This window comes from Stenotrophomonas sp. 71799_Sma, from assembly GCF_056482505.1.
Genome location: NZ_CM151202.1, coordinates 667,302 through 723,825, shown reverse-complemented (window position 1 = coordinate 723,825; position 56,524 = coordinate 667,302). Strand labels below are relative to the sequence as shown.

Genomic DNA, 56,524 nt, shown 5'->3' with positions numbered 1-56,524 from the left:
CCCGGACTTTCCTCGGCACCCCCGAAGGGATGACGCGACTGTCTGGCCGGCTCCGCCAGTGCACATTCTAGCCTACGCACGCCCTTCCTGCCGTGCTGATCGCGGCGTCAGGTTCAGCCATCCACGCATGGCGTGGATCTACCGATTCACTGGACAGGGCCGGCGAAACCCGCGCGGCTCTGGTGGGTGCGGATTCCGCTCTGGTGGGTGCGGATTCCGCTCTGGTGGGTGCGGACCTTGGTCCGCACCATTCACTCGTCACTCGCCGCAGCCAACGATGTTCCTTTTTGTCAGTCGATATTCAAAACACCCGACATTATGGAACAATGCCGTCATGGGAAACGCCGAGGCCAAGGCACGAAAGCTATTGCGACGCGCAGGCACCCTGCGCGCCCGCGAACTGGTGACTGCCGGGATCGCCCGCGCCCAACTGACCCGCCTGGTCGAGGCAGGCGCACTGATCCGGTTGTCCCGTGGCGTCTACGCGTTGGCGGAAAGAAAGAGCGACGACACCGATGATGGACTGCGGATCATTGCAGAACGCCTGCCACACCCCCGTCTATGCCTGCTGAGTGCCCTGCGCCTGCATGGCCTGACCACCCAAGCACCATTCGAACGCTGGGTCTCCATCGGCAACAGCGACCGCGTTCCGCGGATCGACTGGCCGCCCCTCCGTGTGGTCCGCATGTCGGCAACGACCCTCAATGCGGGGCTGGAAGAACGTCGCGTAGGCGGACGTCTCATATACGTCAGCAACGCTGCCAAAACCGTCGTCGATTGCTTCAAGTTCCGCAATCTCGTAGGGCTTGATGTCGCACTTGAAGCCCTGCGTGACGCGCTTCACAGCCGTGCAACCACGCCGGATGCGTTGATGGAGTATGCGCGGATCTGCCGCGTTGCCAGACTGATGAGACCGTACCTCGATGCCCTGGCTTGATCCCCTCTCTAACACCTCCCCACCGCGTTGCTTCCATCCGGCAACGGCTGCTCGATCTCGCACGCAAGCGGGGTGAGGACTTTCAGTTCGTGCTGGACAGGTTCGCCGTTGAGCGCCTGCTCTACCGGCTCTCCGCTTCTCGATACCGCGACCAGTTCCTGCTGAAGGGTGCCATGCTGTTCGCAGTGTGGTTCGACGCGCCGCACCGCCCTACACGGGATGCCGATTTCCTGGGATCCGGCAGCGCTGAGCCCGATCGCCTGCTACATATCGCACTTTCGCTCTGTGGAATGCCCGGGGACGACGGCCTGCGCTTCGATCCAGGCAGCATCGTCATCGAGGCCATACGTGAAGAAGCCACGTACGAGGGGCTGCGCATGCGCCTGATCGCACATCTGGGCCGCGCACGCTGCCATGTGCAGTGGGACGTCGGGTTTGGCGACGCGGTGATCACCCCGCCGCCGGAAATCACCTATCCGGTGATTCTGGAGGGATTCCCTCCAGCCTGCCTGCGCGTCTATCCACGCGAAACCGTGTTTGCCGAAAAGCTCGAGGCTATAGCGGCACTGGGCATCGCTAACAGCAGGATGAAGGACTTCTTCGACTTGCTGGCACTGATCCGCGAAGACGCCATGGATCGCCCGCACCTTGTTGCGGCCATTGGCGCGACGTTTGATCGACGAAGGACCCCGGCGCCAACGCCCCTGCCCTACGGACTGACTCAGTCATTCGCCGCAGATACCCAGAAGCAGACCCAGTGGCGCGCCTTCCTGCGCAGGAATCGCCTGATCGCGCCGGACCTCTCTTCGGTGATTGCCGAGATTGCCAACTATCTGGACACCCTCGACACACCCGTACAGTCCTGACGTCGCAAGGCCTGGCGCTATCGGTCCGCCCGGGTGGGTGCAGACCCCGGCGCGGCCCGTTCATCCACGCATGGCGTGGATCTACCGATTCCGCTGCTCTGGTGGGTGCGGACCTTGGTCCGCACGATCCATCAACTGCCGTACAACGCCTTGCGCGGTGCGCCGGTCAGCTCGGCAGCCAGCTTGGCCGCGGTCGACGGCGGCAGATGCTCGCTCAGCTTGGCGTAGACGCGACGGCCATGCGCCAGTTGCGCTTCTTCGTCATCACCCGCGCCCTGCACCATCACCACGAACTCGCCCTTGCGCTGGTTCTCGTCGGCTTCCACCTTCGCCAGCAGGCCGGCCAGGTCACCATCGAGCACGGTCTCGAACAGCTTGGTCAGCTCGCGGGCAAGCACCGCCGGGCGCTCACCGCCGAAGATCGCCGCCATGTCGGCCAGCGATTCGGCGATGCGGTGCGAGGATTCGTAGAACACCATGGTGCGTACTTCACCGGCCAGCGCCTGCAGGCGGTCGCGGCGGCCACTGGCCTTGGCCGGCAGGAAACCCTCAAAACTGAAACGGTCGCTGGGCAGGCCGGCCACGCTCAGCGCAGCGATGGCGGCACAGGCACCGGGAATCGGGCTGACCTTGATGCCGGCCGCGCGCGCAGCACGCACCAGGCGGAAACCGGGGTCACTGACCAGCGGGGTGCCGGCATCACTGACCAGCGCCAGCGATTCACCGGCCTGCAGGCGCGATACCAGGCGCTGGGCCAGGGCCTCTTCATTGTGTTCGTGCAGGGCCACCAACGGCTGCTGGATGCCGAAATGGGACAGCAGCTGGCCACTGCGGCGGGTGTCTTCAGCACAGATGGCCGCCACCGACCGCAGCACCTCCTGCGCGCGCGGGCTCAGATCGGCCAGGTTGCCGATCGGGGTGGCGACGACGTACAGGGTTGGCACACTCATTTCAGCGGTACTCACGGGGCAAGGGTAGAATCGTAGCGTGTACCCGGCCAAGGCCGCTGCCCTCATCGCATGGACCCGATCATGAACAAGCCCGCCGCACGGATCTCCGCCCTGTCGCTGTCGCTGATGCTGCTGGCCGGTTGCGCCACCACCAGCCTGACCAGCACGCCCGATTCGCCGGCCCAGAGCCAGGCGCTGGCGCTGATCGAACAGGGCAAGCCGCGCGACGCCGCGCTGCAGCTGGAAGCCCTGGCCGCCACCCTGCGCGGCGGTGCCCGCAGCAACGCACTGGCCGACGCGGCCTGGGCCTGGCACCTGGCCGGTGACAGTGCGCGCGCGCGCAGCCTGCTGGGCCAGCTCACCGCGCGCCAGCTGTCCGGCGCCAGCCTGCAGCGCTACCAGCTGACCGGCGCCGAGCTGGCACTGGCCGACAAGCAGCCGGCGCAGGCCCTGGCCCTGCTGAAGGATCATGCCGACAGTGTTGCGGTCGGCCTGCGCACCCGCTGGCTGCTGGCCCGCGCCCAGGCCCTGCAGGGCACCGGCGATGCCTTCGGCGCCGCCACCGAACGTGCACGCGCCCATGCCAGCCTGACCGGCAGTGCGCGCAGCGAGAACCAGGCCGCCATCGCCGGCCTGCTCGGCACCCTCGACGACGCCACTTTGCGCAGCCGTGCCGCCGCCCTGCCGGCCAACGACCCGCTGTACAACTTCGCCGGTCGCGCGTTGATCGCCCGCGGCCTGCCGCTGCCGCGCCCGTTCGACCGCGATGGCGCGGCTCAGTTCGACACCAGCAAGCGGCCGCCGGCGATGAGCGACGGTTACCGGCCGCCGGCCAAGCTGGCCGTGCTGCTGCCGCTCAGCGGCCGCCTGGCCACCGCCGCGCAGCCGGTTCGCGATGGCCTGTTGAGCGCCTACTACGGTGAAAGCCGCCGCCGCCCGGACATCAACTTCTTCGACACCGCCGGCACCCCGGCCGGTGCCCTCGCCGCCTACGACAAGGCCGTCGCCTCCGGTGCCGACTTCGTGGTCGGCCCGCTGGGCCGCGACGAAGTGGACGCCGTGTACGGCCGCCAGCAGCTGCAGGTACCGGTGCTGGCCCTGAACCGCGGCAAGGATGCACCGCCGGCCGGCAGCGCTGGTTTCTCGCTGGCACCGGAAGACGACGGCATCGTCGCCGCCGAGTACCTGCGTGGCCGCGAGCGCAACCGCGCGCTGGTGATCAGCAGCAACGACGACACCGGCCGCCGTTCCGCCGCCGCCTTTGCCCAGCGCTTCGCACAGCGCGGCGGCCAGGTGGTGGCCACGGTCAATGTCAGCGAAGCCGTCGGCGATGTCGGCGCGCAGGTGCGCAATGCCGGTCAGGTCGATGCCGTGTTCCTCGCCGTGCGCGCCCCGCAGGCCCGGTTGCTGGCGCCGCAGCTGGCGTTGGCCGGTGCCGGTGGCGCGACCCGCGTCGGCACCTCGCAGCTGACCGTCGGCAGCGGCAAGGTGGAAGAAGACGTGGCGCTGGACGGCATCGTCTACCCGAACGAAGCCTGGAATGTGCGCAGCGTGTCCGGCCTGCCGTCGGCCAGCCAGGTGGCCAGCGCGCTGCCCAGCGCTCGCGGCGCCGCTGGCCGTCTGTTCGCCTTCGGTGCCGATGCATGGAAGATCACCGCCTACCTGGACAAGCTGTCCAACGAAGGCGGCCTGGACGGTGCCACCGGCACCCTGTTCCTGGACAGCAACGGCAACATCCTGCGCCAGCCGGCATGGTCCACCTTCAATGGTGGCCGGCCGATGCCGATCGTCGGTGGTCGCTGAGCGCAGCCAACGTGGCTCGGCGGTGGAAGCCGCCGCCGAGCTGCATCTGCAACAGGCCGGACTGCAGCCGCGTGCGCGCAACGTGCGCTATCGCGGCGGTGAACTGGACCTGGTGATGGACGACGCCGGCACCGTGGTGTTCGTGGAAGTGCGCTATCGCGCGCGCTCCGATTTCGGTGGCGGCGCCGCTTCGGTGGATGCGCGCAAATGCCGGCGCCTGGCGCATGCCGCGCAGCTGTACCTGCAGGACAACCCGGCACTGGCCAATGCGCCCTGCCGTTTCGATGTGGTTGAAGCCAGTGGTGAACCGCCGCAGCTGCGGTGGCTGCGTGATGCGTTCCGGCTGGATGACTGCTGATGGTTACCGTCCGCTCTGGTAGAGGCCGACTTTGGTCGGCGCTTCTGTGCCAACCAAGGTTGGCACCTACCAGAGCGCAGCCTGGCCGGCACGACCACGGTGCGTGACTGATGCCTTCGATCATCACCCATGCCGCTGTGCCGTTGGCGCTCTGGTGCGCCGCTGACCGTGGCCGCATCCCTCCGCGCCTGCTGGCGGCCGGTGTGATCGCTGCGATGCTGCCCGATGCGGACGTATTGGCCTTTGCACTGCACATTCCCTATGCCGATGCCTTCGGCCATCGCGGTGCCAGCCATTCGTTGCTGTTTGCCGGCGTGCTGGCGGCATTGGCCGCGGTGTTGGCGTTCTTTGGTAGTCGCCGACCTTGGTCGGCGGTTTCGTGCCAACCAAGGTTGACACCTACCAAGGCAGGGCCAACGGTGGCATCGACCCTACAAGCGGCGGTGTTCGTCTTCGTCTGCGCCGCCAGCCACCCGCTGCTGGATGCGATGACCTCCGGCGGCCTCGGCGTCGCCCTTGCCTGGCCATGGAGCGAGCAGCGCTTCTTCGCGCCGTGGCGACCCATCCGCGTTTCTCCGTTCGCGCCGCAGTTCTTCAGCGCACGCGGCGTGGCCACCCTGCTCTCTGAACTGCGCTGGGTGTGGCTGCCACTGGCTACCGCCGTTGTTGCCTGGAAACTGATCCAACCCGCTCCCGTTGCCCCACGAGATCCGTCATGAGTCCTGCCCTGCCTGCTGCCCTGGTTGCCGAACTGTCCACCCTGCTGGGCGCGGAGGGCTGGCGCATGGATGACAGCGCGCTGGAGGCGAACGCGCAGGACAACTCGTGGCGCCACCAGCGCCCGGCGGCGGTGGCGCTGCCAGCCGACATCGAACAGGTGCAGGCTTTGGTGCGGGCCTGCCGTGCGCATGGCGTGGCCTTGGTCGCACGTGGCGCTGGTACCGGCACCACCGGCGCGGCGGTGCCGCTGCCCGGCAGTATCGTGCTGTCGTTCACCCGCATGGACCGCATCGTCGAGATCCGCGCCGGTGACCGTTGCGCGGTGGTGCAACCGGGCGTGCTCAACGGTACCCTGCAGCAGGCACTGGCGCCGCATGGCCTGTTCTGGGCACCGGACCCTTCCAGCGCCGAGATCTGCAGCATCGGTGGCAACCTCGCCTGCAACGCCGGCGGCCCGCGCGCGGTGAAGTACGGCACCAGCCGCGACAACGTACTGGGTCTGGTGGCGGTGACCGGCACCGGCGACGTCATCCGCTGCGGCGGCGCCTACACCAAGGACGCCACCGGCTACGACCTCACCCATCTGCTGGTAGGCAGCGAAGGCACGCTGGCATTGATCGTGGAAGCCACGCTGAAACTGACCCCGCTGCCGGTCAGCCAGGCCGGGCTGCGCGTGCTGTACCGCGATGCCGATGCCGCCGCAGCCGCGGTATCGCGATTGATGTCGCAGCCGGTAGTACCCACCCGCCTGGAGTTCATGGACGCACGTAGCCTCGAGCTGCTGCGGCTGAACGGTGCCGACGTGCCGGAGGCCGGTGCAATGCTGCTGGTGGAAGCCGATGGTGACCACGACACCCTGCCCTATCTGCTGCAGGCCCTGGCCAGCGCCGCTGAAGGCGACGGCATGATCGAACTGGATGTGGCGATGGAAGGACGCGCGCGCGACCAGCTGTGGGCCGCACGCAAGGCGTTGTCGCCTGCGCTGCGCAGCGTTGCGCCGGGCAAGATCAATGAAGACGTGGTGGTGCCGGTATCGCGCATTCCGGAGCTGGTGGCGGGCGTGCAGGCACTGGCGCGCGACTACACGCTGACCATCGTCACCTTCGGCCATGCCGGCAACGGCAACCTACACGTCAACATCCTGTATCACCCGGACGATGCCGACGAGAACGCGCGCGCACATGCCGCGCTGCCAAAGATCTTCGCGCTGACGCTGGCGCTGGGTGGCACCCTGTCGGGCGAACACGGCATTGGCCTGGCCAAGCGCGATTTCATGGCGCAGGCCTTTACCCCGGAAACGCTGGCGACGATGCGCGCGATCAAGGCCGCGCTGGACCCGGACGGCATTCTCAACCCGGGCAAGGTGCTGCCGCCGGTGTGAACGCCGCCGGGCATGCCCGGCGCTACCGGGGCGCGCTGCCTACGCTGTCGATAAGGGTCTGGCGGAAGCTGGGCAACAGCACGCGATTACCGTGCCCGCTCAGATGGTCATTGTCGAAGAACAGGGGTTCACCGTCTTCCACCGCCGAACAGGTGTCTGGCCCGCACAGCAACGGCAGCGGGTCCCACACCGTCAGCGATGGATAGCGTGCTGCCAGCTCGGCCAGCAGCGCCATCTGCGGTGCGCGCAGCCTGTCCAGGTCAGCGCGCGGCATGCTCAGACCTCCCGCGCATGCCGGGTTGTGGCGGTTGAACCAGTCCGAACAGCGGTACGCACCGGCCTTGAACAGCGGTAGCGGTGCGTCGATCACCACGTGTACGCCCAGCGTCTGTAAACGCCCAAGAACATGATCAGCCTCATCGCGCGCGGCCTGCGCATCGGTCGGGGTACGCTCGGCAAGCAATTGACGATAGACCTGCTGCGCATCCTGCTGTTGCCAGTCGAATCCGCGCAGCTCCGGCATGCGCAATGCCGCAAGCAGCACGATGTCACCAGGACGTGCCTCGCTCTCGATGGTCGACAGCGCGTCCTCAATGAAGTCCTGGCAGTCGGCCGGGCTGGCCCGCAGCAGATTGACGAAGCTGCAGCCGCCGCGATCCTGCTGGTGCACCTCCATGCCGGTCTGCCGCGCGACCATGCTGGTCATGGTGCGATACGCCGCCGCGTGCGAATCGCCAGCCACGAACAGGCGCCGCCCTTCAAGCGCCGGCGCACTCACCGGCTCCAGCGGGCGCCAGGCCGGGTAGCGGCGCGCCTGCCATGCATAGCTGTTGCGGGTGACGCTCAGCGAGACCTGCTCGTGGTACTCCACGGCGGCCCAGGCACCCGCACCACAGAGCGCCACCAGCGGCAGCGCCATCGCCAGCACCTTGGCCGGCGCCAGGCGCAGCAGTGGTGCCGCATTCCGCAGTGGACGCTCGATGAAGTGATACGACACGGCGGAGACCGCCAGCAGCAGCACCGGATACAGCCACAGCGCGACGCCATGCAGGCCATACGTCCAGCGCAGCAGCACCAGCAGTGGCCAATGCCACAGGTACAGCGAATAGGACAGCCGGCCCAGGTAGGCCAACGGTGCGCAGCCCAGCGCGCGCGCAATGCGCGATGTACCCGGTGCCGACACGCTCGCCAACAGCATCAACGTACCGGCCACGGTGGCCAGCACGCCCGGAACCGGCATCGCCAGCTGCGGTGCGGTCACCACGCCTGCACCCAGCAGCACCAGACCGATCACTGCAACCGCATCACCGTTCTTGCCCGGCGTGCGCGCATGCATCCACTGGTAGAGCAGCGCGCCCGCGGCCAGCTCCCAGAACCGCGCAGGCAGCAGATAGAACGCTGCCGCCGGTGCCGTCTGCGCCTGCCAGCCTGCCCATGCCATGGACAGCAGGGTGAGCACCGGCAGCAACCAGCGCGACCACGGCCAGTGCTCACGCCCGCGCAGCCACACGAAGAACAGCAACGGGAAGACCAGGTAGAACTGCTCTTCCACGCCCAGCGTCCATGTATGCAGGAACGGATTGAGTTCAGCACCGGGTGAGAAATAGTCGTCCTGCTGGCCGGCCAGCACGATGTTGCTGAAGCCGACCAGCGCGGCCCAACCGGTCTGGTCGAACTGCTCATTGCGCCACGCGCGGGGGATGAACAGTGCCGACAGCACGAAGGTCGCCATCAGCATCACCAGCAGCGCCGGCAACAGACGCAGCACGCGGCGCCGGTAGAAGTCGAGCAGCATCGCGCCCAGCGACGCGTGGGTGCGCAAGGCCAGCGACTGGCTGATCACGAAGCCGGACACCACGAAGAACAGGTCTACCCCGGTGAAGCCCCCGGGCAGCCACGTCGCGTTGGTGTGGAAGACGACGACGGCCAGCACCGCCAATGCGCGCAGGCCATCGATGGCCGCATTGTGGGAACGTTCGGGAGGGAACATGCAGGCAACGGGTGGAGAACGATCCGACAGCATCACCACCGCTGCCGCAGTCATTCAATGGACGATCGCGACAGGCAAGGACATCGTTCAGGTCCGGTCATAGCCCGACGCAGTTGCAGAGTCGAGATCCTATGTTCGCGGTCAAGCCTGCTGGAAGCAGGCTTGACCCACCTTCAGCATGGCCGGATCGAAGTCCCGGCCGCTTTTGAAGACACCCCAGGCGATCCTGGCCAGCTTTCTGGCCAGGATGTTGAAGACGGCGGTGCTGGGGTGACCGCGTTTTGACAGCTCGTCGTAGAGCGGTTGCCCCCGGCGACACCGCTTGAGCCCCATTGCGGCCATGTAGAGCATCTGGCGCAGCACTGGCGCGCCCTGTTTGGACAGCCGACGCCGTCCCGTTCTGCCGCCAGACTCGTTGGGCCGGGGATCCAGGCCGGTGCAGGCGATCCACGCGTTGGCGTTGGCCAACGGCCAGCGCGTCATGTAGTAAATCAGGTGAGCGGCGACGGCAGGGCCGATACCAGGGATGGTCAACAGGCGCTTGTAGAGCGCGCCATGCTCTCCATCGCGACCCAAGCGCTGCAGTTCGCTTTCCAGCTCGGACAGCGTCCCAGCCAGAGCGCAGAACAGATCTGACAGCTCCCCGGGGGCACTTTTGCTTACCCCGAAGGATTGCTCCAGGCGCGCGCGTGTCTTTACCAGCGTCTGCCGCTTGCGCAGCAAATCGTGCATCTGCTGCTGCTCGTCGGTACGCGGTACGTATTCACGCAGGCGATCGTTCTCCTTCTTCACGTACCGGGCGATCGCTTCGGCGTCCATGGCGTCCGTCTTGCCACGCGAGCCCGTCGCCCGGCCGTAGTGCTTGATCAGACGTGGATTGATCACATAGACAACGTGGCCTGCTTGGCCAGCCATCCGAGCCAACAACTCGTAGTACCGCCCCGTCGCCTCCATGCCAATCCGGCATCGCTGGGGCAAGGTGTTGAGCCACTGGGCTATGCCGGCCCGGGTGTTGGCGATCCTGTCGCCGGCCTTGCGGTCGGCCACTGCCGGTACGAACTCCTTGGAGTCCACGTCCACGCCAATATCGAGAGAATCAGACATTTGTACGGCTCCCAGCTATCTTTAAGGGGCTGGGGTGGTACCGCACCGACGTTAGCTTGCCTACATCGACGATCCCCTTTGGGGGCCGTACGATCCTTTATCGACGTTCGTGTGCGGGATGGGGATCGCTCGACTCGTCTGTCGGCTAGTATCCGCAGATGCATGCTTGACGGTCCCTCCACCCTGGCTCCTACATACCTCGTAGGAGCCGGGAGGAACATACAAGCATGGCTCGACTCTGCAGGGAATGTCGCATTCGGCAGGCAACTCCCTGTGCCGCCTGCCAGCGACGAAATTCCTACGCTTTCGAACTTTCCAACAATTCTCATTGGCAGCATTGGCGCTTCATGCAAATCATGTAGCGCCACCGATAACGGGTGGCACGGGCTTCCAATCCCGTTAGTAGTGTCTGTTCGTTACGCTTGCCTGCCGGCGTCGCTCATTCCTTGTGGGTGACGTCGGCAGGCATTCTGCCCGCGCATCCATGGCGGGCGGTGCGTGGGGGCCTCGTGCCCGCCGGCTTTTGCAGACGCTACCCGGTATTGGAACCACGCACCGTCCGCCACCCTTGCTGTTAAGCAGGGTGGCCCCTTGCCGCTTGCACAAGGACGCCGCCATGACCACTTCTCCCTACCCGCACCTGTTCGCCACCCTGGGCGAGGTCGCCACGCGCCTGCCCGACGACCTGGCCCGCACACTGGAGGACACGTTCGTTGCGCTGCAGAGCGGCAACAGCACCGGCCAACCGTGGCCCGGCAGCAACCGTACACCCGGCCAGCGCCTGGCCTTGGCGCGCATCGACCGCGCCAATGCGGGGCTGAGTTCCTGCTGGAACTGCTGCACGCCACCGCACGCGTCCGCGTGGACGGGGATATCGACCAGCAGATGGGTGACGGCGCGCGCGAAGGGCTGTTTCTGGCCTGCCGTGGGCTGGCCGAGTATGTGGATGTGCAGTTGCGGGCGGCGTGACAGCCCGCAACTGCAACCCGCTCAATCGTAGAGCGCGGTAACCGTAATGGCCGTCTGAATCGCGCCCGCGTTGACGCCACTGGTCGAGGGCAGGTAATAGCCCGCGCGCAGCGTGTAGCTGGCAGTGGCGCCGGTCACGGGCACTTCAATGCCGGTGTCACCCTTTTTCAGATAGACGTTGCCCGTGGCGCCGGCCAACAGGGCGACCGAAACGCCTCGTGCCGGATCAGTGCTGGCGGTGTTCTTCCAGCGCTGCGCATCACCATCGGCTGCGGTGCCGTCGAAGGACAGCGTGGCTTTGGCAACGCCGATGCAGCCCGTGAAGTTCAACGTACTTTGCTTCAGCAGGTTGTCACCCACCTTCAGCTCATCGGCCTTTACGTTGTCCAGCGTGATGGCCGGTGCCGTCAACGTACAGGTGCCGGGCAGAACGCGGCCGGAAATGGTGAGAGTGGCGGCCGCTGCACTGCCGATGGGCAATGCCAGTGCCAGAAGGGTGAATGAGGGGAACATCAAGCGTTTCATCGGGTACTCCAGAAGGTCAATGGATGGATGGGCCGGCGCCAGCCAGCTCGGGTGAGACAGCGAAGGGCTGGCAGGTGGCGTGGGCCCAGGACAGGCCATAGGCATCGGGCGCGTCAGGCAGTTGATAGGCCAGGCGGCAGCGTTGCGGCCCGTCCGGGTCAACGATCAGCGCGCCTTCGGGCTGCGCGCCACGCAACTGGATGACACCGCCCTGCCCCACCGCGCCTGCGGGCGTGCCGTCCTCGCGCTGCACACGCGCCGCAAATGGCAAGGGCTGGCCCAATGCATCGGTGGCATCGATGAACAAGGTGCGCTCGCGGCGTACTTCGAACGGTACGCGCACGACGCCACCGGCGGTGGGTGCAACACGTTGCGAGGTCTGCAGCATTTCCACCTCCAGCGGCAGCCCCGAAGGATCCAGATCAATGCGGTTCCAGCGGTAGGGGCTGACGTGCGGCAACAATGCGTAACCATTGCGTGCCACACGGATATCCACACCCGTACCCACCTGTGCGCCCTCTGCGCCCGGTGCATGCACCAGCGCGAAGCCCTCGCCCGCCGGCGGCCCCATATTCAGGCCGCCTGCGTGTACCACCAACGCGCCGGAAGCACTCAGGGTCTGGCTGCTGTGCCCGGTCGCGCGGCTGTAGGCGGCGTTGACGTTGGCGTAGCGCCCCTGGTAATCCAGATAGGCACTGCTGCTGTTGCCACCCTCGCCTTGGGTACTGGACACCGAATAGTTCATCGCGCGCCGCTCGCCCAGGTAGCCGCTCACCCCCGCCTGCACCTGCTGCCCAGCACTGGCGTGACTGATCTGGGTGCTCGCCCTCGGCGCTTTCTCGCTACGGCCCAGCGGCACTGCAAAAGTGAAGGTATAGCGTGTGTCAGGGCGGCCATTGCCCAGCCGGTAGCGGAACACCGAAACGCCATAGTTCGCGCGCCCCACGGTGCTGCTGAAGCCGAACTGGAAATCGGTCTGGCGCTGCGCGGTATCCCAGAAAGCCACGTGTCCGCCATTGAGGAACAGCTGGCTTGCCGCCCCCAGACGCTGGGAGAGATTGGCCTGGTAGCGCTGTCGCGCGCGGCCGGCGTAGCCCCAGTCGTCGGACGCAGCACGGGCCACGTCGTTCAGGGTAAGGAATCCGCGCGTACTGTAGCGGTACGCGGCCAGACCCACGTTGGTTCCGGTACTGGCTACGTAGCGCTGGTAGTTCAGCCGCAGGCTGTTGCCGGCAACGCTGGGGCGTCCCGGCAGCTCGGCCTGCGAGTGGGTGATGTCGATGCCGACGGCACCCACAGGCGTATTCACGGCGGCACCGGCAATCGCCGCGCGATAGCCCTGCGCGATTTGAATACCCCCCAACGCGGTGAGGTGATTGCTGAGACCGCGCGCGTAGGTCCCCTCGGCGAAACGGAGATGGGCCAGACGGCCTCCGGCGTCGCGCAGCGTTCCCGCGCTCGCGCTGAACCTGGACGTACCTGCGCGCAATGCCTGTGGCACGGCGGAGAAGCTCACGTTGAACCGCTGGCTGCGCCCATCCGCCTCGGTAACCACCACTTCCAGGTCGCCACCGGAGTTGGTCGGGTACAGATCGTCGATGACGAACGGCCCGGGCGCAACGTTGACTTCATGGATGACGATGCCGTTCTGGCGGATGCTGACCACCGCGTTGCCCTCGGCGATGCCGCGCACGGCCGGAGCATAGCCACGCAGCGAGTCGGGCAGCATGCGTTCGTCGGTGTACAAACGAGCCCCCATGAACGGGACACTGTCGAACAGCTCGCCACCGGTGTTGCCCTCGCCCAGCAACAGCTGGCTGTTCAGCGCTGGCAGATCCCTTTGCAGATGGCTGCTGATGGTTCGGTAGCGGGAGCCTTGGCTGCTGTGATTGAACGAAGCGCGATGGCGCAGGCGCCAGTCGCCCATGTTGAAGCCGGCACTCACGCCTACGTAGCTGCTGTCGCGACGGGTGCTCCGGTAGTGGTTGGCGGTGTAGTTGACGAATCCAGCCGTGATTCCGGAGTCGCGGTGTTCAGCCGGCACATGGCCACGCGCACGTCGTGCCTGCATCGCCTGCGGAACGGTCAGCTGCAATTGCAGCGCACTGTCGTCGAAGTTTGCGGTGGCCCCCTCGATGGCGGTTGGCAGATCGATACAGCCGATGTCGGCCACCTGTGCGTGAAGGGCCTGGCGGTGATCCTCACGCAACTGCAGTGCATCCAGTAGGTCCGCAGGCAGGCACGGGCGCGCATGGGCTTCGCCCTCTGACGCCTTGAACGTGATGTCGCGGGTCTGGTGGAACTGTCCATTGATCCACACATCCACCCGGTGCTGGCCTTCCTCGATCGGATTGCCCTGCGCGTAGCGGCGCATATCGATGGACTGCCCGCCGATCAGGAATCCTTCGCTGAACTCGATGGCCGGAGCGGCAGCGGCTGCAAGCGGAAGCGAGATGGAGAGCACCCCTGCAATCGCGCACGGCAGATGGGAGAGGGCGAGTGCGCGGGGACGCGCGCAGGAGCGAACGGTGGTCATGACAGGGGACGCATGAAGGCGCGAAACGAGATGCGGCGCGATGGCAGGAAAAGGAAGGCGTGCGCAGGCATCAGTAGTAGTCCGCCAGCAGCGAGACCTCGCCAAGGATGCTCCCGGTGCGAAGTTCCGCAGGCGTGCGCAGATAGCGGGCGCTGAACGGCACGGACATGACCGTTCCGGTGGTGGTGCCGTAGCTCCAGGACTGCTGCATGCGCACCGGCGTACCGTCCTGCAGGACCTGCAGTGCCACGCCGGTTGTGGTGGTGCCCGGTGCGGGAGACAGAACATCGCCGGTGTTGGCCAGGTCGTGCACGTCATTCATTTCCAGCACCAGCGGGCGACCGCTGGCGCCGCAGTTGACCGCGACGTTGAAGGCCTTCTCGCCTGCAGTCTGCTGCAGGTCCAGCGTGCGGGCATCGATCGGATCCAGCGTTACGGACTGGGGAGTGACCGCGCAGGTCTGGGCCTTGAAGCGCACCCCGATGTTCAGATGATGGCGTCCCACGTTGCCTGACTGCGTTGTTGCCATCGATCCGATCGAACGCTTGGGCGTGGGCTCCATCTGACCGCCCCGCGAATAGACATCCACCCAGACCAGAACCTCACCCTCGCGTCCGTTGCCCATGCGGTCCAGCGGCTCACCACGGCCATCGCGCAGGGAGTAGCCACCCGCTTGACCCTCTTCAATGGGACAGGCATCGCCTGGGGGGCATTCCATGTATGACCGCGACTCGAAACGGAACATCAGCAATGCGGATTCCGGCCCCATCGCGTACGCCGCTGTCATCGTCGAATTTGCTTCGTTGTAGACGTCGCCGACATAGGACAGCCCCAACAGACTGGGCACGATGGTGCCGTATGTCTCACCTGCCAAATCGCAGGCGAACTTCAAAGTTCCATCAACAGTGCCCATCCAGCGATGAAGATCGGGCACGAAGGCCACATCGAACTCGTGGTCGATGAACGCATCTCCGCCCAGGAGGCGGCAAGCGGCCTGAGTGTCGAATACGGCACATGACAGGAGCAGTGCGGGAAGCACCAGCGGTCGGGGGAGAGGGAATTTCATGCAGAACTCCTGCAGTGCGCTGCGTCAAATGCGCGTGCGCAACTAGGCGTTGAGGGGCTTTCAAGGGCATGCACGATAGTTCGCCCCCTCCTCCGACCCCATACAACAAATTGCATTCGGCGCTAAGAGGAAATCGTTTGCAACAAGTTGCATGGTGATGCGGCTGCACGACATCGACACTGCGCATCGTTCGGTGGCCCTCGGCTGCCGGCGCCTCCCATTCCGCAACGAGAACACTTCGATGTCGATCAAGCTGAACCTGCTGGCGCTGTCCGCGCTGGCGATCATGGCCGCGCCTGCGGCCCACGCCGAACAGCTGGAAATCACCGGCGAACTGATGACCTCCACCTGCAGTGTCGGCTCCGCCGGTGGCACCATCACCGTGCCGATGGGCAAGGTGGACCTGGCGTCGGTCAATGCCGGTACCCGTGCCGGCCAGAAGAATTTCAGCATTGCCCTGGACTGCACCGGCTCGGGTGCGGCGCAGGAAGTCGGCGTGCGCTTCGGTGGCACGCCTGACGGCAGCACCGGCAATCTGGCTCTGACTGCTGCCTCGGGCGCGAGCAATGTGGGCGTGGCGCTGTATGACGCAGCGGGCGACCACCAGAAGATCGGTGATGACCCGACCCAGTGGGTGACCATCGCCGCCGGTGGCAGTGGCCAGCTGGATTACAGCGCGTGGTACGCCTCGCCGGCCCAGAACGCTACGGCCGGCACCGCCAACGCGTCCGGCGACTTCGTGGTGCTCTACAAGTAAACGGTATCCGGCGTACGCGCGCACGGATGCGCGCGTGCACCTCCTGCATGAGGTATTCCATGAAACTCCGCCCATCGTTGTGGTTGCCGGCCCTGCTGGCCACCGCGCTTGTGCTGCCGGCGCAGGCCGCGGTCACCCTGCAAGGCACGCGCATCGTGCACGACGCCAGCAAAAGCCGCGATGTCACGGTCAAGGCCAGCAACGTGGGTGAGCAACCCGCGATGACGCAGGTCTGGATCGACGCTGGCGACAGCCATGCGCGGCCGGAGAATGTGCGCACGCCGTTCCGGTTGACGCCGTCCGAGCCGCGCTTGTTGCAGGCCAAGCAGGGACAGGCCTACCGGATCACCTATGCGCCGCGGCCCTCAGAGCCGCCGCTTCCGACTGATCGCGAGTCGGTGTTCTACTTCAACCTGCTGGATATTCCGCCCAAGCCCGCCAATGCCAGCGACAAGAACCTGCTGCAGTTCGCGGTGCGCACGCGGGTGAAGCTGTTCCATCGCCCCGCTGGTCTGCCGGGCCAGGCGCGCGATGCGCCGGGCCAGTTGCAGTGGCGTATGGCGGCAGGGGCATTGCAGGTGAGCAATCCGACTGCGTATCACGTGACGCTGGCTTCGTTGACCTTGCCCGATGGCAGTCGGGTACCGGCGGACATGATCGCGCCCGGTGCACAGGTGCTACTACCGCTGCCAGCCGGTGCACCGATTCCGGAGAGCCTGGCATTCCAGTGGCTGGATGACTACGGCACCGCGCGCGATGCCCAGGCAAAGGTCGTTCACTGATTGACGCCGGGCAATGGCTCGGCGCTACTTGATAAATGAAACACGCAACATGAAGAAGATGATGATTCCGCTTATCCGCTATGCGCAGTTCAGCGGGCGCGCCAGCCGCAGTGAGTACTGGTGGTTCCAGTTGTTCATCGTGATCGTTTCGATCCCGCTGTACGTGCTGGGCTTCTATGCCGGTTACAGCGGTTCGCAGGGTCTGGCCCTGGTATCAACCAGCCTGAGCGTGGTGATGTGGCTGGTGTTCGCCTTGCCGTGCATTGCGGCGACCATTCGCCGCCTGCACGATACCGATCGCTCGGGCTGGTGGTTGTTGCTGGCGTTCGTGCCGTTCGTCAGCCTGGTGCTGCTGGTGTTCCTGCTGCTGCCCAGCACGCCGGGCGACAACCGTTTCGGTGCGCCAGTTCCGCACGTGTAGTCGCCCCGCTTTGGTAGGCGTCGACCTTGGTCGACACGGTGTTGCCACGCGCGGCTGACACATCCGTGCCAACCAAGGTTGGCGCCTACCAGAGCAATGCCGAGGCACCTCCGCTACCGTACGGGCACGGGTGGCTGACACCTTCGTGCCAACCAAGGTTGGCACCTACCAGAGCGACACCGATGTGCCTCCGCGACCGTGGGGCACGAGCGGCTGACACGTTCATGCCAACCAAGGTTGGCACCCACCGGAGCAGTACAGCTGCGGCTACGCGAAGTGCTGGTATCCACCGTCGGCGGCTTCGCCATCCACGTGTACGCCCTGCCCTTCGGCGATGCGGCCGATGCGGGTGAGCGGCACGTCCAGCGATTCCGCCAGGTAGTGCAGCGCGTCGCGCTGGTCGGCGGCGGCGGTGAAGCACAACTCGTAGTCGTCGCCGCCATGCAGTGCACATTCGCGCGCGGCCTCACGACCAAGCAGCTCACGCAGTGCATTCGAAATCGGCAACAGATCGGCATCAACATGCACGGCTACGCTGCTGCGCGTGGCGATGTGGCCGAGGTCCGCCAGCAGGCCATCGGACACATCCACCGCCGCGTGCGCGAACGCACGCAGGCGCAGGCCGAGGGTGACACGCGGCGTCGGCCGCAGCAGGCGCAGGCGCAGGCTTTCGTAGTCGGCCAGCAGCGTGGCGGTGGCGATGCTCAGCGCAGCTTGCTGCCACAGGCGCAGCGCACCGGCGGCATCGCCGAGCGTGCCGCTTACCCAGATGTCATCGCCCGCCTGCGCGCGGTCGCGACGCAGCGCCTGGCCACGTCCCACCTGGCCCATCGCGGTCACCGACAGCGACAACGGACCGCGCGTGGTGTCACCGCCGATCAACGCAATGTCGTGCTGATCGGCCAGGGCGAAGAAGCCATCGGCGAACGCATCGATCCAGTCTTCGGAGGCTTCCGGCAGCGACAACGCCAGCGTGCACCACGCCGGGCGCGCGCCCATCGCAGCCAGGTCCGACAGGTTGACCGCCAGGGTTTTCCAGCCGATGTCGAAGGCCGGGGTTTCCACCGGGAAGTGCACGCCGCTGTTGAGCGTGTCGGCAGTGACCACCAGTTGCTCATTGGCACGCGGCTGCAGCAGCGCAGCGTCGTCGCCGATGCCGAGCAGGATGTCGTCGCGCTCGAGGGTACGGGCGCGGATGCGGTCAATGAGGGCGAATTCGGCCAGGGACATGGGGCGCTCCCGCTGTTGTACGTGCCGCGCAGGGCGCGGTGGGCGGTAGTGCCGGCCGCTGGCCGGCAACCTCAGGATCCCTGCAGCTGCCGGCCAGCGGCCGGCACTACCACAGGTGGGTCAGTGACCCGATTCGACCTTGCGCCATTCCACGGCGGCACGATCCAGCACGCCGTTGACGTAGGTATGACCATGTTCGGAACCGAAGCGCTTGGCCGATTCGATGGCCTCGTTGATCACCACGCGGTACGGCACGTCCAAGCGGTAGCGCAGCTCGTACGCCGCCAGGCGCAGCACCGCGCGTTCGATCGCGTCCACTTCTTCGATGCCACGGTCCAGGTACGGGCCGAGCGCTTCGTCGATGTCGCGGCGGTTGTCGAGCACGCCGTGCAGCAGCGCCTCGAAGTACGCCAGGTCGGCGATTTCGCGGGCCTGCTCGTGGGCGAACTGGGCGATCAGCGACTGGGCGTTGCCGCCGGAGATCTGCCAGGCGTAGATGGCCTGCACAGCACGACGGCGGGCGCGCGAGCGCAGCACCGGATCGACGCCATCACGGCGGACGGGTTTACCGGAGGGCTTGCCCTGGGTGTTCTTGTTCATGGCAGCTGCTCCAGAAGATTGACCATTTCCAATGCGGCGAGTGCGACTTCCTCGCCCTTGTTGCCGTGGCTGCCGCCTGCGCGGGCCTCGGCGTCTTCAACGCGTTCCACCGCCAGCACGCCGTTCAGCACCGGCACGCCGAAGTCCAGCTGCACGCGCATCAGGCCTTCGGCGCAGCGATCGGCCACGTGCTCGTAGTGGCGGGTATCGCCACGGATCACGCAGCCCAGGGTAAGGATGGCGGCGTGTTCGTGGGCGGCGGCCAGGCGCGCGGCCACCAGCGGCAGTTCCCAGGCACCCGGCACGCGGATCACGTCGATGTTGGCTTCGGTGATGCCGTTGCCAGCCAGGCTCTGGCGGGCGCCAGCGACCAGCGTGTCGGTGATGCGGGCATTCCAGCGGCTGGCCAGGATGGCGAAGCGCGCCGTTTCGGGAGTGCGAAGATCGCCTTCGAAGTGGCTCATATGCGGCTTGGGGGACTCGATAAGGGGGTAATTCTAGCGTGGATGGGCCCCGGTCGTGGCCGATGGGGGCCCGGGGCGTGCCGACCAACGGTCGGCACCCACCGGTGGCACGGGGTCGGCACCTGCCGGTAGTGCCGGCCGCTGGCCGGCAATCCCGGGGATGCGGTTGCCGGCCAGCGGCCGGCACTACCCATTACAGGGTGACCGTCTCCACCACTTCCAGGCCGTAGCCTGCCAGGCCGATCTGGCGACGCGGGGTGCCCAGTACGCGCAGCTTGCCCAGGCCCAGGTCGGACAGGATCTGCGCGCCAGCACCATTGCGGCGCCACTGGCTCACGTCCTTGTCCTTGCCCGGCACCACCGGCGCCGGCTGCTGGCGCAGACGCGCCAGCAGGGCCTCACCGTCGCGCGGAGCCGACAGCACCACCATCACACCGGCGCCTTCGGCATCGATGGCACGCAGGGCATCGGTGGCGGCCACGCCGAAGTCGTCACGGCGCCAGTGCAGCAGGTCGGCCAGCGGGTTTTCCACCTGCACGCGCACCAGGGTCGGCGTTTCGGCATCCGGAGTGCCGCGCACCAGGGCGAAATGCACGTCGTGGGCGATGCGGTCGCGATAGGTGACCAGCTTGAACGGGCCGAATTCGGTATCGATGTCGCGTTCATCGACGCGCTCGACGGTCTTCTCGGTGGCCAGACGGTAGGCGATCAGGTCGGCGATGGAGCCCATCTTCAGGCCGTGCTCGCGGGCGAACACTTCCAGCTCCGGGCGGCGCGCCATGCTGCCATCCGGGTTCAGGATCTCCACCAGCACGCCGGCCGGTTCCAGCCCGGCCAGCATGGCCATGTCCACGGCGGCTTCGGTGTGGCCGGCGCGGGTCAGCACGCCGCCCGGCTGGGCGATCAGCGGGAAGATATGGCCCGGCTGGTGCAGGTCCGACGGCTTGGCGTTGGGCTTCACCGCGGTGCGGATGGTATGCGCGCGGTCATGCGCCGAGATGCCGGTGGTGACGCCCTCGGCGGCCTCGATGCTGACCGTGAAATTGGTCTGGAACTGCGCGGTATTGGCCTGCACCATCGGCGCCAGGCCGAGATCGGCGGCGCGGGTGCGGTTCAGCGGCAGGCACACCAGGCCACGGCCATGGGTGACCATGAAGTTGATGTCGCTGGCCTTGACCAGCTCGGCGGCCATGATCAGGTCGCCTTCGTTCTCGCGGTCTTCGTCATCGACGATGACGACCATGCGGCCCAGGCGGATGTCTTCCAGGATCTCCGGAATCGGGGCGAAATTCATGCTGCATCTCCATGCGGGTGCTGACCGTTGGCCGGCACACTGATCAGGCGCTCCACGTATCGGGCCACCAGGTCGATTTCAAGGTTGACCGCACTGCCCACGCCCGCGGCGGAGAAGGCGGTGTTGGCCACCGTGTGCGGGATCAGGGCGACTTCGAAGCCCTCATCATCCACTTCGTTGACGGTGAGGCTGACGCCGTCCACGCAGATCGAGCCCTTCTTGGCGATGTAGCGGCGCAGCGAGGCCGGCGCTGCGAATCGCCAACGCTGGGCACGCGCGTCTTCGTGGATGGACAGCACTTGGCCGAGGCCGTCGACGTGGCCGCTGACCAGATGGCCGCCGAGGCGGTCGGTCGGGCGCATGGCGCGTTCAAGGTTGATGACCGCCCCTTCGGACAGCTGGCCGAGCGTGGTCAGGCCCAGGGTCTCGGTGGACGCGTCAGCCTGGAAGTTGCTGGCGTCGAATGCGATGACGGTGAGGCAGACGCCGTTGATGGCAATGCTCTCGCCCATCTGCACGTTGTCGAACGGCAGAGTCCCGACATTGAAGGTGAAGCGGACATCGCCGCCGATGGATTCGCGTGCGGCCAGACGGCCGACGCCTTCGATGATTCCAGTAAACAAGTAACGTTCTCCGCGAAAAGTGAGCGAAAAACGCCGCAAGGCAAACAGGCGCACGCAGGGCATGAGCCCTGTGGCACCGTCTTCTTTCATCCGGACTATGACCGTCGGCTCCGGCATTGGACCGGATCTGCTGACCCCCGGCCGTGGGCCGGGGCGCTCGCGGGCTCGTGCTTGCGCACCTACCGCCGGTGGGGAATTGCACCCCGCCCTGAAGACGTTTGTGTACCGGCGAACCGGCGTGGCTAGTGTACCAGCCCGTGCTGAACGGGGTCGGATGCCACAGCTGTGACGGCCGTCGCTCGCAATTTGTAAAACTTTCATTAAAATTCTGCCCCGGACGACATGAGGTCGCCACGGGCAGCCCGCTGGGCAGGCCCGCCAAAGGACTGAAATTCACAGGAATTCCCATGCGCAAGATGCTGATCGTGGCCGCCCTGCTGGCCGCCGCCCCGCTCTCGGCTTCGGCCGACGCCCTGAGCTACACCTACGTTGAAGGCGGTTGGACGCAGGTCAAGGTTGACGACAACGCACTGGACGACCCGAAGGTCGACGGCGGCTACCTGCGTGGCTCCGTGGCCATCGCCGAACAGGTCTACGTGTTTGGTGGCTGGTCGCGCACCAGCAAGACCTATCACTACAGCGACGGTTCGCTGAAGGTTGAACTGAATCAGCCGGAGCTGGGCATCGGCTACCACATGCCGTGGACCGACCGCGTCGACTTCACCGCCGACATCGCCTGGGTGCGCCAGAACGCTGAGCTGACCGATCGTTATGACGGCTACAGCGACCGCTACAAGGACCACACCAACCTGGCCCGCGCCACCATGGGCATCCGCGGCAAGCCGTCGCGCATGACCGAAGCCTGGGCCAAGGCCGGTTACATGGACGGCGGCAACAACTACAAGGGCACCTGGGTCGGCACCATCGGTGGCCAGATCAACTTCACCAGGACCTGGGGTCTGGTGGGCGAGATCTCCGGCTACCGCGACGTCACCCAGTACTCGGCCGGCGTCCGCGCCAGCTTCTGATCCAACGATCGCTCCTCGTCGTGCGATCGAACGGGCCCCGCAAGGGGCCCGTTTTTTTGGCCGGCATACACGACCTCGTGACCCCATCGCGTCATCGAAAGTCCACGCAGATGCGCTAGGCTTGCGCGCCTCTGGAACAGGAAAACACCGTCATGAAGACCCCCACCCGTACTCTGCTGGCCAGCATGCTGTTGTGCGCCCCGCTGATCGCCACGGCCGCCCCGGCCACGCTGTCGCCCGAACAGGCGTTCGACCTGTATGCACGCACCCTGCTGGAAGACGACGCGACCGCCACGCGCGCGCTCAACGACGCACTGAAACCGGCATTCGAAGGCCAGGACGCTGTAACCCCGAATCCGGGTGCGCTGGCCAAGGCATTGGCCGAACCCTGGCAGACCGTACTGGCCAGCACCGGCGCCAAGGTCGACGCTGCGGCCACCGAAGCGCTGTATGCCAAGGCGCTGCGTGATTCGAAGTGCCGCGCCACCAAGAGCGTGATCGAAGACAACGAATACGTTGAAGACCAGAAGCTGGCGCGGATCACCTACAGCTGCCAGCTGCCCGACCTGGGCAAGGTGCGCCCGCTGTTCGCCGCCAGCCTCGCATCCGATGCCAGCCCGGCCTCGCGCAAGCAGTTCACCGATGCCTACACCCAAGCGCTGCAGAGTGGCGCGCGCGTGCCGGTCAGCGGCACCTTCACCCTGTACCCGGCCAAGGACAACGGCTACTGGTACAGCGGCAACTTCGATGACCTGGTGGGCACCTTGGCCGGTGCGCTGGCACCGTTCGAGGACTGGATGCAGGACGCGCAGGCGGCCAACGCGCCGAAGGTGACCGGCGTACCGGGCTGCGACCTGTTGCTGCAGCAGCATCGTGCCTGCGTGGCGAAGATCGCACCGGACCAGATCAGCGGCGTGGACGCCATGGCCGAGGAGCTGAAGGCCAAGGCACAGGTGCAGTCGGCCGATGAGATGACGCAGGAGTGCAAGGCACTGCGCCCGATCGCCGAGATGATGTGGACCGACGAGTGCGCGTGAGCCGCGTGTAGAGCCGAGCCCACGCTCGGCTCATTGTCGCCGACGACGAGGGCGGCCGCACTTTCAGAACCGTTGCATGGCCCTGCGTGGCCTGCATGGTCAATGCTGTTGCCCTCTTCCATCGGGGCAACCGCATGAAACACCGCACGACGTCGACCATGGTCATGTTGCTGACGCTGCTGGCGCTTGTGGCGTGCGGGCAAGCCAAAGCTCCCAAGTCCAGGATTACGACCTTCTCGGTCATCCCAGCGGTTGCCTTCGAGTCAACCCTGCTGAGCGACCGGCAGCTGGATGCGTGGATGAGCGAAGACGACGACTGTCACGCGTTCCTGATGTACCACGATCAGTGTGCCGTGTTGGTATTGCCGCATGAGTACGACGACGGGTTTACCCGTCACCAGTTGCGATTGAAGGCGAAGAACCTGCCGGGCGAGGCACTGGGCGCGTACTGCCGCAACCTGCATGCGCTGTGGAAGCAGCAATGGAAGGGCCAGTGCCCGGTCGGCGAAGAAGACGACGAGGATGCCTGACGACAAGGGCGTCGCCCCTGCTTCGCGTCATTGCCTCACGGGCGCAGCAGCAGCCTGATGTCCTCACCGACCTGACGCTGGTCCACCACACGCAGGCGACGCTGCTGGTCCATGGCATCGATGCCGAGGCCAGCCAGCAGCGGGCGGCCGTTGTCGCCCAGCAGCGTGGGCGCCTGATACAGCAGCAGTTCGTCCACCCAGCCGCCGCGCAGCAAGGTACCGGCCAGCGTCGCGCCGGCTTCGGTATGCACTTCGTTGATGCCGCGCTCGGCCAGCAATGCCAGCACCGCGCCAAGATCGAGACGGCCGTCAACACTGGGCACGCTGGCAAATTCTGCGTCAGCCGCATCCGGTGCACTCACTGCAGCATCGTGCAGGTACAGCGTCGGTGCCCCACCCTCGCGCACACGGCTGCACTCCAGTGAGCGCAGGCGCGAATCCAGCACTACGCGCAGTGGCGGCATCACCTCGGCATCAGCCAGGCGCACGGTCAGCATCGGGTCGTCGGCCAGTACGGTTTCGGCGCCGGTCAGGATCGCACCTGCGCGCGCGCGCCAGTGCTGCACGTCTTCGCGCGCGGCCGGGCCGGTGATCCACTTGGAGCTACCATCGGCCATCGCGGTGCGACCGTCGAGGCTGGCCGCCAGCTTCACCCGCAGCCACGGCCGGTTGCGCTCCACACGCGACAGGAAGCCCTTGTTGAGCTCACGTGCCTGCGTCGCCATCAGCCCTTCAGCGACTTCGATGCCCGCATTGCGCAGCAGATCGAAGCCACCACCATCGACCTTCGGGAACGGATCGCGCATCGCGGCAACGACGCGCGACACACCCGCTTCGATCAAGGCCAGCGCACACGGCGGTGTGCGCCCGTAGTGCGCACAAGGCTCCAGGGTGACGTAGGCGGTGGCACCGCGCGCCTCGCTTCCTGCCTCGCGCAGCGCGAACACTTCGGCGTGCGGTCCACCGGCACGCTGGTGCCAGCCCTGCCCGACCACACGTTCGCCGTGGGCGATCACGCAGCCGACCATCGGGTTTGGGCGGGTGGTGTAGGCGGCACGCTCGGCCAGACGCAGTGCGTTGGCCATGTGCAGGTGGTCGAGAACGGAGAACGGGGTGGTCATGCGGCCATGGTAGCGCCGTTGGTGCCGGTGTAGATCCACGCCATGCGTGGATGGGCGCCACTGTGCCAACCAAGGTTGGCACCCACCGAAGCAGATATCTGTGCCAACCAAGGTTGGCATCCACCGAAGCAGATATCTGTGCCAACCAAGGTTGGCATCTACCGGGGCGTCAGCCCTTCTTCTTCTTGGTCAGGGCGATCACGTCGCCCAGCAGCTGCAGCTGTTCGGTACTGGAGGGCAGATCACGCTCCAGCTTCTCGATCTCCTCGCGGAAATCGGCCACGTCCTCGAAGCTGCGGTAGACCGACGCGAAGCGTACGTAGCCGACATGGTCGAGCTTGCGCAGTTCGTTCATGACGAACTCGCCGACCTTGATCGAGGGCACTTCGCGCTCGCCGCTGATGCGCAGCTGGTGGACCACGGCGCGTACCGCCGCTTCGATCTTGTCTTCGGCCACCGCACGCTTCTGCAGCGCGCGGTCGAAGCCAGCGCGGACCTTGCGCTGGTCGAATGCTTCACGGGTGCCATCGCTCTTGACGATGGCGGGCAGTTTCAACTCCACCGTTTCCATGGTGCTGAAGCGCTCGCCACAGGCTTCGCATTCACGCCGACGACGGATCGTCGCGCCGTCTTCGGAGACGCGCGAGTCGATGACCCGGGTATCGGCATGTTGGCAGAAGGGGCAGTGCATGGAACGCCTGGCTCAGGAAAGTACCTATTGCCACGGTCATGGCAGCGTCGCAAAGGTACCTGAGAAAGGGCCCCGCAGCAAATGCTGTCTGCGCGGAAGTGCCTGCATTTCGGCCGAACAGAGCCGCCAGCGCGGTCAGCGCTGCGCGTTCAACCGGGTGCCGGCGGCGCCGAGGCCGCGCGCGCCCAACGCAGCCACGCCAGATGCCCTGCCATCACCAGCAGCGGCGGGCCGAACCCGAGGAAGGCCAGGGTCGAGATCTCCCCGCGCTTGAAGGTGAAGTACAGCGTGGCGGCGACCACGCCCAGCGCGGCCAGGCTTCCCAGCGCCAGGCCTATCCAGGCGACAACCGGCGATTGGCGCAAGCCGGTAACACCGCGCCACAGGAACAGGCCGCTCAGCCACAACCACGACAGCAGGCCGATGATCCCGGCCGACGACCACAACAGCAGGATCCTGTACTCGTCACCGGTCAGGTACTTGCCATCCCATACGACCATCAGACCCAGCACGGCACCCGTGCCTCCGGCGGCCACCGTTGGCAGGCCCACCAACAGGCCGGCAATGGCCATCCAGCGTTTGTGCAGACGCTCATCCATGCGTTCGGTTTCCTTCCCTGGGCCGCATCATCCGCGGCGTTTGATCCACACCAGCATCGCAGCCGGCACCAGCATCGATGGGCCCAGCAGCAACAAGCCGAGGCCTTCGCCGTGCACGGCGATGCCCCACCACAGCGCCAGCCCCAGCGGCGGCAAGGCGGCGAGACCGCCCGCCAGCAGCATCCACCACCAGAGGCGGTGCACGTGCAGCCCGGCACGCCCCTGCATCAGAAAACCCGCGCTCAGCCACAACCAGGCCAGGCAGCCGGCAATGCCGGCCAGGCCCCACAGCGGCATCACCGTTACCGAGGCCAGCGTGCCATGACCAAACTGGCCCAGCCCCATCAGCAGCAGCATCGTCGCCGCCGCGCCGCCCATCGCCAGGCTGGGCAGGCCGAACAGCACCGCCAGCGCGGCGTAGAGGTACTTGAGGTGGCGCTCATCCATGCGCGGTTACTCCCATACCGGTGTCGGAGCCCTTCCCGGCAGGAAGGGATCCGACCCCTGCTGCGATCAGCCGTAGACCGGGTACTTGCGGCACTGCGCGCTGACGGCGTCGCGCACGCGGGCGATGACGGCGTCATCGTTCGGTGCGTCGAGCACGTCGGCGATCCAGTTGGCCAGGTCCACGCAATCCTGTTCGACGTAACCACGGGTGGTCACCGCCGGGGTGCCCAGGCGCAGGCCCGAGGTCACGAACGGCGAACGCGGGTCGTTCGGCACCGAGTTCTTGTTGACGGTGATGTGGGCCTTGCCCAGCGCGGCTTCCGCGTCCTTGCCGGACACGTCCTTGCCGATCATGTCGACCAGCATCAGGTGGTTCTGGGTGCCACCGGAGACGATCTTGTAGCCGCGCGCGATCAGCGTGTTGGCCATCGCCTGGGCGTTCTTCACCACCTGCTGCTGGTAGGCCTTGAAGCCCGGTTCCAGCGCTTCCTTGAAGGCCACGGCCTTGCCGGCGATGACGTGCATCAGCGGACCACCCTGGATGCCCGGGAACACGATCGACTGCAGCTTCTTGACCAGGTCTTCGTCGGCGCCCTTGGCGACGATGATGCCGCCGCGCGGGCCGCGCAGGGTCTTGTGGGTGGTCGAGGTGACCACGTGCGCGTGTTCCAGCGGGCTCGGGTAGACGCCAGCGGCGACCAGGCCGGCGACGTGGGCCATGTCGACGAACAGGTAGGCGCCGACCTTGTCGGCGATGGCGCGGAAGCGCGCCCAGTCGATCACCTGCGAGTAGGCGGAGAAGCCGGCCACGACCATCTTCGGCTTGTGCTCCAGGGCCAGGCGCTCGACTTCGTCGTAATCGATCAGGCCCTGGTCGTTCACACCATACTGCACGGCGTTGAACAGCTTGCCCGAGGCGTTCACCTTGGCACCGTGGGTGAGGTGGCCGCCGTGGGCCAGGCTCATGCCGAGGATGGTGTCACCCGGCTGCAGCAGGGCGAAGTACACGGCCTGGTTGGCCTGCGAGCCGCTGTGCGGCTGCACGTTGGCGTAGTCGGCGCCGAACAGCTGCTTCAGGCGATCGATCGCCAGCTGCTCGGCGATGTCCACGTATTCGCAACCACCGTAGTAGCGCTTGCCCGGGTAGCCTTCGGCGTACTTGTTGGTCAGCTGGCTGCCCTGCGCTTCCATCACCGCCGGGCTGGTGTAGTTCTCGCTGGCGATCAGCTCGACGTGGTCTTCCTGGCGCTGGGTCTCAGCGGCGATGGCCTTGGCCAGTTCGGGATCGTAGGATTCGATGCGGACGTCACGCGGGAACATCGGGTACTCCAGCAGGCAGGGAAAAGGGGTACGGCTCAGCCCCCGATTGTAGCCCCGCACCGGGCCTGCCGGGGCCGAAACGGACGGGGCCGGCATCCCCGAAGGAATCCGGCCCCGTATGGTTTCGAGTGCGCTGTACCGGCGTACCGGTAGATCCACGCCATGCGTGGAGGTGGCTGCGGACTCAGCGGCTGCTGAGCACGTACTGGGCGATCACACCGGTGGCGATGGCCACCAGCAGCATGTTGCCGCGGTCATCGCGGATCCAGTGGTGGCCATACGGCGGGCGACGCAGGTGATAGCGCGGATAGTCGTTCACCACATAGATCGGGCCACGGTAGTAGTCGCGGTAGCGATGGCCGACCTTCCAGCCGTAGCCCGGGCCATAGGCCGGGCGGTACACCACACGCGGCGGTGCCGGGCGGTAGTAGCGGTCATGGTCGCGGTGCCACTCGCGGTGATCCTGGCGGTAGTCGCGCCGGGCCTCGCGGCGGTCGCGTTCCCAGTCACGACGGTCCTGGCGCCATTCGCGGCGGTCCTCGCGCCACTCGCGGCGGTCGTGGTCGCGGCGGTGGTCGTTGTCGGCGAAGGCCGGGGCCACGGCGCCGGCCATTACTCGATTGATGCGCATGTCAGACCTCTGCTCGGGTGGGTGGTAAGCCCATATTGCGCACCCGATCTGAACCGTTTCCGGCTGGAAACGCTTCCCGCTACAGGACTGTGACCGGGTATTCAGGCCGCGGCCAGCCCGGCGCCCCTGCCCGGGCGCGGCCCGGAACCGGTTCCGGCTATAATTGGCGGTATTCCATTTCAGTCTGTGCCCGCTGCCGCAACGGGATGTTCCCGTGACGGGTCGGGCGCAGGGCCGCGCCTACGGAGACCGCATGTCCTCGCAATACATCTACACCATGAACCGCGTGTCCAAGGTGGTCCCGCCCAAGCGGCAGATCATCAAGGACATCTCGCTGTCCTTCTTCCCGGGCGCGAAGATCGGCCTGCTGGGCCTGAACGGCGCCGGCAAGTCCACCGTGCTGAAGATCATGGCCGGCGTGGACACCGATTTCGAGGGCGAAGCCCGCCCGCAGCCGGGCATCAAGGTCGGCTACCTGGCGCAGGAACCGGAACTGGACCCGACCAAGACCGTGCGTGAAGCGGTCGAGGAAGGCGTGGGCGAAGTGCTGCAGGCCCAGGCCGCGCTGGACGCGGTGTACCTGGCCTACGCCGAGGAAGGCGCCGACTTCGACGCGCTGGCCAAGGAACAGGAGCGCCTGGAGGCGATCCTGGCCGCTGGCGACGCGCACACCCTGGAGAACCAGCTGGACGTGGCCGCCGATGCGCTGCGCCTGCCGCCGTGGGATGCCGTGGTCGGCAAGCTGTCCGGTGGTGAAAAGCGCCGCGTAGCGCTGTGCCGCCTGCTGCTGCAGAAGCCGGACATGCTGCTGCTCGACGAACCGACCAACCACCTCGACGCCGAGTCGGTGGAATGGCTGGAACAGTTCCTGGCGCGCTACACCGGCACCGTGGTGGCGGTCACCCACGATCGCTACTTCCTGGACAACGCCGCCGAGTGGATCCTGGAACTGGACCGCGGCCGCGGCATTCCGTGGAAGGGCAACTACACCGACTGGCTGACCCAGAAGGATGAACGCCTGAAGCAGGAAGACAACCAGGAAAAGGCTCGCCAGAAGGCGATCCAGAAGGAACTGGAGTGGTCGCGCCAGAACGCCAAGGGCGGCCGCACCAAGGGCAAGGCCCGTCTGGCCCGCCTGGAAGAGCTGCAGTCGGTCGATTACCAGAAGCGCAACGAGACCAATGAAATCTTCATCCCGCCGGGCGAGCGCCTGGGCAATGCGGTGATGGAGTTCAAGAACGTCTCCAAGAAGTTCGGCGACCGCCTGCTGTTCGACAACCTGAGCTTCCTGGTGCCGGCCGGCGCCATCGTCGGCATCATCGGCCCGAACGGTGCCGGTAAGTCGACCCTGTTCAAGATGATCACCGGCCAGGAAAAGCCGGATACCGGCGAGATCGTGGTCGGCCCGACCGTGAAGCTGTCCTACGTGGACCAGAGCCGCGACGCGCTGGAAGGCAACCACAACGTCTTCCAGGAAATCGCTGGCGGCCTGGACATCCTCAACATCAACGGCATCGAGATCCAGTCGCGCGCCTACATCGGCCGCTTCAACTTCAAGGGCCAGGACCAGCAGAAGATGGTCGGTTCGCTGTCCGGTGGTGAGCGTGGCCGCCTGCACATGGCCAAGACCCTGCTGCAGGGTGGCAACGTGCTGCTGCTCGACGAACCGTCCAACGACCTGGACATCGAAACCCTGCGTGCGCTGGAAGATGCGCTGCTGGAGTTCCCGGGCAACACCTTCGTCATTTCGCATGACCGCTGGTTCCTGGATCGCATCGCGACCCACATCCTGGCGTTCGAAGGCGACTCGCACGTGGAGTTCTTCCAGGGCAACTACCGCGAGTACGAAGAAGACAAGCGCCGCCGCATGGGCGACGACGCCGCGCCGAAGCGCCTGCGCTTCAAGGCGCTGAAGTAAGGCAACAGGAAAGGCCGCGCTCGCGCGGCCTTTCTCATTTCGGTAGGTCACCACCGTTGGTGGTGACGCTGTGAAGCGTACCGACCAACGGTCGGTACCCACGTTCTGCATTCGGGTACGTCACGACCGTTGGTCGTGACGCATTATTGTCGCGAGATTCCCCCATGTCCCTGTTCGAGCGCCTGTTCCAGCTGCAGCAGCACGGCACCACCGTGCGCACCGAGCTGCTGGCCGGTGTCACCACCTTCCTGACGATGTCCTACATCGTCTTCGTCAATCCCGAGATCCTTGGCACCACCGGCATGGATGCGGGCGCGGTGTTCGTGGCCACCTGCCTGGCGGCTGCACTGGGTTCGGCGGTGATGGCGCTGGCCGCCAACTTCCCGGTCGGCATGGCGCCCGGCATGGGCCTGAACGCGTTCTTCGCCTTCACCGTGGTCGGCGCTGCCGGCCTGCCGTGGCAGCAGGCACTGGGAGCGGTGTTCATCTCCGGCCTGGTGTTCCTGGTGCTGTCGCTGACCGGTGTGCGTGCATGGCTGGTGTCGGGCATTCCTTCGTCGCTGCGCTCGGCCATCGTGGCCGGCATCGGCCTGTTCCTGGCGATCATCGCGCTGCAGAAGTCCGGCGTGATCGTCGGCAATGAAGACACGCTGGTGGCGCTGGGCCCGTTGAACACGGCGCCGCCGCTGCTGGCGCTGGCCGGTTTCCTGCTGATCGCGGTACTGGAAGCGCGTCGCATCCGTGGCGCGATCCTGATCGGCATCCTGGCGGTGACCGGCGCCGGCTGGGCGCTGGGCGACGTGCAGTACCAGGGCCTGGTCTCGCTGCCGCCGAGCCTGGCACCCACCTTCCTGCAGCTGGACCTGCCGGGCCTGCTGCACCATGACGGCGGTGCGCCGATCGCGGTGCTGCTGCAGGTGGTGCTGGTGTTCGTGCTGGTGGAAGTGTTCGATGCCACCGGCACCCTGTATGGCGTGGTCGGCCGCGCCGGCCTGCTGAAGCTGCCGGGCGCGCAGAAGCGCTTCGGCCGCGCGTTGCTGGCCGACAGCACGGCGATCGTGGCCGGTTCGATGCTCGGCACCAGCAGCACCACCGCCTTCGCCGAAAGCGCCTCGGGCGTGCAGGTGGGCGGCCGTACCGGCCTGACCGCACTGGTGGTATCGGCACTGTTCCTGGCCGCGCTGCTGTTCTCGCCGCTGGCGGCGATGGTGCCCAGCTATGCCACCGCACCGGCGTTGCTGTTCGTGGCTGGCCTGATGCTGCGCGAACTGGTGGAAGTGGACTGGAGCGACCTGACCGAATCGGTGCCGGCGGCACTGTGTGCGCTGGCGATGCCGTTCACCTACTCCATCGCCAATGGCCTGGCGTTCGGCTTCATCGCCTATGCCGCACTGAAGGCCGGTACCGGCCGCTGGCGCGAAGTGCATCCGGCGGTGTGGCTGGTGGCGGTGCTGTTCACCCTGCGCTACGCGTTGGAATAAGCGTTGGGCGGTGCCGGCCAGCGGCCGGCACTACCGGGCGGTGGTTCACCTGCCGCGCACGGTGCTTTGGGATGATGCGGGCATGGTGCCGCCAGTCCTTCCTGCTGATCCGTCCTCGCCGTTGCGCCGCCGGCTGCTGCGTGCGGCAGTGCTGGCACCGCTGGCCGCTGCGCTGACCACCCTGCCCGGCTGCTCGTTGCCGGTGCAGGTCGATGGCACCTTCCTGCAGCCGTGGCGCAGCCACCTGCAGTGGGACCTGGCCGACTGGCAACGATCCTTGAAGCTTGCACGTACGCTGGGCTGCCGGCAGCTGGTGCTGCAGTGGACCGGCATCGTCGGTGGCAGCGACGGCGACTGGTCGCTGCCGGACAGCAGCCTGCAGCAGCTGTTCACCGCCGCCAGCGAGAACGACATCCGCATCCGCGTCGGCCTCCCCTTCCAGCAACGCTGGTGGCAGGCCATCGGCGCCGACGATGCCACGCTGCAGGCCTTCCTGGCCGAGAGCCTGGTGCAGGCACGCCGCTGGTTGGCACAGGCGCCCTGGGCGCAGCAGCCGGCCTTCGGGGGCTGGTACCTGCCCTACGAGCTGGAGCAGTATCACTGGGCCGATCCGGCCCGCCAGCTGTGGCTGACGCAGTGGTTGCACGGCCTGGTGCAGGCCGCCGGCGCACGCGGCGGTGACTGTGCGATCTCCTGTTACTTCAGCCGCCTGCAGACCAATGGCAACCTGGTCACGCTGTGGCAGGCCGTGCTGGCCCAAGCGGCGGTGCGGCCGATGGTGCAGGACGGTGTGGGCGTAGCCGGTGTCGGCAACGTGCAGCAGCTGCAACCGCTGCTCGATCATTTCCACGCACACGGCATCGGCTTCGATGCGATCGTTGAACTGTTCCGCGAACTGCCCGGCGGCCCTGCCGACGGCAGCGGATTCAAGGGCGAAACGGCCGATGCCGCACGCATCCAGCGGCAATTGGCATGGGCACGCGACAGCGGCGCACAGCACGTGCTGGCCTATGCACTGGAGCCATGGCTGACCCAGGACACACCGCAGGCCGCAGCGCTGCGGCGACGCTGGGGCCTGCCTCAGTAGTAGAGGATGGCGGTGGCGAACAGGCCCTTGGCACGCTGCGTATCACCACCGCCGATGGCGATGCGGTACTGCACGGTCAGGTCCAGGTAGGAACGCGGCGTGTTGTAGTGGTCCTCGCGGAACCAGTAACGCACGCCCACGCCTGGCCCTGCGCCAAGTGACCAGCTGCGCTGCGTATCGTTGAGCGCGAACGACTGCGCCGGGAACGGCGGATAACGGATGTCGCGCACGCGCGAGCGCTGGTCCAGCCAATCGGCGCCAACCACGACATAGGGTGTGACCACCCAGTGCGTCTGCCCGGCACCGAAACGGAAGCTGCGCCCGGCGCGCAGTTCACCGGCAGCGAACCACTGTTCGCGATGCAGGCGCCCGTTGGCCTCGCCAAGGCGCCGCACCGGCGTGCCGTTGGCATCGAGCGCGTCGAGGGTGAAGGTGGCACCGTTGTCGTCCCAGGTATATCCCCCCTGCGCATAGCCACTGACCATCCACCACTGGTTCACATCGGTGCGCAGATCGGTGCCGTGGTAATAGCCGTAGGTCAGGTAGGACATCCATCCACCGGAACCGCTGGCCAAGCGGTAGCGCGCCAGCGTGCTGGCTTCCAGTGGCCGGTTCAGGGCCAGCTGCAGGCGGCACTGCACCGCTGCCGATGCGGGGTAGACCTCGCCCTGGCGGGTGGCGCTGCCGAGGAACTGGCGGCGCTCGATGCCGGCGCTCAGACCGGTCTGGCCAAACGCGTAGCGCAACCCGAACGAGGCGATGGTGGACGGCCAGCCGGTGGTCGAGCGCGAATGACTGAGGCGCTCGGCGCGTGCACGCGCATCCGGCGTTGATTCGCCGGTGCACGGATCCACCGCACGGATCGACTCGTAGGTGCCGCCCTCGTCGTACAGCGTGTTGAGCAGGCGTGCGTAGAGCTCCAGCGTGCCATGCTGGTCGTTGAAGGCCGGGGGCCGCCAGAACGCCTCCAGCGTACTGAACACCGAATCGCCGGGCGTACTGATCGCCGCACCGCCGACATTGGTTGCGGCCTGGCGCGCCCCCCGGAAACCGGCCGAGGCGATCACGCCCCACTCGCGTGAATAGTTGGCGATGGCATTGCGCACGTTGTAGCGCTGATGCTCATCCAGCGGCAGCTCACCGACGTCGGCGCGGTCGATGGCGCTACGCAGCAGGGTCACCGCCTGTGGATGATCGCCGTTGGCTGCGCTGGCGTAGGCCTGGTCGAGCACCACGCTTTTCGGTGCCTTGCCGGTGGCCTCGGCGGCACGGAAGTCGGCCAGTGCCTGCGCCGGTTCGTGCGCCTTCTGGTTGAGGTAGCCGCGCTGCATCAGCGCCTCCGCATCGTCAGGACGCTGTGCCAGTGCCGCATCCAGGCGCTGCCGTGCTTCGTCCTGCTGTGCGCGGTTGCCCGCTGCCAGCGTGGTGGTCAGCAGGGCTTGCAGGTTCGCGTCGTCCGGTGCGAGTTGCACGGCCTGCCGCGCCTCACCGATGGCATCGGCGTAGTCCTCGCGCGCGTAGGCAGCGTAGGCGCGCTGTGCGGCACCGCCATCGCCCTGCAGGTCGGCCGGCGTCAGCTCGCAGACGTTACCGGTATCACCGGACTGGCAATGCTGGACGGGTGCCGGGTAGGTCTGGGCGCTGATGCGGGGAAGCGCGCGACTGGAACGGATCGCCCGGGCGCGTTGCTCGATGCCCTGCTGCAGCAACTGCTGCGCGCGTGCATCGCCCGCATCCGTCGGCAATGCCGACTGCAAGGGTGCCAGCAGCGCCGCGGCGCGCGTGCGGTCGGCACTGGCCAGCGCCGCATCCACCGCCAGCAGACGCACGTTGCGCTGCTGCATGGATGACCCGGGCGTGGCGAGTGCCGCATCGAAATCCTCATTGGCCCGCGACGTGCTGCCCTGGCGCTGGCGCAGGTAACCGCGCATGACCCGTGCATTGAGGTCGTTGGCATCTACCTGCAACGCCTGATCAGCACTGTGCTCAGCGTCGGCCAGCTGATCGCCCTGCAGCTGCGCGGTGATCAATAGCAGCCGGTATGAAGCCACGTCGGGGGCCAGTTCCACGGCAGCGTGTGCCTGCTCAATGGCGGCGGCATCCTCGCCTCCGGACAGCGATTGATAGGCCTGCTGGGCCTGCAGCAGGGCGCGTTGGCGACCCAGTGCCACGCGCCGCGTGCGCAGCGCCTCGGCATTCGGTGCACCCAGCTGCAGCGCGGTGCCGATGGCGGCGTCGGCCTGTTCGGGCTGTTGCTGTGCCTCCAGTGCTGCCACCCATAGCAGGGCCCATGCGCCCTGTTTCGGCTGCTTCCGGAACGCCTGCTCGGCCTTGCTGGCCGCCTCTCCCATCCGCCCGGCGTCATAGGCCGCGTACGCCTCGGTGGCCAGCGCGTAGGCCTGCTGCCTGCTGCGGTGTGCGGCGCTGCCGACCGGACGAGATGGGGATGTCGTGCGCGCACCTTCGCCTCCGGTTGCCGCGCTACGTGCAGCGGTGGCAGCCGCCAGCGCCGGCAACGCCGGATCCTTCAACCCCGCGTCCAGTGCACGACGCGCCTGCTGCTGCGCCTCGGCACCCCGCCCCAGTTTCTGCAGCGCATAGATCTGCAGCAGGCGCAGCCGCACCACGTCCGGGCGCAGCCGGATCGCTTCAGTGGATTGCTGGTAGGCCGCCGGGTAGTCGCCGCGCTCATAGGCGGCAAACGCCTGCTCGGCGACGCGGTAGGCCGCACCGGACAGCGGCAGTGCCGCGTCGGCCTGTGCCAGCACCGGCACCGCAGCGCTGGCCAGTGCCACGGCAATGACAGTGGACAGCAGCGTAGTCTTCATGCCGGCAAGGCTCCGGGAGGCGGTGACTGCAGCGCGGCCGCACGTCGGCGCTGCTCCTGCATGGCCTGGGCCACGGCCTCCTCGGTGGTGATGCCCTGCTTGACCAGGTAATCGCCGATGCGGCCGTCGCGCTGCGGCATGTAGTCATCCAGTGCGATCTCGAAGCGCGCGTGGTCGATCAGGCGCATTTCCACCAGCAGGTCGCCCAGCAGCGGCACGTTGTCCAGGTGCCACTGCCGGTCGCCGCCGATCAGGCGCAGGCCCGCGTTGATTTCGCTTTCGCGGGCGATGCTCTGTTCGACGTGCTCACTGCGGGTTTCCTGCTTCAGCAGCGCCAACGCCTCTTCGGGCAATGGGCTGGCGACGGCCAGCCGCAGGGTGCCTTGCTCACGCGGTGGCAGCGGCAGCATGCGCCATTGCACGCAGGCATCGGCACTGACCGGGAACTGGCAGGCGCGCAGGTAGTCCACGTCGATGACCGCGCGTGGCAGGTCGCCCTGGAAGGCGATCGCCTCGGCCAGCGTTTCATCATCCAGCCAGCCCTGGGTGAGCAGGATGCGGCCCAACGGCTGCTGGCGGCCTGCCTGCTGCTGATCCAGCGCCTGCTGCAGGCGTTCGGGTTCCACCGCCTGCCAGGTGGTCAACAGCTCACCGAGCTGCTTGCGGGTCTGCACCAGCTGTGCCGCATCCGGGAAGTCGTGCATGGTCTTGTCCCAGACCATGCGCTTGCCGAACAGCAGGTAGGCCAGGAACACCTTCCACGCGCGCGCGGTGGCCATGAAATTGATCATGTTGCCGACCACCATGCGAGGGATCGACATCAGCGCATGCTCCCAGCCATACAGCCGGTTGACGAAGTAGAAGCGCTGCACGACGCGGGTGGCCAGCGCCGCCGTGGTCAGCAGCGCCACGTTCATCTGCCAGGTACCGGCCTGGAACACGCTGGGAAACTGCATCGTCCACAGCCCGGTCATCTTCAACAGCCAGAACAGCAGCAGCTGCAGGAAGATGACGTAGGCGATGATGCTGACGAACGAGGTGATGATGCCCTTGCGGTCGCGCGCCAGCAGGTACTTGGTGGCCAGCGAGCCGCGCCAGCCCAGCGACTCCCAGCTCTGCAGGCCGATGCCCAGCACCCACCGCGCCTTCTGCCGGTACGATGCGCGGAAGTTGTCGGGGAAGTACTCGCGCACGCACAGCGCCATTTGCTGGGTGCGCTCGCGTACCGGGCCCCAGCCGAACCAGGACGGGCGACGCACGCGGAACTGCACCGGGAAGCGCGCGAAGATCGACTGCATCCCCATCGCCGCCAGCCGCGCACCGACGTCGTAGTCCTCGGTGAGGCTGTCGGTGTTGAAGGGCTGGTTGTCGGTCTGCGCGCTCAGTGCCAGCAGCGCGCGCCGCGAGAAGCAGGTGCCGACGCCCGCCGACGGCACCATGCCGGAAACACTTTCACGCACCACCAGATCCTTGGCATGCCATTCGGCGAACTCGTCCATGTAGACGCCGGCCACCAGTTCGTACCACTCGCGGTCCAGCGAGGTGACCGGCAACTGGATCATGTCCTTGCGCGGCAGCAGGTAGTTGTAGAAGCGCAGTTCCATCGGGTGCAGCACGTCCTCGCTGTCGTGCAGGATCACCCCGGCGAACTCGATGTCGTGGCGTTTCTCGTAATCGAAGATGGCCAGGATCAGCCAGTTCAGGCAGTCGGCCTTGCTGGTCGGCCCGTCATGCGGCACTTCCACGCGGCGCAGGCGCTTGTAGCGGCGGCGCATGCGCTCCACTTCGTCGATGGTCTGCTGGTCGTTGGGATAGGTGCCGACGAACACGACGTACTCGCGGTAGTCGAGTACGTTGATCATGTTCTCCACCATCTGCGCGATGACGTCGTACTCCATCCACGCCGGCACCATGATCGCCAGCGGCTGTTGCGGCCGCTGCAGCAGGTCGTCCTGGGTCAGTGGCCGGTACGCCTCGCGACGCTTGATGGTGAGCGCCCGCCAGCTCTCGCGCACCCAGTACCAGACATCGATGAACAGGTCATCGAGGCTGGAGATCAGGATCAGCACGGCCACCGCCGCCGCCGTGGTTTCCAGGGCAGCGTAGTAGTTGGCCAGCTGGATATTCCAGAACAGACCGTCCACGGCGGATCAGTGCCCTGTGTTGGCGGACTTGCGGCGGCGCACCTGGGTAACGCGGGCGGCCAGCAGCGCGAACACGATCACGCCGACCAGCAGCAGCAACCAGACCATGTGCCGTTCCCACTTCGATTGCGGATTGTCATCCTGTGCAACGCGGCTCCCGTAAGGATCGTGGCGGTCGAACTCGCGCACGGCCTCACTGCCGTCGAGCACGGCGAGATCACCGCGCAGCAGCCGGAACGGTGCGCCGAACGACGGCGCCTGCGCACCGAGGTCGCTGTAGAGAACGCCCAGTTGACCGCCGGACGACCCTACCTGCACCACGGCAGCACGATCCAACCCGCTGACATCCAGCAGCGGCTGCGGCTCCCCGCCGAGCAGCAGATGACCGTCCTTCAGGCCGGCCACATCGACACCCGATGGCGCCACACCGAACGCCAGCCACGGCGCACCCGGGCTGACCGCCGCACCGGCATCGACCACCTTCAGTTCCGACGCCTCCGGCGAGGCACCCACTGCACTGGCCACCGCAATCACCTTGCGCAGCGATGCCGGTGCATCCTGCAGCCACGTGGCCGGCACGAACACCTGGTTGCCGCGCGACAGCTGACTGCTGGCGCCGACGAAATCACTGCCCAGCGACCGCTTGGCCAGGGTCAGGTGGCTGCTGGGCAGGATCGAGACGGGATAGGCGGTGGCGGGATCGTGGCAATAAGGTCGTGCCGGCTGGCGCAGGAAGCTGACGCGGATCTCGTTGCGCGCCGACAGCGCGTAGGCCGGCACCTTGGCCACCAGCCGTTGCGGCTGGCCATTGGCCGACAGCACCTTACCGCCCAGCAGGTAATCGTTGAAATGGATCGTGGCCACCGCGCCCTGCCCGGCGGCGTTGGGCGCCGCCGAGACATCGATCACCACTTCCTCGGGCAGGCGCCCATCGGCCGACAGCGCGCCGAGGTCGAAGGTGGCACTGCGGTCCGCGCGGGTGACCACATCCATCGTACCGGCGATGTTGCCGAGCCGGCTCAGCAGCACCTGGTCTCCGTCCAGCTTCGGTGTTCCCGCCGCGCTGACCTGCAGGCTGCGGCCCAGCGCATAGCTGCGCCACTGTTCGGCGAACAACCCGGCGACCTTGCCCGCCGCCGCCGGGCCGACCACCAGCGTCGGACGGCCAGCAACGGCGACCACGCTGACCGATGCGTTGGCCGTGGGCTTTTCCAGGCCGCCCATATCGGTACCGCGCCACGCGGCGAAGGCAGCGCCCGCATCGGCACCCGTAGCCGCAACCTGTACGGCCAGCGCGTCCAGTGCCGCGCGTACGCCGGCCCGCAGCGCATCACTGCCGATCATCACGTCAGCGGCCAAAGGCCCGCTGTCACGCAGCGACAGCAGCGCGCCAACTTCAGCCAGATCCTTGATCACATGCGCACGCTCGCCCGTCGCCAGCGCAGCGTAGGCCGGCACGCCCTGCAGGCTGGCCGGGATGCTGATGCCGGTCAGGTCGACACTGTCACCGACCTTGGGTAGCGCCACCACCTGCACCTGCTTGCCACCGCCCTGCAACGCGGTACCGACGCGCCAGGCGGCATCGTAGGCCGGCGCCTGCAGCGCCTTGCCGTCCACCAGCAGGCGCACCTGCGGTGGCAGCGCGCCCCAGGCCTTGGCCACGGTGTCCACGGCGCGGCCGTCGAAGCGGTAGCTGAAACGCGAGTCCGGCGACAGCCGCAACACGTTGGCCGGCGCGCTCTGGTCGGCACATTGGTAGTCGGAGACGATCGACCACCAGCCGACGCCGACCCGCACGAAGCCGTTCTGGCGAGGTTCGCCATCAATGGCCAGCAGCTGGCTGGCGTCGCCCTGCGCATCGGTGATCGAGCGCGCGGCGATCGGATCGCCATCGACCGACCACAGGCCGGAAGTGCGCCCGGCGTGGCCGCGCACATAGCGCCCGTCCAGCTGCAGCTGCGCATCGCGGGTGGCGACGCCGGCCGGCACCGGCAGGTAGACCTCGCGCTGGCTCTCCTGCCCGCTGAGCACCAGCGGCTGGCGGAAACCGAGTTCACGCAGGGTCATCTGCCGGTTGACCGTGCTGTCGCCGCTCCATTCGGCGAATTGGCCGGCGACGCTGTCGGCGGCATGGGCACTGGCAACCACGCCCGACAGGACGAACGCGGCGGCGGATGCAAACAGGGGAGAGCGGCCGGTCTGGGTCATGGCGTCACTTCGCGTGGATGGGGGTGGGCGGCACCGCTGTTGCGGAGGCCGGGCGAGAATTCGGGAAGGGGCGTGCCACGCAGGGCGGCGACGATGCGCGCGCTGGCACGGCCATCGCCGTAGGGGCTGGCGTCGGGATCGAAGCGGGTCGGGTGCGGTGGTTGGGCCAGTGCCGCGTTGACCGCCTCGACAATGCGCGAGGGCCTGGTGCCGACCAGCGTCACCACTCCGGCCTCGACCGCCTCCGGGCGTTCGGTGACGTCGCGCATGACCAGCACGGGCTTGGCCAGCGCAGGCGCTTCTTCCTGCACGCCACCGGAGTCGGTGAGGATGACGTCGGCGCGCTGCATCAGGCGCACGAAGCGCAGGTAGTCCTGCGGCGGCACCAGGTGCACGTTGTCGAGATGGCCGAGGTGGGCGTTGACCGGGCCCTGCACGTTCGGGTTGAGATGCACCGGGTACAGCACCTGCAGGTCCGGCCGCCGCGCCAGTTCGGCCAGTGCACGGCAGATGTCCTCGAAGCCCTGCCCGAAGCTCTCACGGCGGTGGCCGGTGACCAGCAGCAGGCGACGATCGGGGTCAAGCATGTGGAAGGGTTCGTCAGCCCGCGCACGCAGCGCCGGGTCGGCATCCAGCCGCTCTACGGTCTGCTGCAGGGCATCGATGACGGTATTGCCGGTGACCAGGATCTGCCCGCCCAGGTGTTCACCGGCCAGGTTGGCGCGCGAGCTGGGCGTGGGCGCGTACAGCTGGTGGCCGACCACATCGATCACCCGCCGGTTCATTTCCTCCGGCCACGGCCGGTTGATGTCGCCGGTGCGCAGGCCGGCCTCGACGTGACCGATCGGAATGCGGTGGTGGAACGCGGCCAGTGCGGCGGTCATCGCCGTGGTGGTATCGCCGTGCACCAGTACCCGGTCCGGACGAACCTGCGTGTAGAGCGCGTCAAGCCGTTCGAACAGCTTGGAACACAGGCCATTGAGGGTCTGGTTGGGCACCATGACATCGAGGTCATGGTCGGCGGTGATCGCGAACAGCGACATCACCTGGTCCAGCATCGCCCGGTGCTGGCCGGTGATACAGACCACCGATTCGATGTCCGCAGCCTCCGCCAAGGCCCTTACCAGCGGCCCCATCTTGATCGCTTCCGGTCGCGTGCCGAACACCGACAGGACCTTCATCGCAGCGCTCCGAAAGGTCGGCGCGAGGGAATGCCAGGAGCTGTAGCCACGTCTGGATCCTTTCGGCGTTCCCGTCCAACACCCGCAGGCAGGAGACGGTCACCTCATGAGGAAACTCCAAAATCGCGACGTACATCACATTCGAATGATGGTACGTGCGTCGTGGCATTGATCTTCATCGTTGGAAGATCAAGACGCAGTCAACGCCGCCCGTGGAACGGGCGACGTTGCGGTGGAACGCAGCAGTGGCGCGGCCTGCGGCCGACTTACTCGTACTGGATGGTGAAGGTGGCCTGGCCGTTTGCGACACCTGCACCCACCGTGCCGGCCTGGGTCTGCACGTAACGCGCGCGCAGCGGCAAGGTCATCGTGCTGGTGCCGGGCGTGGTGGTACCGACGTTGACGGTCTGGCCGAAACGCACTTCGCGCTCGGTGCTGCCATCACGCTGGACCATCTGGATGCCGATGCGGGTGGCACTGTTGGTGGCCGCGCTGAGCTTCAGCACGCCCGGCATGTTCGAGCTGTCCTGGTCGGCATCCAGGCGGATACCGATCTTGCTCTGATACTGCGCGACATTGCTGCCCTGGCAGTTCAGGCGGATCTCGAAATCGCGATCGACAGCCTTTGAACCGACACCGGTGAAGGTGGTGTTGGGCACGCTGCCGAAATCGACAGCAATGTTGCGGCTGCCGGCCTGCACTTCACAGGTCGGGCTGACCACGGTGGTGCCCGAGCCCCTGAAGGTCGAGGTCAGCACTGGCTTGCTGGCACCGTCACCATCAAAGTAATACGTGGTGAAGCGACCATTCGGCGCGATCACGCCCGAGCCGGTCTGTGCGGCAGTCTTGATCAACTGGATGCGGAAGCGACCCCCGATCAACGTAACACTGCTACCACCGCCGAAGCTCAGCTGATGGGGGTAGTAGACCTGGATCGATCCCGAATCACGGAACAGTTTGATGCCGACACCGGGGACATCGGTTTCATAGGTATTCGCAAAACCGGGCACCGGGCGCTTCTGCGCCGCGTTGACGTATTCACCGATCGAACGACCACCGCTCCAGTCACAGCTGGCAACCCGATCTCGCTGAGTGATCGACTCACTGATCTCCTTGATCACGCCGCCGACCGGCGTGCTGGGCAGAATCACGATCTGGCCCATGTCCATGGTGACGTCCTGTGCGGTGAACCAGCTTGAGCTGATACGGCACGCGGCGCTGGCCTGCTGCGCAAGCAACACGCCACCGAGCACGGCCATGGCAGCCAACGCCTTGCGGCCACGGGAAGAAATCATCGGCATGCTGCCTCCAGCGGGATGAAGCCGGTCTTGGACGCATCGGCGCCTGCCGGTACCTGGTAATCAACGGTGCAGCGCTGGTCGGCGCCCGCGCCCCACTCCACCAGCAGGCTGCCCTGGTTCTTGTCACTGCGCACGTACAGGCGGCCGCCCTGGCTGACCATGCCCACCGGCTGGCCCTGCTCGTCCTTGACCTGCGCACCGAACGGCATGGTGCGGCCATCGGGGTTGCGCACCTGGATCAGCAGCGCGTTGCCCTTGCGGGTATCGAAGCGCAGGTAGCTGATGGCTCCGGCGAACGGCGCGATCGACTGGCTGGTGCTTTCCAGCTCGACGTCGTGGGCCATGCCCTGCGGGTCGAGGGTGACGGTATTGAGGCGGTACGGCGACACGTACGGGACCACCGCGTAGCCGCGGCCGTCGACGCGCAGGCCCGGGGCGTTGCTGACAATCGCATCGCGTGCGCCCGGCGCTTCCACCAGCACCATGGTGTCGCCACGCTGCGGGGTGAAGGTGAAGCCGCCCGGATGCACGACCACGCTGCCGTTGGCACCGACCGACGCCTGGCGGAAATCGCGCGAGTGGCTGTAGGTCGCGTTCAACGCGCTGTAGCGGCTGCGGTATTCCGCACTGCCCACCGCGGTGGTGCCACCTTCGCGGGAGTCGGACAGCGCCACACCGTAGCTGAAGTTGTTGTCGATGCCGGTCGAACCGGTGATGCCAACGCGGCTGTTGTCGTAGCCACCGCGCTCGCGCACGCCGAGGTCGGCGCTGAACGACACCGGGTGCGAACCCCGGCCCAGCGGCACGCTCATCGACAGCAGGTACTGGGTATCGGAACGGCCGAGCACGCCCTCTTCGGTGCGCAGCGCCGAGAAGCCGTAGTTCACCGAACGCCAGGCGTTGTTGTAGCCCACCTGATACTGCTTGGAGGTGCCGGGGCGGTCGTAGAAGTCACGCACCGAGCCGGTCACGTACAGCGCGCCGCCGCGACGGCCCAGCGGCTGGTTCAGCGTTACCTGGAACTGGCTGCGCTGACGGCCACGGGTGGTCGGATCGATGCCGCGCTTGTCCGAATCACGGCCATACAGCGCGTCCTGCAGGCTGTAGAAGCCTTCGGTCGAATAGCGGTAGGCGGCCAGGGTCAGGTTGGTCCCGGTCTCGCCGATCATGTTGCTGTAGCTCAAGCGCACGCTGGCACCGGTGTGGTTGCCGTAGTGGTCGAACGTCGTACGTGCGTGGGTGACGTCGGCGGCGAACGCGCCAACCGGCGTGGACAGGCCGACGCCGTACAGCAGCGACAGGTAGCCGTCGCTCAGTGCACTGCCGCCGTACAGCGTCAGCTGGTTGCCGATACCGCGCTGGTAGGTGCCCTGCACCAGCCACGGCTCATCGGCCAGCAGCTTGTTGCGCACCTGGCCGGCGGTCAGCGAGTAACGCGACACGCCTTCGCGCAGCATCTGCGGCACCGAACCGAACGGAACCTTGAATTCGCGGCGGCGGCCATCGGCCTCGATCACGCTCACTTCCAGGTCGCCGCCGTAGCCGGTCGGGTACAGGTCGTCGATGACGAAGCTGCCCGGCGACACGGTGGAGGAGTAGATCAGCTGCTCGTTCTGGCGTACTTCGATGCGTGCGTTGGTCTCGGCGATGCCGCGCACGACCGGCGCGTAACCGCGCAGCGAATCGGGCAGCATGCGGTCGTCGCTGGCCAGGCTGGCACCGCGGTAACCGATCGAGTCGAACAGTTCACCGGTGGTGTAGGCCTCACCGATGGTGAGCATGCCGCGCACCTGCGGGATGCCGCGCTGCGCATAGGTGGCGATGCTCTGCCAATGGCGGCCATCGCCGGACCAGGTCAGGTTCGAATCGTGGCGGAACTGCCAGCCACCCAGGTTCATGCCGGCGTTGAGGCCGAGGTAGGCACTGCGGTTGCGCTGGCCACCTTCGACACGGCTGTCGCTGTCGATGGCATTGAAGCTGTAGCCGACGAAGCCGGCATTGATACCGCGGTCCCACAGCGCCGGGTTGACGTAGCCGCGTGCCTCACGGCGCAGGAACACCTGCGGGATGCTCAGGTCGTAGCGCAGGTTGCCGCTGTCATAGACACCATAGGCATTGGCCATGCGCTGCTGGACCGGCACGCAGCTGGTCTTGTCGGTCGGCACGGACGGATCCTGCTGCAGCAGCACGGCTTCGCTGTCCACGCCCATTTCTTCCAGCATCGGCAGCGGCAGGCAGGCGTCGACACGGCCCTGCGCATCGGCCTTGAACTGCAGATCGCGACGGCCCTGCCAGGCACCGTTGACGTAGACGTCGACACGGTAGTTGCCGGCCACCATCGGGTTGCCGTTGCTGAAGGCCGCCAGATCGACCTGCTTGGCCTGGCCAGACAGGAAGCTGGAGTTGAACTGGGCCGATTCCGGTGCACGCGCATTGGCCGCACCACTCTGCGCCATCAGCGCCTGTTCGCCGAGATTGGCCGGGGCAGCCAGCGCCCATCCTGGGCAGGCCACGCCAGCAACCAACAGGCAAAGCGCCTGATGGATCGACAATGTCAATCTGTTTCCGATCACACTGACATTCCTTCAATTCGCCGCACAGCGGCGGTGGCGGGATGCGCAGGCCCAAGGCCGGCGCGGCGCGTTCAGCCCCCGGTGCTGCCGAGGCGGATGGTGTGTTCCACCCGGCCGCCGTAGTCGTTGATGGTGATGAAGCGGACCTGGTCGGTGCCCGCCGGTGCGGCGAACTCCAGGCTCTGCTTCGGCGCGACCATCGCGCCCTTGTCCTCGACGGCCTTTTCACTGCTGCCGGTCACGGCATGTACTTCGGCCAGAGTGACGTGGAAGGGGCTCGGGTTTTCCACCCGCAGACGGTCGCCCGTGCGGGTCCAGCGCAGCGCTGCCGGCGCGTCGTTGGCGACGCCCTTCAGGCCCTGCGGCCGGTAGAAAAGCTTCAGGCGCGAACGGAACGCGACCTGCAGGTAATTCTGTTCGCCGCTGTCGGCGTTGTCCGGGGACGGCGGAACATCCAGCACGTTGAGCCAGAACACCGACTCGCGGTCGGTCGGCAGCTGCGCGCCGGAGAAGATCAGTCGCAGCGCCTGGCTGCGGCCCGGCTCGACGCGCGCGATCGGCGGCGTCAGCACGAACGGGGCATCGCTGGTATCGGCGGTCTGGTTGGCGTCGCCGCTGTCGATCCAGGCCTGCACCAGCGCCGGCGAATCGCCCACGTTGTCGACCTGCACGGTGACTTCGCGCGCCTGCGCCGGATAGATCACTCGCGTGCCATTGACCACCACGCCGGCCAGAGCGTTCTGGCAGAAGGGCAGCGTGAACGCTGCCAGCAGCAGCGCCCGGGGAAAGAATGCTTTCATCGGAAGTACTACGCTCGAGGTATGTGGCCAGGGGCCGCGAGGCACTGGCCGGCGCGTACGCCGGCCAGTGCGGGTACGACTACGATCAGTTGTAGATGATCGTGTACTTGACGCTGCTGGTGACGTCGCCCGGGGTGGCGGCGGCAGTGGCGTAGTACTCAGCGTAGTAGTTCAGATCGGCCGAGCCGTCGGTGCCGACGGTGACCCACTGCGAGTTGGTCTGGGCCTGGCCAGCGCCTGCAGCCTTGATCGGCAGGACCTGGTTGTTCGAACCCAGCAGCTGCAGCTGCACGTTGGTGGCAGCGTTGGCCGAAGCCTGGTTCAGCAGGCGGCCGGTGTTGAAGTCAACGGTCGAACCCGGCTCGAAGTAGGTCGCGACGTTGCCGGCGCTGCACTTGGTCAGGTTGATGGCGAACGGGGTGCGACCGGCAACGTTACCGGCGGCGGCCAGGGTGTTCTTGGACACGGTCGGCAGGTTGACGGAGAAGTCCTTGCCGCCCGGGGTCGAGATGGTGCAGGTCTTGTCGGTCACCTTGCCGTTGAAGGTGATGGTGCCGTCGGCGGCGTTGGCGGCCAGCGGAGCGGCGGCCAGCATCAGAGCGGCGATGATATTGATCTTGTGCATTCGCTTTTACCTAACCCTACTGAAGAGATGAGAAGTAGAGGAGGAAGCAAGGAGCACTGCCGGGCTATCAAGACCCATCCTTGCGTCTCACCTGTGGCCGGACTCGGACATACCTTCCCCTGAATCCGTGACGCAAGTATAGGCACAACTGTGATGAAAGTCTCATTATTTTTCTGAACGCCAATTCATTGACGCCTCAAATGTGACGTGGTAGGCGGAATGAGAGCCCGGCGGGCGTGGGGGATTTGACGGCAAGGCGATCAGGTCACAAACGACCCTGCATGACGCTTCCCGTGGCGCGTTCGGCATGCGCGAAAACAGGCTTTTTTCAGGTGGAAATCGCCTTATTTGATGCGCATCACTCTTTCTTGGTGATGGCCCTAGCAGATTCGGATTTGTCCTATTAAAGACGGATCGAACCTGTCGCTAACTAGGACACACCGAACCAGAGAACGTGTCATGAGGAACTCCATTCTGCTGTGTGTGGCCCTGATGTCCGTCAGTGCGCTGGCCCAGGCCAGCAGCGGCAGCATCCGTTTCAGCGGCCGTATCGCCGAGCCGGGCTGCACGACGAACCTGTCCCAGGGTGAGCTGAGCCTGGCCGCCTGCCCGCCCTCGGCCAAGGGCTCGACGGTGGCCGTGACGGCGCTGGCCGATGGTCAGGCCGCGACGCTGCGCGACGGCAAGCGCCAGGGCCAGAAGCTGTCGGTGTCGGCCAGCGCGATGCGCGCCGGCGATATCGCCTTCTCCGAGCGTTACAGCGTGCAGGCTTCGAAGCAGCAGCCGCTGCAGGGCGCCTACCTGGTGGTGGTCGACTACCTGTAAGCCGACGTGTTTACGCCGGCGGCAGCTCGAACACCTGGCGCAGATAGGCCAGGTAGCCCGGGTCGTCGCACATGCTCTTGCCCGGCGAATCGCTGAGCTTGGCCACCGGCTGGCCGTTGCAGCGGACCATCTTGATGACGATGTTGAGCGGCGTTGGCCCCAGATCATTGGTCAGGTGGGTGCCGACGCCGAAGGCGACCTGGCAGCGACCACGGAAGTAGTCGTACAGGCGCATCACCTTGGCGATGTCGAGCCCATCGCTGAACACCAGCACCTTGCTGCGTGCATCCACCCGGCGCTGCTGGAAGTGCGCCAGCATGCGGTCGCCCCAGTCGAACGGATCGCCGGAGTCATGGCGGACGCCGTCGAACAGCTTGCAGAAGTACATGTCGAAGTCGCGCAGGAACGCATCCAGGCCGACCACGTCGGACAGCGCGATGCCGAGGTCGCCGCGATACTCGCGTGCCCACGACTCCAGTGCCGCCACCTGCGAATCGCGCAGGCGCGGGCCCAGCGCCTGGAACGCCTGCAGGTACTCATGGGCCATGGTGCCGTGCGGGGTCATGCCGTACAGGCGGGCGAAGTGCACGTTGCTGGTGCCGACCAGCTGCGGGCCGAGCGCATCGCGCAGCAGCGGCAGCAGACGGGCATGCCAGTCACGCGAGTAGCGGCGGCGGCTGCCGTAGTCGGCGATGCGGCACTGCTCGAACCCCGGGGTATCACGCAGCAGCGCGGCCTTGGCCTGCAGGCGGCGCTCGCCCTCGGCGAAGTCGGCGGTGGTGGTGTTGCGGAACCAGACTTCGTTGATGATCGCCAGCAGCGGCACTTCGAACAGGATGGTGTGCAGCCAGGGGCCGGTGATGTCCAGTTCGATCTCGCCGGGCACGGTCTCCGACGCGCGCAGCTGGATGTACTTGCGGTCGAGGTGGAACAGGCCGAGGAAATCGGCGAAGTCCGGCTTCACGAAGCGCAGGCCACGCATGTAGTCCAGCTCCGCGTCGCTGAAACGCAGGCTGCACAGGTGGTCGATCTCTTCGTCGATCTGGTCGATGTAATGGGCCAGGTCGATGCCGGGCGTGCGGCACTTGAACCGGTACTGCACCTGGGCGCCGGGGTGCTGGTGGAGCACCGCCTGCATCATGGTGAACTTGTACAGGTCGGTGTCGAGCAGGGACTGGATGATAGGCATGGGGCGGATTATGCGCCCGGCAGGGTGAACCGGGGTGCCTGCGGCCACACTCAGCTCACGGGAAACAACATTGGTAGATCCACGCCATGCGTGGATGCTCTTGCGGCGCTACAGCGCCCTGCGCAGCAGCTTCGGCACCAGCATCAGCGCGTGCGCCCAGATCGCGCCCCACACCGCTACCCGCACCGGCAGCGAACGCTGCCTGGCCTCGAACTTCTGGAAATAGCGCCACAGGCCCTTGTGCTTGTGCCATTCCACGAAGAACGGCCGCGAGCGGCTGGAGACGCCACGAACGTGGGTGACCTGCAGGTCATTGGCGATCGCCACCACTGCTCCGGCTTCGCGTGCACGCCGGCACAGGTCCAGGTCTTCGGCATGCAGGCGATAGCCGGCGTCCCAACCTCCGATGCAGTCGAACAATGCACGCGGCATCATCAGCAGCGCACCGGACAGCGCCGGCACCCGCTGCAGCGCCTGCTGCGGGTCACGCGGCACCGCCAGCTTCGAGCCCTTGCCCGGCGAGCGCAGCATCATCAGGAAATCCGGGTCGCGGCGGCGCACGGCTTCGTCGGCATGGCCCTGCTCGTCCACCTGCTCGACACCGAGCAGGCAGTCGCCCAGTCCTTCCGCGCGGCTGCGCAGTGCGGCCAACGTCTCCGGTTCGACCATCAGGTCCGGGTTGATGAAGGCCAGCCATGGGCTGTGCGAATCGGCCACGCCCTGGTTGTTGGCGGCGGCAAAGCCGGGATTGTCCGGATTGCCGACGAAACGCACGCGCGGGTCGTGGCTGGCATGGCGCTGCACGATATCCAGCGTGCCATCCATCGAGCCATTGTCGATCACCCGGATCTCGGCCACGTCCTGCGCCTGGCGCAGACGCGAGAGGCAGGCGTCGATGGTGCTGCCGCTCTGGTAGGTGACGACGATGGCGGCAATGGCAACATTCAAGCAGGAGGCTCCGGCGCGGAAGACGAGACGAACAGGTCACCCTGTTCCTTCGGCATTATCGCCTGCCGCATGCGCTGCTGCAGGTCGGCACGCAGGCCATGCAGCGGATCGCGCATGAGGAAGTCAGCCAACCGTGGCACCCACCCCGGCCAGCGCGCGGCCAGGGCCTCGAGATCGCCATCACGGCTGACCGCCTCCCCTGCCCGGCTGACGAAGGCGGTCTCGCACAGCACGTTGCGCCATCCCAGGCCAGCCATGCGCAGGCTCAGGTCCACCAGTGCCGCGTTCCAGCCAGCGTAGCTGTCCACGTCCAGGCCGCCGGCGCGGCGACGCGCGTTGCCGCGCACCAGTACCGCGTGGGTGACCGCCGAGGGCAGCTCCGGATGCAGCACCGGCAGCGTGGCACAGGTGTGTGCCAGCAGCGCCGGGTCCTCCGGTTCCGGATTGATCTCGCCCAGCCGCGGCCATGCAGCGGTTTCGCCGGCATTGCACCACGGGGTTGCGGTGGCGATGGCGGCGTCGCGGGCGAAGGCATCCTGCAGCTGCTGCAGCCAGCCCGGCGCGGGCACGCTGTCCGGCGCCAGCACCGCCACGTCCATGCCCTCGCAGGCGCGCAGCATCTCATCCAGATGGGCGACCTCGCCCAACGGCCGCGCGCGGCGGGTGTATTCGGCCTGCAGTGGCGTATGCGCCAACCAATGCTCCACCACCGCCTGCGCACGCGGGCCGGTCTGCGCGTCATCGGCCAGCCAGACCGCGGTTCCCGGCGCGGTGCCGGCATCCAGCGCGGCCAGGCAGCGGTCGAGCGCGGCATCGTCCACGCACAGCGGCAACAACACGATCGCCCCCATCCCGCCTCCGTGGTTGTCGGTAGCCACAGCCTAGCACTGGGAGGGTATCGGCCGGGTTGCACCCGGCACCTGCAGAGGCCAGAGCCAGAGCCGAAGCAACAGCCGGAGCAAAAGCTGGGTTCCTGGGGGATGGCGGGGTGGGTCCGGTTGCGGGGGACGCTGCAAGTACGTCCATGTAAGCTCGGTCGCCGCATCCATGCGGCTCACGCCCCCACAACCGGACCCACCCCGCCTTCGACAGATCTCTGCGATCTGCAGTAGATCCACGCCATGCGTGGATGAATCTCCATCGGAATCGAATATTTCGAATTGGAATCGAAAAGCATTCACGCATGGCGTGGATCCAGCGTGTCGACCAAGGTCGACACCTACCAACAGCCGCGGGAATCTATCAGAGGTGGGGCGGTGTGGGTTGGCAGGACCGTTGGCGCCATGGATGGCGCCATCGAGCCCCCAGGGACGGGTTTACGGCGTGTCCTGACAACCCACACCGCCCCGCCATCCCCCAGAAACCCGCTGTTGCTGTTGCTGTTGCTTCGGCTCTCGCCTCTGCGGGTGCCGGGCGCAGCCCGGCCGTAAACCCCTTACTTCTTTGCGCGCGGCTGGTTCAGCGGTTCCATCGCGCGGAAGCGCTGGCTGTACTCGTCGGTCAGGGTGCGTGCCTCCTGCCCGTTGCGCACGATGCTCGGCGTCAGCAGCACGATCACCTCCGAACGACGGCTGGTGCGGCTCTTCTGCCCGAACAGTGCGCCCACCACCGGAATCCGGCTCAGGCCGGGTATGCCGCTGCTGCCATCGGTGGCCGTGTCGGTGATCAGGCCGGCCAGCATGATGGTGTCGCCGCTCTGCACCGCCGCTTCGGTCGACAGCTTCTTGGTGGAAATCCGCGGGTTGCAGTTGCGCTCGGTCGGGTTGCAGTTCTCCGGCACGTTCGAGGCGCTGCTCACTTCCTGCACGATGTCGAGGAATACCGTGCCGTCGCGGGTCACGCGCGGGCGCACCTTCAGGATCACGCCGGTGTCGATGTACTGCACCGAGCTGTAGCTGCTGGTGCCGATACCGGTGTTCACCGTGGTGGTATTGATCGGCACCTTGTCACCCACGTTGAGCGTGGCCTCGGCGTTGTTGCGCACGAACACCGAGGGGGTCTGCAGCAGGCGCACATCGGTGACCTTGTCCAGCGCGCTCACCACCGCCGCGCCATTGTGGCCGGTGAACGCCCAGCCCAGTCCTTCACCAGCGGTTGCAGCACCGGCGAAGCTGCTCCAGGAGCCGCCGGCGGCGGGCGGCAGGGTCACGCCGGCCAATGCGCCGGTCAGCGCGCGCCCGGCCACCGCGTTGTCGAAGAACCAGTTCACGCCGTACTTCAGGTCCCCCTCCAGTGCGACCTCGGCCACCTGCGCTTCGATATGCACCTGCAGCGGCATCACGTCCAGCTTCTCGATCACTTCGCGGATCGAACGCCAGGCCTGCGGGGTCGAGCGCACCAGCAGGGTGTTGGTTTCCTCCACCGCCGACACGCCCACGCGATCGCCTTCCACTTCCAGGCTGACGCTGACATTGCCGGACTGGCGCTGCGGCAGGTTCATGCTGCCGTTGCCGGTGCCACTGGAGCCACTGCCCGGCGTCGAACCGAAATTGCTGCTGTTGTTGCTGTCCATGCCACGATCACCGTCGCTGCCCAGCTGCGACGGCATTGCACCCGGTGCCAGCGAGGCCGGGCTGGAGCCGCCGCGGTTGCCGCTGCTGGCGAAGGCTTCACTGAGGCGTTCGGCCAGATCGCGCGCCTTGATGTAGCGCAGCTCATAGGAGAACAGGCGGGCGCTGCCACCGGCGGTGTCGATGCGGTCCAGCCACTGCTGGATCTGGTCCAGGTAACGCACCTGCGGGGTGATCACCAGCACCGCGTTGGCGTTTTCCAGCGGCAGGAAGCGGAACATGCCGGCGCTGGGCGTCTTGCTCTCCTCGCCGAACACCTTCTCCAGGTCGGCGGCCACCTGCTCGGCCTTGCCGGACTGGATCGGGAACACGCCCACCGACATGCCCGACAGCCAGTCGACGTCGAAGATCTCGACGGTGCGCATGTAGTTTTCCAGCTCGGCGCGGGTACCGCCCAGGGTGATTACGTTTCGGCCACTGTCGACGTTGACGATGGCGTTGGGGCGCGCATACGGCTCCAGCACCTTCTTCATTTCAGTTGCGGAGATGAACTGCAGCGGGATCACCCGTACCTCGAAGCCACGTGCGCTGGCCGCCGGCGCCGTGCTCGGCGCGACGGTACCGGCCAGCGCCTGATCGGCGGCGACGATGTTGTAGCGGCCGCCGCTGTAGACCATGCGGGCATTGTTCCAGCCCAGCACCATCTCCAGCAGGTTCAACGCCTGCGCCGGCGACACCGGCTTGGGCGTGGCCAGGGTGACTGTGCCCTGCACCCCCGGTGCGATCACGTAGTTCTGGCCCAGCATGTCACCGAGGATGGCCTTGACCACCGCATGCACCGATTCGCCTTCGAAATTGAAGGTTGCTTCACCGGTGCTGGCGCCATGCAGTGCCGGAGCCGGTGCGCGTGCTGCTTCGCGGTTGATCATGGTGCCGGTGCCACGGCGGATCACCGCCTGCGGAGCGCCCTGGGCGTCACGGGCAGCATCAGCGGCGACTTCGGCCGCCTGGCCGGCCTCGGCAGTGGGCGACAGATTGCCCTTGCGCTGCACATGCGGTGCGGACACGGTGCTGCAGCCGACCAGCAGCGCGAGGGCAAAGGACCAGGGAAGGAAACGCAGGCTCATGCATTCACTCTATCGGTTGGTGCCATCGCCCGGGGGCGGCGACGGTTGTTGCTGCTGTTGTTGTTGCTGCAGCTGGCGGCGACGGGCCTGGATGCGTTCGCGGATGGCCTGCATCTGCGCTTCGCTGGGGCCGTTGTTGTTGGCAGGCGGTGTGGCGGCCGCCGCAGCCGAGGATGCCGGCGCACTGCCAGCAGGCGACGGCGATGCGGTTGCCGCAGCCGGCGGCGGTGCCGGCGGAGCGCCTGCCGGGGGCGGCACAACGATCGCACCGGCCGGTGGCGCACCGTTGGCGCCGCGCAGCACGGTCGGCGGTTCACCCCCCTGCCCGTTGAATACCGCCAGTTCCAGCACCTGGTTGCCACCGGGGCCGATCACGGTGGCCTGACGCGGCTGCAGTGCGACCAGCTGCCAGCCGTCGACGGCTTCACCGTTGAGGCGCAGGCGCAGCGAGCGGTTCTGTTCGGTGGTGAAGGTGGCCATGCCGAAGTCGCCGGTCAGCAGCACGCCGGTCAGGCGCAGCGCGGCGCTGGCGGCGGGCTCGCTGCCGCCGAGCAGGTAGGGCTTCGGCCTGCGGTCCTCGGCGAACAGCGGTCGCTCGCCGATCGCGCTATAGCCTTCGGCGCTGGCCATGCGTTCTGCGGCCAACGGCGGCAGCACCGGCAACGAAGGCACCGCATCGGCATCACCGTCCGCACCTGGCAGCTGGCTGCCCAGACCGAAGCCGGTGGCCAGCCAGACCGCTGCCGCCCAGCCGGCCAGTGCCAGCAGGAAGCCGGTGCGCAGGCTGATCTGCTCAAGCTTCATCGGCCACCTCCTGCCCTTCTTCCGGCGCAGCCGGTGCGGCGGCCGGTGCAGGTGTGGCCGAAGGCGGTTGCGGCGCCGCGCCCGGTTCGGCTGCAGGTGCCGGCGCAGCGCCATCGGCCGCAGCACCGGGCAGCAGGTAACCTGCCAGTTCGAACGACACGTCCAGGCCGAGCCCGGACTCGTTGGGCGACTGCTGGAAGCGCTGCGCGATCAGGTTGAGATTGTCGACGAACAGGCGCGGGCTGCCGGTTTCCAGGCTGTGCAGCACCGTGGCCAGTTCGGCCACACCGCAACGCAGGCGCACCTGCATGGCCACGCGCACGAATTCGGCGTCACGGCGGTTGTCGGTCAGTGGCGTGCGGTTGCTGATGGTGCAGCTGCGGTTGCCCGGGCTGGCCATCGCCACCGCATCCTGCAGCTTCGCGCCCAGCGCAGCGGCCGCAGCTTCGGCGGTGGCTTCGCGCAGGAAGCCCGGCCGCTGCTGCAGTGCCTCGCGGGTGGCGCGCAGGCGCTGTTCGATCTGCGGCTGCTGCTGCAGCTGCGCCTGCACGCGCTGCTCGCGCTCGCGCAGGGCGGCCACGTCGGCGTCGATTTCGCGCAGTGGCTGGGTGAACCAGGGGTGCACCAGCAGCAGGTACGCCAGGCCCAGCACTGCCAGCAGCAGCGCCAGTGCCAGCCAGCGGTCACGGCGTGCGCTTGGCATCGGCATCGGCCGCCTCCCGGGTCGGGGCCGCAGCCGGCAACGGCTGCAGTTCGGCGGTCATGGTGAAGCGGTCACGGCCACTGGCGGCGCCATCGGCCTGCAGTACGCCGGTCAGGTTGACCTTGCGCCACTGCGGTGCGTCCTGCAGCAGCTGCACCAGCTGCGAGGCCTCGCGGCTCAGGCCGATCAGCTGCAGGTTGTTGTTCTCGATGGCCAGCTTTTCCAGGTAGGTGCCCTCCGGCAGGCGCCGGGTCAGTTCATTCCAGATTTCCACCGTTCCGGCGCGCTGGCTGCGCTGCTTTTCCAGGAATGCGGCACCATCGATCAGCGCCTGCAGCTGCGCGCGTTCGCTGGCGACACCACGCGCACTGCGTGCACTGCGCTCGACCTGCGCACGCAGTTCGTCGGCGGCGGCGCGGCGGTTGTCGAGCAGCTGCAGGGCCGCCAGCACCAGCATCACCAGCGCGGCCACGGCCAGCAGCACATTCCAGCGCCGCGTCGGGTCTGCCCGCAGCTGGCGCTGCCCCGGTGGCAGCAGATTCACCTGCAGGGGTTCACCCTCGGTGTCGATGGCATCGACACCGGCCAGTGCATCGGCCCATTCGCCTACGCTGGCCCGCCACGCCTCAAGCTGGCGCAGTGGCCAGGCGATCAGTTCGACCTGCAGCTGGCCCTCGGCGGCGCCCCCGAGTTCACGCACGTCATAGCTGACCTGGCTGGATTCGAACGGCGTCTGGCGGTCGATCTCGAAACCGACCACGGCGCGCAGCCGGTCGGCCGCAGCCGCAGGCAGGCGCAGATGACGACGCAGTACCTCGCTGGCCGGCAGCAGCCACACCCGCGGCAGGCTGCGCAGTCGCGGTTCCAGCACGCGGTCCAGTTCGGCCGGCGACAGCGGCCATGGCACGCTGGCAACTGCTTCGCGGCGTTCTCCGGCCTCTCGCCAGACCTGCAGCTGCTCACCCTGGCGCTGCAGCAGCAGGCGCGCCTGTGCCCAGCCCAGTGCCCACTGCCAACGTGCCGGCACCCAGGCCAGCAGCGATTGCCGCCACCAGCGCAGGAAACGGCCGGCGCCAGGGCCGATCCGGCCCTGCACCTGCCGCACACTGTCCTGCCATGCCGTCATCTTGCTGTCATTCCCTGCTCCCAGCGAAGCACTGTGTAGGACCGCCCGGGAACCCCGCCCGAGCCATTGCGTACCACTGCCTGCAACACCGACCGGCGTCCACTGCCGTCGGTTGCACGAGACTCGATACTATAGGTGCCGCTGCTGCTGGCAAGCGTTGTCGCACCGCCAGCGGTATCTGCGTCACGCTCCTGCTGTGCGCGCTGCGCCAGCACGGTATCCGCATCCAGGCCCAGTGCGGTCAGCACCGGCGCGCTGGCGAACTGGGGATCCGGGCGTGCCTGGCGGCTGTACAGGGTCAGGTGCGGCAGCATGGCCTTGTACAGCGGGCCGCGCATGCCCAGTACCCGCTGCAGTTCACCGAGC

Annotated in this window: 49 protein-coding genes, 1 other RNA gene, 1 pseudogene and 1 riboswitch (2 of these 52 only partly in view); of the genes and pseudogenes, 17 read left to right on the top strand and 34 right to left on the bottom strand. The window is 66.9% G+C overall.

Features of this window, described 5'->3' with window-relative positions:
- Positions 1–54: RNase P RNA component class A (rnpB, locus tag ACZK4Z_RS03230), an RNA gene on the bottom strand; it reaches 298 nt to the left of the window's first position.
- A 223-nt stretch (positions 55–277) separates the two neighbouring features.
- Here rnpB and ACZK4Z_RS03225 point away from each other — a divergent pair.
- Both ACZK4Z_RS03225 and ACZK4Z_RS03220 read left to right on the top strand, forming a co-directional pair.
- Complete coding sequence (locus tag ACZK4Z_RS03225; RefSeq protein ID WP_180838387.1) at positions 278–937, top strand: type IV toxin-antitoxin system AbiEi family antitoxin domain-containing protein; 660 nt, start codon at positions 278–280, stop codon at positions 935–937.
- On the top strand, positions 934–1,803 hold the full coding sequence (locus tag ACZK4Z_RS03220; protein WP_219631009.1) for a nucleotidyl transferase AbiEii/AbiGii toxin family protein: 870 nt from the start codon (positions 934–936) through the stop codon (positions 1,801–1,803). The genes ACZK4Z_RS03225 and ACZK4Z_RS03220 overlap by 4 nt, the downstream gene beginning before the upstream one ends.
- A 131-nt stretch (positions 1,804–1,934) precedes the next feature.
- Here ACZK4Z_RS03220 and rsmI read toward each other — a convergent pair whose 3' ends face one another.
- Positions 1,935–2,753, bottom strand: a complete 819-nt coding sequence (gene rsmI, locus ACZK4Z_RS03215) for a 16S rRNA (cytidine(1402)-2'-O)-methyltransferase (protein ID WP_005412235.1) — start codon at positions 2,751–2,753, stop codon at positions 1,935–1,937.
- Between the two features lie 81 nt (positions 2,754–2,834).
- Here rsmI and ACZK4Z_RS03210 point away from each other — a divergent pair, with 81 nt between their 5' ends.
- The 4 genes from ACZK4Z_RS03210 (at position 2,835) to ACZK4Z_RS03195 (ending at position 7,015) form a co-directional block, all read left to right on the top strand.
- Entirely contained in the window at positions 2,835–4,556 is a 1,722-nt protein-coding gene (locus ACZK4Z_RS03210) for a penicillin-binding protein activator (protein WP_125895337.1), read from the top strand.
- Positions 4,546–4,914, top strand: a complete 369-nt coding sequence (locus ACZK4Z_RS03205; protein WP_182267263.1) for a YraN family protein — start codon at positions 4,546–4,548, stop codon at positions 4,912–4,914. The genes ACZK4Z_RS03210 and ACZK4Z_RS03205 overlap by 11 nt, the downstream gene beginning before the upstream one ends.
- Positions 4,915–5,024: 110 nt before the next feature.
- Positions 5,025–5,633 (top strand): metal-dependent hydrolase, encoded by a 609-nt coding sequence (locus ACZK4Z_RS03200; RefSeq protein ID WP_125895335.1) that lies wholly within the window; start codon positions 5,025–5,027, stop codon positions 5,631–5,633.
- Entirely contained in the window at positions 5,630–7,015 is a 1,386-nt protein-coding gene (locus tag ACZK4Z_RS03195; protein WP_125895334.1) for an FAD-binding oxidoreductase, read from the top strand. The genes ACZK4Z_RS03200 and ACZK4Z_RS03195 overlap by 4 nt, the downstream gene beginning before the upstream one ends.
- Before the next feature lie 22 nt (positions 7,016–7,037).
- On the opposite strand, the gene ACZK4Z_RS03190 is transcribed toward ACZK4Z_RS03195, so the two are convergent.
- Together ACZK4Z_RS03190 and ACZK4Z_RS03185 are read right to left on the bottom strand one after the other, a co-directional pair.
- On the bottom strand, positions 7,038–9,059 hold the full coding sequence (locus ACZK4Z_RS03190) for an acyltransferase family protein (RefSeq protein WP_125895333.1): 2,022 nt from the start codon (positions 9,057–9,059) through the stop codon (positions 7,038–7,040).
- A gap of 87 nt (positions 9,060–9,146) precedes the next feature.
- On the bottom strand, positions 9,147–10,109 hold the full coding sequence (locus ACZK4Z_RS03185; protein WP_107314971.1) for an IS110 family transposase: 963 nt from the start codon (positions 10,107–10,109) through the stop codon (positions 9,147–9,149).
- A gap of 616 nt (positions 10,110–10,725) precedes the next feature.
- Between ACZK4Z_RS03185 and ACZK4Z_RS03180 the strand changes: the two are divergent.
- Positions 10,726–11,078, top strand: a pseudogene (locus ACZK4Z_RS03180) (hypothetical protein).
- 21 nt (positions 11,079–11,099) lie between these two features.
- Here ACZK4Z_RS03180 and ACZK4Z_RS03175 read toward each other — a convergent pair.
- From ACZK4Z_RS03175 to ACZK4Z_RS03165, 3 genes are all read right to left on the bottom strand, one after another.
- Entirely contained in the window at positions 11,100–11,603 is a 504-nt protein-coding gene (locus tag ACZK4Z_RS03175; protein ID WP_111686872.1) for a fimbrial protein, read from the bottom strand.
- 16 nt (positions 11,604–11,619) lie between these two features.
- Positions 11,620–14,139 (bottom strand): fimbria/pilus outer membrane usher protein, encoded by a 2,520-nt coding sequence (locus ACZK4Z_RS03170; RefSeq protein WP_125895947.1) that lies wholly within the window; start codon positions 14,137–14,139, stop codon positions 11,620–11,622.
- A gap of 70 nt (positions 14,140–14,209) precedes the next feature.
- The gene (locus ACZK4Z_RS03165; RefSeq protein WP_185749986.1) at positions 14,210–15,178 is read right to left on the bottom strand and encodes a fimbrial protein; all 969 of its coding nucleotides are present in this window, start codon (positions 15,176–15,178) and stop codon (positions 14,210–14,212) included.
- 268 nt (positions 15,179–15,446) lie between these two features.
- Between ACZK4Z_RS03165 and ACZK4Z_RS03160 the strand changes: the two genes are divergently transcribed.
- Genes ACZK4Z_RS03160 through ACZK4Z_RS03150 form a run of 3 tightly spaced genes read left to right on the top strand, consistent with a single transcriptional unit; the run spans position 15,447 to position 17,165 of the window.
- Positions 15,447–15,962: a fimbrial protein gene (locus tag ACZK4Z_RS03160; RefSeq protein WP_125895945.1), complete on the top strand. Its 516-nt coding sequence runs from the start codon at positions 15,447–15,449 to the stop codon at positions 15,960–15,962.
- Positions 15,963–16,021: 59 nt separating this feature from the next.
- A complete protein-coding gene (locus ACZK4Z_RS03155; RefSeq protein WP_125895944.1) occupies positions 16,022–16,744 on the top strand; it encodes a fimbrial biogenesis chaperone in 723 nt (240 codons plus the stop codon).
- Positions 16,745–16,793: 49 nt separating this feature from the next.
- A complete protein-coding gene (locus ACZK4Z_RS03150) occupies positions 16,794–17,165 on the top strand; it encodes a DUF805 domain-containing protein (RefSeq protein WP_125895943.1) in 372 nt (123 codons plus the stop codon).
- A gap of 267 nt (positions 17,166–17,432) precedes the next feature.
- On the opposite strand, the gene thiL is transcribed toward ACZK4Z_RS03150, so the two are convergent.
- The 5 genes from thiL to ACZK4Z_RS03125 form a co-directional block, all read right to left on the bottom strand.
- On the bottom strand, positions 17,433–18,395 hold the full coding sequence (gene thiL / locus ACZK4Z_RS03145) for a thiamine-phosphate kinase (RefSeq protein ID WP_125895942.1): 963 nt from the start codon (positions 18,393–18,395) through the stop codon (positions 17,433–17,435).
- A 120-nt stretch (positions 18,396–18,515) separates the two neighbouring features.
- Entirely contained in the window at positions 18,516–18,995 is a 480-nt protein-coding gene (gene nusB, locus ACZK4Z_RS03140) for a transcription antitermination factor NusB (protein WP_005408062.1), read from the bottom strand.
- Positions 18,992–19,459: a 6,7-dimethyl-8-ribityllumazine synthase gene (gene ribH / locus ACZK4Z_RS03135; RefSeq protein ID WP_125895941.1), complete on the bottom strand. Its 468-nt coding sequence runs from the start codon at positions 19,457–19,459 to the stop codon at positions 18,992–18,994. Before ribH ends, nusB begins: the two co-directional genes overlap by 4 nt.
- A 193-nt stretch (positions 19,460–19,652) precedes the next feature.
- On the bottom strand, positions 19,653–20,753 hold the full coding sequence (ribB, locus tag ACZK4Z_RS03130) for a 3,4-dihydroxy-2-butanone-4-phosphate synthase (protein ID WP_125894905.1): 1,101 nt from the start codon (positions 20,751–20,753) through the stop codon (positions 19,653–19,655).
- Positions 20,750–21,376 carry a riboflavin synthase gene (locus ACZK4Z_RS03125; protein WP_125894907.1) on the bottom strand — a complete coding sequence of 209 codons (627 nt, stop codon included), beginning with the start codon at positions 21,374–21,376 and terminating at the stop codon, positions 20,750–20,752. The genes ribB and ACZK4Z_RS03125 overlap by 4 nt, the downstream gene beginning before the upstream one ends.
- 74 nt (positions 21,377–21,450) lie before the next feature.
- Positions 21,451–21,596: riboswitch (FMN riboswitch) on the bottom strand.
- Between the two features lie 187 nt (positions 21,597–21,783).
- On the opposite strand from ACZK4Z_RS03125, the gene ACZK4Z_RS03120 reads away from it, so the two are divergent.
- The 3 genes from ACZK4Z_RS03120 (at position 21,784) to ACZK4Z_RS03110 (ending at position 23,971) form a co-directional block, all read left to right on the top strand.
- Complete coding sequence (locus ACZK4Z_RS03120; RefSeq protein WP_032128042.1) at positions 21,784–22,404, top strand: hypothetical protein; 621 nt, start codon at positions 21,784–21,786, stop codon at positions 22,402–22,404.
- A gap of 152 nt (positions 22,405–22,556) precedes the next feature.
- A complete protein-coding gene (locus tag ACZK4Z_RS03115) occupies positions 22,557–23,441 on the top strand; it encodes a hypothetical protein (protein ID WP_125894909.1) in 885 nt (294 codons plus the stop codon).
- Between the two features lie 95 nt (positions 23,442–23,536).
- Positions 23,537–23,971, top strand: a complete 435-nt coding sequence (locus ACZK4Z_RS03110) for a hypothetical protein (protein ID WP_329893698.1) — start codon at positions 23,537–23,539, stop codon at positions 23,969–23,971.
- A 35-nt stretch (positions 23,972–24,006) separates the two neighbouring features.
- On the opposite strand, the gene ribD is transcribed toward ACZK4Z_RS03110, so the two are convergent.
- The 6 genes from ribD to ACZK4Z_RS03080 all read right to left on the bottom strand — a co-directional run bounded on the left by ribD (position 24,007) and on the right by ACZK4Z_RS03080 (position 28,780).
- Positions 24,007–25,092 (bottom strand): bifunctional diaminohydroxyphosphoribosylaminopyrimidine deaminase/5-amino-6-(5-phosphoribosylamino)uracil reductase RibD, encoded by a 1,086-nt coding sequence (gene ribD / locus ACZK4Z_RS03105; RefSeq protein WP_125894911.1) that lies wholly within the window; start codon positions 25,090–25,092, stop codon positions 24,007–24,009.
- A 169-nt stretch (positions 25,093–25,261) separates the two neighbouring features.
- A complete protein-coding gene (gene nrdR / locus ACZK4Z_RS03100; protein ID WP_004143350.1) occupies positions 25,262–25,783 on the bottom strand; it encodes a transcriptional regulator NrdR in 522 nt (173 codons plus the stop codon).
- Between the two features lie 149 nt (positions 25,784–25,932).
- Positions 25,933–26,382, bottom strand: a complete 450-nt coding sequence (locus ACZK4Z_RS03095; protein WP_125894913.1) for a hypothetical protein — start codon at positions 26,380–26,382, stop codon at positions 25,933–25,935.
- Positions 26,383–26,409: 27 nt separating this feature from the next.
- Positions 26,410–26,829: a hypothetical protein gene (locus ACZK4Z_RS03090; protein WP_125894915.1), complete on the bottom strand. Its 420-nt coding sequence runs from the start codon at positions 26,827–26,829 to the stop codon at positions 26,410–26,412.
- 66 nt (positions 26,830–26,895) lie between these two features.
- A complete protein-coding gene (glyA, locus tag ACZK4Z_RS03085) occupies positions 26,896–28,149 on the bottom strand; it encodes a serine hydroxymethyltransferase (protein WP_010481990.1) in 1,254 nt (417 codons plus the stop codon).
- A gap of 184 nt (positions 28,150–28,333) precedes the next feature.
- On the bottom strand, positions 28,334–28,780 hold the full coding sequence (locus ACZK4Z_RS03080; protein WP_478451183.1) for an RcnB family protein: 447 nt from the start codon (positions 28,778–28,780) through the stop codon (positions 28,334–28,336).
- Positions 28,781–29,033: 253 nt separating this feature from the next.
- On the opposite strand from ACZK4Z_RS03080, the gene ettA reads away from it, so the two are divergent.
- The 3 genes from ettA (at position 29,034) to ACZK4Z_RS03065 (ending at position 33,266) form a co-directional block, all read left to right on the top strand.
- Complete coding sequence (gene ettA, locus ACZK4Z_RS03075; protein ID WP_005412220.1) at positions 29,034–30,698, top strand: energy-dependent translational throttle protein EttA; 1,665 nt, start codon at positions 29,034–29,036, stop codon at positions 30,696–30,698.
- 164 nt (positions 30,699–30,862) lie between these two features.
- A complete protein-coding gene (locus ACZK4Z_RS03070; protein ID WP_005408048.1) occupies positions 30,863–32,179 on the top strand; it encodes an NCS2 family permease in 1,317 nt (438 codons plus the stop codon).
- Between the two features lie 82 nt (positions 32,180–32,261).
- Positions 32,262–33,266 carry a DUF4434 domain-containing protein gene (locus ACZK4Z_RS03065; protein WP_185749968.1) on the top strand — a complete coding sequence of 335 codons (1,005 nt, stop codon included), beginning with the start codon at positions 32,262–32,264 and terminating at the stop codon, positions 33,264–33,266.
- On the opposite strand, the gene ACZK4Z_RS03060 is transcribed toward ACZK4Z_RS03065, so the two are convergent.
- The 8 genes from ACZK4Z_RS03060 to ACZK4Z_RS03025 all read right to left on the bottom strand — a co-directional run bounded on the left by ACZK4Z_RS03060 (position 33,260) and on the right by ACZK4Z_RS03025 (position 46,926).
- Entirely contained in the window at positions 33,260–36,094 is a 2,835-nt protein-coding gene (locus ACZK4Z_RS03060) for an NfrA family protein (protein WP_125894920.1), read from the bottom strand. The two genes, ACZK4Z_RS03065 and ACZK4Z_RS03060, sit on opposite strands and share 7 nt — an antisense overlap.
- Complete coding sequence (locus ACZK4Z_RS03055; RefSeq protein WP_125894922.1) at positions 36,091–38,238, bottom strand: glycosyl transferase family protein; 2,148 nt, start codon at positions 38,236–38,238, stop codon at positions 36,091–36,093. Before ACZK4Z_RS03055 ends, ACZK4Z_RS03060 begins: the two co-directional genes overlap by 4 nt.
- A gap of 6 nt (positions 38,239–38,244) precedes the next feature.
- A complete protein-coding gene (locus tag ACZK4Z_RS03050) occupies positions 38,245–40,446 on the bottom strand; it encodes a hypothetical protein (protein ID WP_125894924.1) in 2,202 nt (733 codons plus the stop codon).
- A complete protein-coding gene (wecB, locus tag ACZK4Z_RS03045; protein ID WP_125894926.1) occupies positions 40,443–41,627 on the bottom strand; it encodes a non-hydrolyzing UDP-N-acetylglucosamine 2-epimerase in 1,185 nt (394 codons plus the stop codon). Before wecB ends, ACZK4Z_RS03050 begins: the two co-directional genes overlap by 4 nt.
- Before the next feature lie 266 nt (positions 41,628–41,893).
- The gene (locus ACZK4Z_RS03040; RefSeq protein WP_125894928.1) at positions 41,894–42,928 is read right to left on the bottom strand and encodes a fimbrial protein; all 1,035 of its coding nucleotides are present in this window, start codon (positions 42,926–42,928) and stop codon (positions 41,894–41,896) included.
- Positions 42,919–45,480: a fimbria/pilus outer membrane usher protein gene (locus ACZK4Z_RS03035; protein ID WP_478451535.1), complete on the bottom strand. Its 2,562-nt coding sequence runs from the start codon at positions 45,478–45,480 to the stop codon at positions 42,919–42,921. The genes ACZK4Z_RS03040 and ACZK4Z_RS03035 overlap by 10 nt, the downstream gene beginning before the upstream one ends.
- A gap of 92 nt (positions 45,481–45,572) precedes the next feature.
- A complete protein-coding gene (locus ACZK4Z_RS03030) occupies positions 45,573–46,301 on the bottom strand; it encodes a fimbrial biogenesis chaperone (RefSeq protein ID WP_032128056.1) in 729 nt (242 codons plus the stop codon).
- An 85-nt stretch (positions 46,302–46,386) separates the two neighbouring features.
- Positions 46,387–46,926, bottom strand: a complete 540-nt coding sequence (locus tag ACZK4Z_RS03025) for a fimbrial protein (protein WP_032128057.1) — start codon at positions 46,924–46,926, stop codon at positions 46,387–46,389.
- A gap of 459 nt (positions 46,927–47,385) precedes the next feature.
- Between ACZK4Z_RS03025 and ACZK4Z_RS03020 the strand changes: the two genes are divergently transcribed.
- Positions 47,386–47,751 carry a hypothetical protein gene (locus tag ACZK4Z_RS03020; protein WP_014645902.1) on the top strand — a complete coding sequence of 122 codons (366 nt, stop codon included), beginning with the start codon at positions 47,386–47,388 and terminating at the stop codon, positions 47,749–47,751.
- 10 nt (positions 47,752–47,761) lie between these two features.
- Here ACZK4Z_RS03020 and pncB read toward each other — a convergent pair whose 3' ends face one another.
- From pncB to ACZK4Z_RS02980, 8 genes are all read right to left on the bottom strand, one after another.
- Complete coding sequence (pncB, locus tag ACZK4Z_RS03015; RefSeq protein WP_125894930.1) at positions 47,762–48,940, bottom strand: nicotinate phosphoribosyltransferase; 1,179 nt, start codon at positions 48,938–48,940, stop codon at positions 47,762–47,764.
- A 108-nt stretch (positions 48,941–49,048) separates the two neighbouring features.
- Positions 49,049–49,888 (bottom strand): glycosyltransferase family 2 protein, encoded by an 840-nt coding sequence (locus ACZK4Z_RS03010; RefSeq protein ID WP_032128058.1) that lies wholly within the window; start codon positions 49,886–49,888, stop codon positions 49,049–49,051.
- Positions 49,885–50,739: a glycosyltransferase family 2 protein gene (locus ACZK4Z_RS03005; RefSeq protein ID WP_121504854.1), complete on the bottom strand. Its 855-nt coding sequence runs from the start codon at positions 50,737–50,739 to the stop codon at positions 49,885–49,887. The genes ACZK4Z_RS03010 and ACZK4Z_RS03005 overlap by 4 nt, the downstream gene beginning before the upstream one ends.
- A gap of 584 nt (positions 50,740–51,323) precedes the next feature.
- Entirely contained in the window at positions 51,324–53,525 is a 2,202-nt protein-coding gene (gspD, locus tag ACZK4Z_RS03000; RefSeq protein WP_125894932.1) for a type II secretion system secretin GspD, read from the bottom strand.
- A gap of 9 nt (positions 53,526–53,534) precedes the next feature.
- On the bottom strand, positions 53,535–54,329 hold the full coding sequence (locus tag ACZK4Z_RS02995; protein WP_125894934.1) for a general secretion pathway protein GspN: 795 nt from the start codon (positions 54,327–54,329) through the stop codon (positions 53,535–53,537).
- Positions 54,319–55,038: a type II secretion system protein GspM gene (gene gspM / locus ACZK4Z_RS02990; RefSeq protein ID WP_032130127.1), complete on the bottom strand. Its 720-nt coding sequence runs from the start codon at positions 55,036–55,038 to the stop codon at positions 54,319–54,321. The genes ACZK4Z_RS02995 and gspM overlap by 11 nt, the downstream gene beginning before the upstream one ends.
- A complete protein-coding gene (locus ACZK4Z_RS02985; RefSeq protein WP_032130128.1) occupies positions 55,013–56,158 on the bottom strand; it encodes a PilN domain-containing protein in 1,146 nt (381 codons plus the stop codon). Before ACZK4Z_RS02985 ends, gspM begins: the two co-directional genes overlap by 26 nt.
- On the bottom strand, positions 56,155–56,524 hold the 3' end of the coding sequence (locus ACZK4Z_RS02980; RefSeq protein WP_032130129.1) for a type II secretion system minor pseudopilin. It continues 494 nt past the right edge of the window; 370 of the gene's 864 nt are visible here — the last part of the coding sequence; the start codon falls outside the window, past its right edge — the gene reads right to left on this strand; the stop codon is at positions 56,155–56,157. Before ACZK4Z_RS02980 ends, ACZK4Z_RS02985 begins: the two co-directional genes overlap by 4 nt.

Excerpts from the sequence above, each read along its gene's own strand:
- ACZK4Z_RS03225 (WP_180838387.1), top strand. The coding sequence starts at position 278 with ATGTTCCTTTTTGTCAGTCGATATTCAAAACACCCGACATTATGGAAC.
- rsmI (WP_005412235.1), bottom strand. The coding sequence starts at position 2,753 with ATGAGTGTGCCAACCCTGTACGTCGTCGCCACCCCGATCGGCAACCTG.
- ACZK4Z_RS03210 (WP_125895337.1), top strand. The coding sequence starts at position 2,835 with ATGAACAAGCCCGCCGCACGGATCTCCGCCCTGTCGCTGTCGCTGATG.
- ACZK4Z_RS03200 (WP_125895335.1), top strand. The coding sequence starts at position 5,025 with ATGCCTTCGATCATCACCCATGCCGCTGTGCCGTTGGCGCTCTGGTGC.
- ACZK4Z_RS03195 (WP_125895334.1), top strand. The coding sequence starts at position 5,630 with ATGAGTCCTGCCCTGCCTGCTGCCCTGGTTGCCGAACTGTCCACCCTG.
- ACZK4Z_RS03190 (WP_125895333.1), bottom strand. The coding sequence starts at position 9,059 with ATGACTGCGGCAGCGGTGGTGATGCTGTCGGATCGTTCTCCACCCGTT.
- ACZK4Z_RS03185 (WP_107314971.1), bottom strand. The coding sequence starts at position 10,109 with ATGTCTGATTCTCTCGATATTGGCGTGGACGTGGACTCCAAGGAGTTC.
- ACZK4Z_RS03175 (WP_111686872.1), bottom strand. The coding sequence starts at position 11,603 with ATGAAACGCTTGATGTTCCCCTCATTCACCCTTCTGGCACTGGCATTG.
- ACZK4Z_RS03170 (WP_125895947.1), bottom strand. The coding sequence starts at position 14,139 with ATGACCACCGTTCGCTCCTGCGCGCGTCCCCGCGCACTCGCCCTCTCC.
- ACZK4Z_RS03160 (WP_125895945.1), top strand. The coding sequence starts at position 15,447 with ATGTCGATCAAGCTGAACCTGCTGGCGCTGTCCGCGCTGGCGATCATG.
- ACZK4Z_RS03155 (WP_125895944.1), top strand. The coding sequence starts at position 16,022 with ATGAAACTCCGCCCATCGTTGTGGTTGCCGGCCCTGCTGGCCACCGCG.
- ACZK4Z_RS03150 (WP_125895943.1), top strand. The coding sequence starts at position 16,794 with ATGAAGAAGATGATGATTCCGCTTATCCGCTATGCGCAGTTCAGCGGG.
- thiL (WP_125895942.1), bottom strand. The coding sequence starts at position 18,395 with ATGTCCCTGGCCGAATTCGCCCTCATTGACCGCATCCGCGCCCGTACC.
- nusB (WP_005408062.1), bottom strand. The coding sequence starts at position 18,995 with ATGAACAAGAACACCCAGGGCAAGCCCTCCGGTAAACCCGTCCGCCGT.
- ribH (WP_125895941.1), bottom strand. The coding sequence starts at position 19,459 with ATGAGCCACTTCGAAGGCGATCTTCGCACTCCCGAAACGGCGCGCTTC.
- ribB (WP_125894905.1), bottom strand. The coding sequence starts at position 20,753 with ATGAATTTCGCCCCGATTCCGGAGATCCTGGAAGACATCCGCCTGGGC.
- ACZK4Z_RS03120 (WP_032128042.1), top strand. The coding sequence starts at position 21,784 with ATGCGCAAGATGCTGATCGTGGCCGCCCTGCTGGCCGCCGCCCCGCTC.
- ACZK4Z_RS03115 (WP_125894909.1), top strand. The coding sequence starts at position 22,557 with ATGAAGACCCCCACCCGTACTCTGCTGGCCAGCATGCTGTTGTGCGCC.
- ACZK4Z_RS03110 (WP_329893698.1), top strand. The coding sequence starts at position 23,537 with ATGGTCAATGCTGTTGCCCTCTTCCATCGGGGCAACCGCATGAAACAC.
- ribD (WP_125894911.1), bottom strand. The coding sequence starts at position 25,092 with ATGACCACCCCGTTCTCCGTTCTCGACCACCTGCACATGGCCAACGCA.
- nrdR (WP_004143350.1), bottom strand. The coding sequence starts at position 25,783 with ATGCACTGCCCCTTCTGCCAACATGCCGATACCCGGGTCATCGACTCG.
- ACZK4Z_RS03095 (WP_125894913.1), bottom strand. The coding sequence starts at position 26,382 with ATGGATGAGCGTCTGCACAAACGCTGGATGGCCATTGCCGGCCTGTTG.
- ACZK4Z_RS03090 (WP_125894915.1), bottom strand. The coding sequence starts at position 26,829 with ATGGATGAGCGCCACCTCAAGTACCTCTACGCCGCGCTGGCGGTGCTG.
- glyA (WP_010481990.1), bottom strand. The coding sequence starts at position 28,149 with ATGTTCCCGCGTGACGTCCGCATCGAATCCTACGATCCCGAACTGGCC.
- ACZK4Z_RS03080 (WP_478451183.1), bottom strand. The coding sequence starts at position 28,780 with ATGCGCATCAATCGAGTAATGGCCGGCGCCGTGGCCCCGGCCTTCGCC.
- ettA (WP_005412220.1), top strand. The coding sequence starts at position 29,034 with ATGTCCTCGCAATACATCTACACCATGAACCGCGTGTCCAAGGTGGTC.
- ACZK4Z_RS03070 (WP_005408048.1), top strand. The coding sequence starts at position 30,863 with ATGTCCCTGTTCGAGCGCCTGTTCCAGCTGCAGCAGCACGGCACCACC.
- ACZK4Z_RS03065 (WP_185749968.1), top strand. The coding sequence starts at position 32,262 with ATGGTGCCGCCAGTCCTTCCTGCTGATCCGTCCTCGCCGTTGCGCCGC.
- ACZK4Z_RS03060 (WP_125894920.1), bottom strand. The coding sequence starts at position 36,094 with ATGAAGACTACGCTGCTGTCCACTGTCATTGCCGTGGCACTGGCCAGC.
- ACZK4Z_RS03050 (WP_125894924.1), bottom strand. The coding sequence starts at position 40,446 with ATGACCCAGACCGGCCGCTCTCCCCTGTTTGCATCCGCCGCCGCGTTC.
- wecB (WP_125894926.1), bottom strand. The coding sequence starts at position 41,627 with ATGAAGGTCCTGTCGGTGTTCGGCACGCGACCGGAAGCGATCAAGATG.
- ACZK4Z_RS03040 (WP_125894928.1), bottom strand. The coding sequence starts at position 42,928 with ATGCCGATGATTTCTTCCCGTGGCCGCAAGGCGTTGGCTGCCATGGCC.
- ACZK4Z_RS03030 (WP_032128056.1), bottom strand. The coding sequence starts at position 46,301 with ATGAAAGCATTCTTTCCCCGGGCGCTGCTGCTGGCAGCGTTCACGCTG.
- ACZK4Z_RS03025 (WP_032128057.1), bottom strand. The coding sequence starts at position 46,926 with ATGCACAAGATCAATATCATCGCCGCTCTGATGCTGGCCGCCGCTCCG.
- ACZK4Z_RS03020 (WP_014645902.1), top strand. The coding sequence starts at position 47,386 with ATGAGGAACTCCATTCTGCTGTGTGTGGCCCTGATGTCCGTCAGTGCG.
- pncB (WP_125894930.1), bottom strand. The coding sequence starts at position 48,940 with ATGCCTATCATCCAGTCCCTGCTCGACACCGACCTGTACAAGTTCACC.
- ACZK4Z_RS03005 (WP_121504854.1), bottom strand. The coding sequence starts at position 50,739 with ATGGGGGCGATCGTGTTGTTGCCGCTGTGCGTGGACGATGCCGCGCTC.
- gspD (WP_125894932.1), bottom strand. The coding sequence starts at position 53,525 with ATGAGCCTGCGTTTCCTTCCCTGGTCCTTTGCCCTCGCGCTGCTGGTC.
- ACZK4Z_RS02995 (WP_125894934.1), bottom strand. The coding sequence starts at position 54,329 with ATGAAGCTTGAGCAGATCAGCCTGCGCACCGGCTTCCTGCTGGCACTG.
- gspM (WP_032130127.1), bottom strand. The coding sequence starts at position 55,038 with ATGCCGATGCCAAGCGCACGCCGTGACCGCTGGCTGGCACTGGCGCTG.
- ACZK4Z_RS02985 (WP_032130128.1), bottom strand. The coding sequence starts at position 56,158 with ATGACGGCATGGCAGGACAGTGTGCGGCAGGTGCAGGGCCGGATCGGC.